Origin of the sequence: Micromonospora phytophila (assembly GCF_023656545.1) — a bacterium.
GTDB lineage: Bacteria > Actinomycetota > Actinomycetes > Mycobacteriales > Micromonosporaceae > Micromonospora > Micromonospora phytophila.
In genome coordinates this window covers 1-43,630 of record NZ_JAMOKF010000012.1, presented here as the reverse complement: position 1 = coordinate 43,630, position 43,630 = coordinate 1, and the positions used below count along the sequence as shown (strand labels likewise).

Sequence of the window (43,630 nt, the reverse complement as noted above, 5' to 3'; positions counted from 1 at the left end):
CGTCCGCGCCACCCGTCGACGTGCCGGGCGCTGTCGCGGCGGCCGGCGTCCGACCGCCGTCGCCCGGTGACGGCGCCACCGCGACCGCCGCCGCGCCCACCGCACAGGCGGCGACCACCCCGGCCACCACCACCCGTCGTCGGATACGCATCCGCAACCCCCCTGTGCCACGTGGTCCTGACCGGGCGCCCACTCGGCCGGAACACCCCGGCCGACGGCTGCCCCGACGGACCCGGAGGAGTCTAGGGGAAAGGCGCTCACCACGGGTTCCCGCCGGTCCGGTGGCGGCCGTCCGCGACGCGCCCGCCGGGGCGGGTCGCCGGGCGGATGGGCATCCCACGGCGCCAGGTGTCGACGTGGTTGCGGGCCCGACGACGGGAGGTGTCCGACGTGGTTGCGGGCCCGACGAGGCGAGGTGTCCGACGTGGTTGCGGAACCGACGACGCCAGGTGTCCGACGTGGTTGCCGACCACTTTCAGGCGAGGGAGTCGCGCCACTGTCGGTGCAGGGCGGCGTACCGGCCGTCGACGGCGGCGAGCTGCGCGGGTGGGCCGTCCTCGACGATCCGGCCGCCGTCGAGGACCAGCACCCGGTCGGCGATCTCCACCGTGGAGAGCCGGTGCGCGATCACCAGCGCGGTGCGCTCGCGCAGGATGGTGCCGAGCGCGTGCTGCACCAGCCGCTCGGTGGGCACGTCGAGCGAGGAGGTCGCCTCGTCCAGGATCAGCACGGTCGGGTCGGCCAGGAACGCCCGGGCGAACGCGACGAGCTGCCGCTGCCCCGCCGAGAGCCGCCCGCCGCGGCGGTGCACCTGGGTGGCGTACCCGTCGGGGAGGGCGGCGATGAAGTCGTGCGCGCCGATCGCCCGGGCGGCGGCCTCGACGGCGGCGTCGTCGGCGCCGGGGCGGCCGAACCGGATGTTCTCCGCCACCGTGCCGCCGAAGAGGTGGGTCTCCTGGGTCACCAGCACCAGCGCGCGGCGCAGCTCCGCGTCGGCGACGTCGCGCAGGTCGACCCCGTCGAGGGTGACCGTTCCGGCGACCGGGTCGTGGAACCGGGCGAGCAGCTTGGCGATGGTGGACTTACCGGCCCCGGTCGGCCCGATCAGCGCGACCGTCTGCCCGGCCGGCACGGCGAGGTCCAGGTCGGTCAGGATCGGCGCGTCCGGACGGTAGCCGAACCGCACCCCCCGGAACGCCACCGCGCCGTGGCCCGGGCCGGTGGGCAGCGGCACGGGACGCGCGGGTTCGGCCACCGCCGGGCGTTCGTCGAGGACCCCGGCGAGCTTCTCCAGCGCCGCCGTCGCCGACTGCAACGAGTTGTAGAACTGGCTCAGCTCCTGCATCGGCTCGAAGAACCGCCGCAGGTAGAGCAGGAACGCGGCGAGCACCCCGATCTCGGTGGCCCCGCCCAGCACCCGCCAGCCGCCGTAGCAGAGCACGACCGCCACGGTGACGTTGCCGATCACCTTGATCCCCGGCGAGTACGTGGCGATCAGCCGGAACGCGTGCAGGCTGGTCCGCCGGTAGTCGTCGCTGACGGCGGCGAAGATCCGCTGGTTGCGGGGCTCCCGCCGGAACGCCTGCACCGCGCGGATGCCCCGCATCGACTCCACGAAGTGGACGATGACCAGCGCGATCGCCTCCCGGTTGCGCCGCCACGCGTCGGCCGACGCCCGGGCGAACCAGCGGGACAACCAGAACAGGAAGGGGAACGCGAGCAGGGTCACCGCGGCCAGCGGCAGGTCCAGCCAGAGCAGGATGCCGGCCACCGACAGGATCGACAGCACGGCCAGCACCAAGCCGTCGATGCCGCCGCCGACCAGCTCGCCGATCGAGTCCAGGTCGCTGGTGAGTCGGGAGACCATCCGGCCGGAGGTGTACCGCTCGTGGAACGCCACCGGCAGGCGCAGGAAGTGCCCGTACACCCGCTGGCGCAGGTCGAGCAGGACGGCCTGGCCGATCCGGGCGGAGAGGGTGAGGAAGCCCCGGCGGGCGGCGTACTCCACGACGGCGGCGGCGGCGAACGCGGCGGCGACCGCCGCCAGCGGCCCGGTCCGGCCGGAGCGCAGTGGCGCGATGGCCCGGTCGATGCCGAGCATCACCAGGTACGGCCCGGCCATCGCCGCCGCGTTCTGGCCGAGCAGCAGCGCGACGGCCATCCCGAGCCGGCCCCGGTGCGGGCGCAGCAGGTCCCGCAGCAGCACCCGGCTGCGGGTCCGGAGCCGGGCCACCGCCTCCGGTGCGGTGTCCTCGGCCCGGCTGCGGTCGGCGTCCGGGTCGGTGGCGATCCCGCGCCACCGGGTCAGGTCCGCCCCGGTCGGATGCGCGGCGCGGTCGGTCACGACCGCACCAGGCCACGACCGCCGGGTGCGGGCTCGTCGCGCCCGACGGGCGGCACCGGGTCGTCCGGGGCGGGCGTCGGTTCCGCCGAGAGCACCGCCCGGTACGCCGGCACGGTGGCGAGCAGCTCGGAGTGCCGGCCGACGGCGGTGATCCGGCCCCCCTCCAGCAGTGCCACCCGGTCGGCGAGGGCGATCGTGGAGGGACGGTGCACCACCAGCAGCGCGGTGGTGTCCCGCAGCACGCGCTTCAGCGCGGCCTCCACGAGCGCCTCGGTGTGCACGTCGAGGGCGGACAGCGGGTCGTCCAGCACCAGTAGCGCCGGCCGGCCGAGCACCGCCCGGGCCAGCGCCAGCCGCTGCCGCTGCCCGCCGGAGAGCGACAGCCCCTGCTCGCCCACCCGGGTGGCCAACCCCCACGGCAGCTCGTACGCGAAGTCCGCCTGAGCCAGCGCGAGGGCCGCGCGGACCTCGTCCTCGCCGGCGTCGGGGCGGCCCAGGGTGAGGTTCTCCCGGACCGACATGGAGAACAGCGTCGGCTCCTCGAAGGCCACCCCGACCAGCCGGCGCAGCGAGGCCAGCCGCAGGTCCCGCAGGTCGTGCCCGTCGAGGGTGATCCGCCCGCCGCTGGCCTCGTGCAGCCGGGGCACCAGGGAGAGCAGGGTGCTCTTGCCGCAGCCCGTCGCCCCGACCAGAGCCAGGGTCTCGCCCGGCTCGACGGTCAGGTCGACCTCCCGCAGCACCGGTGTCGCGGCCCCCGGGTAGCGGAACGAGACCCGCTCGAACCGGAGCCGGCCGCGCACCTCGGCCCGGGACAGGCTGATGGCGGCCGGGGCGTCCACGATGGCCGGTGGGGTGTCCAGCACCTCCCGGACCCGGTCGGCGGCGGTCGCCGCCTCCTGCCCGTTCGCGATGATCCAGCCCAGCGACTGCACCGGCCAGATCAGCATGAGCTGGAGGCTGACGAAGGCGACCAGCTCGCCGATGGTCAGCACCCCGCCGGCGGCGGCCGCGGCCCCGGCCACCAGCACGACGCCCAGGGTCAGGTTGGGCACCAGGTCGAGCTGGGCGGAGGTGCGGGCCAGCAGCTGGCCCTTGCCGACCCCGGTGTCGTGCAGCGCCCGGGCGCCACCGGCGAAGCGGGCGGCCAGCTCCGGCCCCCGCCCGTACGCCTTCATCGTGCGCAGCCCCTGCGCGGTCTCCTCGACCAGCGTGGCCACGTCGCCCTGCTGGTCCTGCATCCGCCGGGACGCGGCGTGGTAGCGCCGGGCGAAGCGGCGGGTGATCAAAAACAGCGGGATCGCGCTCGCCGCCACCAGCAGCCCCAGCGCGGGGTGCAGCCGGATCAGCAGCACCACCACGACCAGGTAGGTGACCAGGTTGAGCACCAGGAAGAAGAGGCCGAAGGAGAGGAACCGGCGGATCACCGACAGGTCGCTGGTGATCCGGGAGAGCAGCTGGCCGGACTGCCACCGGTCGTGGAAGCTGGCCGGGAGCCGTTGCAGGTGGGCGTAGACGTCGTCGCGGATGGCCGCCTCGATCCGCATCGAGGAGGACGACTGCACCCAGCGCCGGATGAAGATCAGCAGCGCCTCGACCAGGCCGAGCAGCAGGGCCAGCCCGGCGAGCCGGAACAGCCCCGCCGGGTCCTGCCGGGCGACCGGGCCGTCCACCACCCGCTGCGCCACCAGTGGCACGGCGATGCTCGCCGCGGTGGCGGCCAGCCCGGCGACCAGCAGGCAGCCGAACTCGGTGGCGTGCGGGCGCAGGTAGTGGCGCAACCGCCAGAGGCTGTGCAGCGGATGTCGGCCGACCCTGGGGGCCGGGTTGCCGTCGCTCTCCGCAGGCACTACCCGACGGTAGCGTCAAATGGGAGCGGAACCGGTGTCAGCTTGTTGTCAACCGCCGCTCATGACCGAGAAGCCACTTCTTCACGTCCAGCCCCCAGCGGTAGCCGCCGAGCGTCCCGTCGGTGCGCAGCACCCGGTGGCAGGGGACGAAGAGGGCGGCGGCGTTGCGGGCGCAGGCCGCCGCGGCGGCGCGTACGGCGGCGGGGCGGCCGGCGAGCCCGGCGAACCCGGTGTACGTCACCGGCTCGCCCGGCTTCACCTCGCGCAGCACCTGCCAGGCGTGCGCCATGAACACGCCCCCGGTGTGCTGCTCCACCGGCACCGCGTCGATCGCGGTGAGGTCGCCGTCCAGGTAGGACGCGACGGCGACGCTGACCGGGCCGAGGTCGGCCCGGTGCCGCAATGGGGCCCGCAGCCCGGGGTGCACCAGGGGCAGCAGGGTCTCCGGTGCGGGGGTGAAGCCGGCCGCCCGGACCGCCCCGTCCGGCCCGGCCACGATGCTGAGCGGCCCGGCGGGGGTGTCGATGACGGTGCTGTCGTTCATGCTCATGCTGCTCTCCAGAGTCGGATCACCGCGTAGGAGCGCCAGGGGCGCCAGCGGTCGGCGTACGCGTCGAGGGTCTTCGGGTCGGCGGGCAGGTCGAGGGCGGCGGCGCCCCGGCGTACCGCGAGGTCGGTGGGGAGCAGGACGTCCGGGTCGCCGAGGGCGCGCATGGCGACGTAACCCGCGGTCCAGGCCCCGATCCCGGGGAGCGCCAGCAGCCGCCGGACGGTCTCCTCCCGGTCCCCGCCCGGCTCCAGGTCCAGCGAACCGTCGGCCACCGCCCGCGCCAACCCCCGGATGGTCTCCCGTCGCCCCACCGGCATCCCGAACCCCTCATCCACCACCCCCAGAACCTCCCCCGCACTGGGAAACCCCCGCAGCGCCGCCGGGTGCTCCGGTCGATCATGAGGTTGGCGGTGGTCCTGGAGATCCAGGTCGCCGTCAACCTCATGATCGACGGACTTGGGTTGGGGGGTGGGTGGGTGGGGGAGGTGGGAGAGGAGGCGGGTGAGGGTGGTGCGGGCGGAGCGGACGGAGACCTGCTGGCCGACGATGGCGCGCAGGGCCATCTCGAAGCCGTCGACCGCCCTCGGCAGGCGGATGCCCGGTTCGGCGGCGACGGCACCGGCGAGTGCCGGGTCGCCGGCCAGGGTGCCGTCGATCGCCTCCGGGTCGGCGTCGAGGTCGAGCAGGCGGCGGCAGCGGGCCACCGCCGGGGCCAGGTCGCGCATGTCGGCCAGGCGCAGGGTCGCGGCCACGTGTCCCGTCGTGGGGGTCAGCGCCACCTCGCCCGCGCCGTGCGGCAGCCGCAACCCCCGGCGGTACGTCCCGTCGCCGACCTGCTCCACGCCGGGCAGCGCGCGCAGCGCCAGGAAGTCCAGCAGCGCCGCCGCGTGCAGCGGCGGGCGGTACGCCAGCCGCAGGGTGATCGTGCCGGCCCCGCCCGGCGCGGAGTGCCGGCCCCGGGCGGTACGCAGTTCGGACGGGGGCACCCCGTACACCTCGCGGACGGTGTCGTTGAACTGCCGGACGCTGCCGAAGCCCGCGGCGAACGCGATCTCGGCCATGCCCAGGCCGGTGGTCTCGATCAGGGTGCGGGCGGTCTGCGCGCGCTGCGCCCGGGCCAGCGCGAGCGGGCCGGCGCCCATCTCGGCCCGCAGCATCCGGTGCAGGTGCCGCTCGGTGTAGCCGAGCCGGGCGGCCAGCCCGGGGATGCCGTCCCGGTCGACCACCCCGTCGGCGATCAGCCGCATCGCCCGACCGACCACGTCGGCGCGGACGTCCCACTGCGGCGAGCCGGGGGCGGCGTCGGGGCGGCAGCGGCGGCAGGCGCGCAGCCCGGCCCCCTGGGCCGCGGCGGCCGAGGGGAAGAACCGGACGTTCTGCCGCTTCGGCGTCATCGCCGGGCAGGACGGCCGGCAGTAGATCCCGGTCGAGGTCACGCCGGTGTAGAACCAGCCGTCGAAGCGCTGGTCTCGGCTGTCGACCGCCCGGTAGCACCGTTCGAAGTCCAACTCCACGACACCGATGATGCTCCTGCTCGCGGCGCTGGGCTCGCGGGAATCGGACGTGGGCGTGCGGACGGCCGGGCCCGTTCGCCCTCGTCCCCCCACGCACCCCCGTCTGCTGTCACCGACACGCGCGACGCTGCACGGCCGGGCCGGGACGGGATTTCCGGGTCGGAAAGTGTCGGTAGTGGCCGGTACCGTCCCGGCACCAACTCAAGAAGGGGCGCGGCGATGGCGAGCGTGGCGGGTCGGGAAGCGGCGTCGACACGGGACGGGCACCCCCCGCTGGACGGCGCCGTGGTGCAGGGCTTCTACGACCGGATGCGCGCGGTCGCCCCGGCCGCGGTCGGCGCGATTGAGCGGGACCGGGCCGGTGACCCGGGGCGGGCCTTCGGCGACACCGCCTGCGGCCGGCTCGTCCGCTCCCTCGACGCCGACGGCCTCCGCGCGCTCGGCATGTGGGTGCACCACTGGTGCATGCGGTTCTACGACGACGACACCCGGGTCGCGCTGCGCCTGGTCCGCGAGATCGCCGGCCGGGGCGGGCTGGGCTGGACGGCCGACGAGGTGCGCTGGATGCTCCGCGAGTCGTACGCGGCCGGCCCGGCCGCCGAGGCCCGGTTCACCCTGCCGCTGGCCGCCGCCGGCGAGCTGGCACCCGGCACCCTGCGGGTCGAGCCGGTCATCCCGCGCCAGCCCGGCCCCCGCGACTGACCCACCGGCCCGCGGGGCTCACCGGTCGACCGGAGGGACCGACCGACCGGTCCCCGCGACCGGCCGGATTGTGCACGCGACCGATCCGCCGGGCGGCGCGGCGGCAGTTGCCCTGCCACGGTCGCGCCGACCGCCAGGGCGAAGCCGGCGAGCTGCCAACCCGTCATCGCCTGGCCGAGCGCCGCCCAGCCGAGCGCGGCGGCGGTGAGCGGGCTGAGCGCGCCGAGCAGGGAGACCTGGGTGACCGGCAGCCGGGCGGCGCCCCGGAACCACAACGCGTACGCCAGGGCCGTGCCGGCCAGGGTCAGCCAGGCGTAGCCGGCCAGCGCGGGCAGGTCGGGCGTGGGCGGTGGGCCCTCGACGAGCAGGGCCAGCGGCACCACCATCAACCCGCCCGCGGTGAGCTGCCAGCCGGTGGCGGTCAGCGTCCCGACGCCGGGCGGGCGTCCCCAGCGGCGGGTCAGCACCAGCCCGGTGCCCATCGCGGCGGTGGCGGTCAGCCCCGCCGCAACGCCCACCGGGTCGAGCCCGGCGCCCGGGCGCAGCACCACCAGGCTGACCCCGACCAGCGCGGCGAGGGCGGCCGCCAGCGACCGGCGTCGGGGCCGCTCGCCGAGCACCAGCACGGTCAACCCCGCCACCAGCAGCGGCTGGGTGGCGCCGAGCACCGCGGCCGCACCGCCGGGCAGGTGGTACGCGGCGTGGAAGAGCAGCGGGAAGAACGCCCCGATGTTCAGCGCTCCGAGCACGAGCGAGCGCCACCACCAGGCACCGTGCGGGCGGTGCCGGGTCAGCGTGAGCAGCAGCAGGCCGGCGGGGAGGGCCCGGATCACGCCGGACCAGAGCGGTCGGTCGGGCGGCAGCAGCTCGCTGGTGACCAGGTACGTCGTGCCCCAGGCGGTCGGTGCGGCGGCGGTGAGCAGGATGTCGACCCGGCGGCGGTCCATCGCCCCTCCTCGAATAGCTTGGGCGCAAGTAGCTTAGAGGTAAGCTACTTGACGTCGAGCGAAGTGGAAATGCGAGGTGCGGCACAATTCGGAGGTGACCGAGCGGGACGACGTGGACGGCATCGTCGAGCAGTGGCAGCGGGAGCGGCCGGACATGCGGCCCGAGCCGATGGCCGTGTTCGGCCGGATCTACCGGCTGGCCCGGGTGGTCGGGGACCAGCAGGAACGCACCTACGCGCGCTGGTCGATCAGCCGGGGGGAGTTCGACGTGCTCGCCGCCCTGCGTCGCGCCGGCGAGCCGTACACCCTGGCGCCGAAGGCGCTCGCCGCGTCGCTGATGCTCACCTCCGGCGGGATGACCGGGCGGCTGGACCGGTTGGAGCGGGCCGGTCTGCTGCGCCGCTCGCCCGACCCGGCGGACCGGCGCGCACTCCAGGTCACGCTGACCCCGGCCGGCCGGGAACTGGTCGAGGAGGCCGCCGAGGCCGGGCTGGCCGTGCAGCGCAGGATGCTCGACGCGCTGCCCCCCGAGGACCAGGACCGCCTCGCCGACCTGCTGCGTACGCTGCTCGCCGCGGTGACCGACCGGGCGCGGTGAGGCGACCGCGGACCGCGCCGACGACGGTGGCCTGAACCGCGACCGAGCCTCGCGGACAGCCCCTGCCGACCACCTCGTCGGGCGACCGTGACCGTGGCCGGCGGTGGTCGCGGGTGGCGCCTCGGGCAGGATGGGCGGGCCGGACCCCGACGGAAGGACGACTGTGCCCGCCAGCGAACCGACCATCCTCGCCACCAGCATGGGCATCTACGCCCCGCGCCGCGACGGCGGGCCGCGCCGGGTCAACCCCGTCTTCGACCTCGCCGCCGAGCTGGCCGGCGCCGGGCCCGAGCCGCGGATCTGCTTCCTCAACCAGGCCGAGGGCGACCAGCCGACCACGCTGGCCCGGGTCTACGAGGCGTTCGCCGGCAGCCGGTTCCGGATGACCCACCTGGCGCTCTTCCCGATGCCGAACGTCGACGACATCCGGGACCACCTGCTCGCCCAGGACGTCGTCTGGGTGGGCGGCGGCAGCGTGGCCAACCTGATCGCGGTCTGGGGGGTGCACGGCCTCGGCGACATCCTGCGCGAGTGCTGGGAGGCGGGCGTGGTGCTCGGCGGGGTCTCCGCCGGCTCGATCTGCTGGCACACCGGCGGCGCCACGGACAGCTTCGGCACCACCCTGCGCGGCTTCACCGACGGGCTGGGCTGGCTGCCGCACGGCAACGGGGTGCACTACGACAGCGAGGCGCAGCGCCGGCCGCTGATGCATCGGCTCGTCGGCGACGGGACGTTGCCGACCGCGCACTGCACCGACGACGGCACCGGGCTGCTCTACCGGGGAACCCGGCTGGTCGAGGCGGTCGCGGACCGCGAGGGCGTCTCGGCGTACGAGGTCAGCCGGGGTCCGGACGGCAGCGTGCGGGAGACCCCGATCGCGCCGCGCCTGCTCGGCTGAGTCAGCGCGCCGGTGGTCGGTGCCGGCGCACGGCGTCGAAGACCTGGGCCAGCTCGGCGGCGTCCTCGCCGGCGTGGTGCGTGTGCGGCACGCCGGTCAGACCCAGCTCGTGCTTGATCGTGCCCTTGTGGGTCTGCGCCCACTCGCAGCCGGTCAGCCCCATCCAGTAACTGCGCAGGTCGACGCCGGACCCGGTGGCACCGAACGGGCTGTGGCCGGTGAACCGGGTGAAGTACCAGTGCACGAACATGCCGTCCCAGACGGCCGGGGCGGCCAGGAACACCGGCCGGCCGACCTTCCGCAGCCCATCGACCCACTTCGCGGCGGCACCCATCGCCTCCTCGGCGGTGGGTGCCTCCCGCAGCAGCCGGTTCCGGTCGAGCCCGGAGACCGCGAGCGCGGCCGGCACGAACTCGTCGGAGATCGGCTTCAGCTCGGTGTAGAAGGCCAGCTCCGGGTGGCCGGCGACCGCCATGCCGAGCGAGATCATGCTGTACGGCCCGGGGATCGGCCCGTCCGCCTCCACGTCGACCGCGACGTACAGCTCGGGCAGCCGGCTCATCTCGCCTCCTCGGGTCGCTGGCGTCGGTCGGGGCAGGTTAGCAACGCCCCGTCCGTCCCCGGCGACCGTTTTTACGACTCCGGCGACCACACACCGGCCTGCCTGACCGGAAGCGTGGGGCACCGGCGTAAGCTGGCTCGTCGTGAGTCTCACCATCGGGATCGTCGGCCTGCCCAACGTCGGCAAGAGCACCCTGTTCAACGCGCTGACCAAGAACGACGTGCTCGCGGCGAACTACCCGTTCGCCACGATCGAGCCCAACGTCGGCGTCGTCGGGCTGCCGGACGAGCGGCTGGGCGAGCTCGCCGAGATCTTCAGCTCCCAGAAGGTGTTGCCCGCGCCGGTGTCGTTCGTCGACATCGCCGGCCTGGTGCGCGGCGCCTCCAAGGGGCAGGGTCGGGGCAACGCCTTCCTGGCGAACATCCGCGACGCCTCGGCGATCTGCCAGGTGGTGCGCGCCTTCTCCGACCCGAACGTGGTGCACGTCGACGGCAAGGTCTCCCCGGCCGACGACATCGAGACGATCAACACCGAGCTGATCCTGGCCGACCTCCAGACCCTGGAGAAGGCGCTGCCGCGGCTGGAGAAGGAGGCCAAGCTCCGCAAGGACCGGGCCGCCGCCGTGACCGCCGCCAAGAAGGCCGTCGACCTGCTCGACACCGGCGTCACCCTCTACTCGGGGGCAGCCGGCGCGGGGATCGAGCTGGAGCACCTGCGCGAGCTGCACCTGCTCACCACCAAGCCGTTCCTCTACGTCTTCAACGTCGACGAGGCCGAGCTGGGCAACGCGGAGTTCCTCGACGAGCTGCGCGCCCTGGTCGCCCCGGCCGAAGCCGTCTTCATGGACGCCAAGATCGAATCCGAGCTGGTGGACCTCCCCGAGGAGGAGGCCCGCGAGCTGTTGGAGTCGATCGGGCAGAACGAGCCCGGCCTGAACCAGCTCGTCCGGGTCGGCTTCCGCACGCTCGGGCTCCAGACGTACCTCACCGCCGGGCCCAAGGAGGCGCGGGCCTGGACCGTCCCGGTCGGCGCGACCGCGCCGGAGGCCGCCGGGGTCATCCACTCGGACTTCCAGCGCGGCTTCATCAAGGCCGAGGTGGTCTCCTACGGCGACCTGGTCGCGGCCGGATCGATGGCGGCGGCGAAGGCCGCCGGCAAGGTCCGGATCGAGGGCAAGGAGTACGTCATGCAGGACGGCGACGTCGTGGAGTTCCGCTTCAACGTCTGATTACGGCCCGTTCCCGCAGGTCAGCCCGTTGGGTCGTCGCTTTGGGGCACACCGGGGGCGCAGCCCCACGCGTCATCGACCGCGCGGCGGGTGCGTTCCTTCGAGTCCGGCATCAGGTGGCCGTAGGTACCAAGGTCCGAGGGCGTGTCCGATCGATGGATGCGACGTCTCGTCGTTGAACGGCTGTTCAGGCGAGGCACTGGCCGCCCGGCAAGGTGCCGACCACTTGCTGCTGCCCGCCGCCCCGGCCGCCTGCGTCAAGGTAGCCCACCACGCAAACGGCGCCAGCCGGTACGGCGTACACGATGCCGTGCCGTGGCGCCGGATCCGCTGGCCCGGCGGGTCGTACGACGATGTCGGTGAAGCCGGCGGTGGTGAGCACCTGCCGGATCTGGTCGGCCATCTGCTCCGGGCTGTCCGTGGCCGGAAACATCCGCCGGCGGGCCTGCTCCGCCACGCACTCCTCGGTGACCGGCCGGGCACAGTCAAACCTCATCCGGTCCAGCGCCGCGCGGACGGCCTCGGCTGCGGTCTGTGCCTCAGCTCGCTGCCTCGAGCTGAGGTTGCTGCGGCCCAGCTCGTCGTCCACTACTCGTTGGCAGTAGGTGGGGTCGTACTGACCGGCGGGGCCGAACCATCTGCAGCGAATGGCGGGGCCGGACGTATCGGCCGGAGCCGGTGTGCCTGAAACATCCTGCCATTTTGAGCCGGCGGTGGCGGTGGACCCGGTGCCCGGCGTCGGGGACGGCGGCCCGCAGGCAGTGAGTGTCAGGGCGGCGAGCACAAGCCCGACCAGCGCCGTCCGGGAGGAACCGATGATTGGAGCATGCGCGTGCACTGCCGCAGCATAGGGACGCGCCGGCCGATCCGGTGCCCCGGTCGAGACCGGCCAGCACGGTGTCGGCGGCGCTTCGGGATGGCGGTAGAGAGTGGACAAGGGTCACCACGGCGCGGCGCCAGACTGCCCGAGTAGAGGTGAGCTTGAGGCCCGACGGGGGTCGAGCCTGGGGCCGACGACTTGAGTAGCCAAGCGGGTAGCCAAGGCGATGCACCCGGCCGGACGATCGCGTACCTCAGCGGAACCGTTGAGCAGCGCCGGACGAGGCTGACCTTCCTTCGCCAGCTCCTGGCAGTGTGGGGCACACAGGGGGCTTCCCGCAGGTCAGGCAGTCGGGCCCTTGCGCCAGACCGACACGTGGCTCTCGCTGTCGGTCGTGAAGGGCGCCCCGGCCCAGTCCGCCACGCGCTGCTCCAGCGTCAGGCCGGCCAGCCGCGCCATGAGGTCGCACTCGGCGGGCCAGATGTAGCGGAAGTTGCTGTAGCCGTAGCGCGTGCTCCCGTCGTCCAGCCGCCGGTAGTGGTGAGAGGTCCCCTGCTGCGTGACCATGTCGTAGGTGTCGAAGCCGACGTGCCGGTCGGTCACCTCGAACGGCACCGCCGACTGCCCCGGGGGGAACCGCCGGATGCCCGGCACCCACAGTTCGACGACGAAGCGGCCCCCCGGCGACAGGTGCCGGGCAGCGTTGCGGAAGCACTGCACCTGCTCGTCCTGGGTGCACAGGTTGCCGATGCTGTTCCACACGACGTACACGAGCGAGAACTGGCCGGGGACCGTCGTCGTGGCCATGTCACCGATGACGACCGGCAGGTCCTCCGCGGGCACCTTGCGACGCAGCCGGTCGACCATCGGCTGCGACAGCTCGATCCCGGTCACGGGAATGCCTCGGCCGGTGAGCGGGATCGCCACCCGACCCGTGCCGATCGCGAGCTCCAGCGCGGGGCCGGAACCCGCCAGCCGTGCGAGGAAGTCCACGGCGGGATCGAGCACTTCGGGTGCGAACATGTTGGCCGAGAGGTCGTCGTACCGCTCCGCGGTGTCCTCGTCCCACAGGTCGCTGCTCGTCACGGGCACGAGCCTGCTCGCCTCCCGGCGGCTCGCGCCACCCATTTACGAACGGGGGCGTGCGTCGACCGGGCAGGCTGGGTCACGCCATCGGACAGCGGCCCCTGGTTCCGCTGCAAGGTCTGACGCTGGTGTTCCCCGCAGGTCAGGACGGTGTGTCCGCGTTCCGGGGGGCACCCGGGGCGCGGCCGGACGCGTCATCGGCGCCAGGGCGGGTGCGCAGGTGCTCGATGTAGACCAGCGCCACGCTCAAGGCCACCGGCACGGCGAGGCCCCACCACGCGCCATAGACGAAGCCGAGGACGACCGCCACCGGCAGGCCCAGCAGCAGCGCCAGACAGACCGCCCCGACGAGTGGCGGGACGTCCTCGTCAGCGTCCGTCGACGGGCCTGGCGACCCGGGGAGCTCGGGATGGGGAGCGGGTAGGTCGCAGAAGGCCCGCAGCAGTTCGGCCTGGGTGCGCGCCGCCTGGCACGCCGCCCACCGCTGCTCGTACTCGGCAGGCTCCAGCCGCTCGGCGTCGAGATGCTCCTCGAGAGCCTCGCGCGCGGCCTCGCGCTCCGGTGCGCCGATTCTCAGGTCGGGAGCGGATCCGTCCACGTCGTGGACGAGGTCCTCGGGGTTGGTCACCGGCCGATGGTAGGGCAGCCACGCCGGACAGCCACGTCGCTGGGCTAGAGCGTGATCCAGTACCGCCGTGCGGGTCCGAGTTCGGTGTCCCGGACGTCCTCGAGTTCGCCGCCGTGGTGTTCGATCGTCTTCGCCGAGGCGATGTTGTCCACCTCGCAGGTGACCAGCACCCTCTCCAGGCCGAGCGCCCGTGCCTCACCGAGCATCCGGCCCAGGGCCCAGGTGGCCAGACCCCGCCGCCGGGCGGACGGCCGGATGCCGTAGCCGATGTGGCCGCCGACCCGCAGCAGGAAGTCGTTGAGCGCGTGCCGCAGCGCGATCCCGCCGAGCACCTCGTCACCCTCGACGATCCATCGGTAGGTGCAGTGCACCTGGCCGGCGGCCAGCGGACGTGTCCGGTCCGACTCGTCGGACAACCGGGCCACCCAGGCCGCGAACCCGGCAGGCGAGTCCACCTCGTCGAAGGGCCGCAGCCCGAAACCGTCCTCATGAGCGCCGGGACCCCAATCGTCACGCGCCTCGAGCCAGGCGGCGTGCAGCCGGACGGTGGGCGCGATCAGTTCGGGCATGCGGTGACGCTACCGCCCCACGTCGATGCCTGACCGACCCGCGCTGGCACCGGTCGAGGCATGGATGCCAGGGCGGTCGCGGCGGTGGTGTCGGTCGTCGGAGCCACCTGACGGCGGCGGGCCGGGTCGTGCCCGGGCTGGTCGGGGGCTGTCGGATCGTGGGCCCGGGTGCGACAGTGTCGCCATGACGGACCGCCGTGCCGACGAAGCCACCGGCACGAGTACGGCCGGATGGCTGCGGGTCGTGGTGACGGTGCTGAGTGCGGCCGTCGCCGGACCGGTGCTGCTGTTGTACGGCTGGCTGCTCCTGTGGTTCAGCCCCGAGATCACCAATCCGGGCCGGTGTGCCCGGGAGTCCGGCGAGTGGGGGCCCGACAACGGGACGTTCGTCTGGGTCGTCGCCTGTGCCGCGGGGGTGGCCGGGGCGCTCTGCTTCGGCCTCGCCCTCAGGCGGATGCACCGGGGCGGACGGTGGTGGCCGTGGCTGCTCGCCGCGGCGGTGTTCCTGGCTGCCGGCCTGCCGGTGGTGGGGGCACTGTCGTCCGCGGCCTGGTGTCCGCCGGCGCCGTGACCGCACGGTGAGCAGGCGGCACGGGGTGCCCGTGACCGGGCACCCCGCACCCCGCACCCCGCACAGGAGGGTCAGAGCGCGTCGGCGAAGTCGCGGAGGCTGCCCGGCCAACCGCCGTCGCTGCCGACGGCGTCACGCACGCCCTCCCAGCCGGGCCCGTGGGCGTCGAGCTGGTCGTGCACCAGGTCGACCCGAGTGCCGGTGTCGGTCGGGGTGAAGGTGACGGTGACCCGGCTGCCCACCGCGTCCGCCGCCGGGGGCTTCCAGTCGGGGCCGATCAGCCAGGAGAAGGCGAAGGCGCGGGGCGGCTCCCAGGTGAGGACGCGGCCCCAGGCGCAGACCTCTCCGGCGTCGTTCTCCTCCCACATCCGGCCGCCGACGTGCGGGTCGAGGCCGACCTGCCGCAGCTCGCCGGGCTGGACGTGGTGGGCGCGGGGCCACCACCGGTCGATGCCGTTGGTGAAGACCTCGAAGGCGTGCTCGGGGGTGGCGGTGACGTGGATGCTGCTGCGTACGGCGGTGTCCTGGTCGGTGGTGTGTGATGTCATGTCTTCTCCTCCGGTGGGTTCTCGGCGGCCTGCGCGAACGCCGCCAGGGCCTGGTTCCAGAACTGGTCGAAGTAGCCGCGGATCGCTGCCAGGCCCTGCGGGTCGACGGCGTAGATGCGGCGCGTGCCCATGGCCGTCGACGCCACGAGCCCGGCGTCCCTGAGCACCTTGAGGTGCTGTGAGACGGCGGGTCGGCTGACCGGGAGGTCGCCCGCGATCTCGGCGACCGAGCGCGGACCGGCGCCGAGGAGTTCGAAGATGGTCCGCCGGGTCGGGTCGCCGAGGGCTTCGAGCATCCGCCCTTGGTAAGTGGCCACGAACGGTAAGTCTAGGCTTTCCGATGGCGGAGTCAAGGCGTACGGCGGCGGGCAAGGGCGAAATCGTGCGGAGTCCAGCCGTCCCGCTCAGTCCGGCGGAATGTTGTGGTTGAACCGGAACATGTTGTCCGGGTCGTACCGCTTCTTCAAGGCTCGTAGCCGGTCGAGGTTGCCACCGAACGCGGCCCGGACCAGGGCGGGGTTGTCCTCGTACAGGCCGGGGAAGTTGACGTACTCGGCCCGGGTGGAGAACGGTGCGAGCACGTCGAAGACCCGCCGCCCCCAGGCGATGCCGTCGCCGTCGACGCCGGGATCGGTCCACTTGCCCTCGATGCCGATCAGGTACGCCGCCGAGCGGTCCCCGTACGCGGCGTCGTCCGGCGTGAACCGGGCGTACCGTCCGCCGAGCTGCCACACGTCGAGGTTGGACTGCGTGGACGGGCTGGCCTCGTTGAGCGTCACTATCGCGTCGACGGCCTCGTCGGTGAGCGCGTCCAGGTAGCGGGACTTCCAGTAGCCGCGCATCTCGCCGGCCGCGTAGTCGGCGTCGAAGAGGCGCTGCGCCGCCAGGTACGGCTGGACGGCGCTGAGGTCGGCCAGCGGAGCGCCGAAGTCCCGCAGCCCGCGGAGCGCCTCCGCGCCGGCCGCCGGGTCCCCGCAGTGCATCGCCATGAAGGCCAGCCCTGGTCTGCCCTGCTCCGCCTCGGGCACCTCGTCCTGTTCCGGGTTGTGCCACAGGGTCGCGATGGCAGCGACCTCGTCGGGGGCGCCGCGCGCCCAGTCGCGGTAGAACCGCAGCGCCGCCCGCGCGTCCTCGCCCCGGTGCAGCACGTACGCGAAGTAGACGTCGGGCCCGACCGGGTGCGCCTGGAAGTCGAACGAGGTCACCACTCCGAAGTTCCCGCCGCCGCCGCGCAGCCCCCACAGCAGGTCGGCATCGCCGTCGGTGCCGGCCCGGACCAGCGTCCCGGCCGACGTCACCACGTCCGCGCCGACGAGGTTGTCGCAGCAGAGCCCGTAGCGGCGGCGCAGCCAGCCGAACCCGCCGCCGAGGGTCAGCCCGGCGATGCCGATCCGGCTGATCACCCCCATCGGGACGGCCAGCCCGAACGCCTGCGTCTCGTGGTCGAGCTCGCCGACGGTGACGCCGCCCTCGGCCCGGACCGTCCGCCGGCCCGGGTCGACGCGTACGCCCTTCATCGCCGACAGGTCGATCATCAGGGCGTCGTCGGCGACGGCGCTGCCGCCGGTGTTGTGCCCGCCGCCGCGGACGGTCACCACGAGGTCGTGCTCGCGGGCGAAGGTCACGGCCAGGATCACGTCGGCGGTGCCGGCGCAGCGCAGGACGAGTCCGGGCCGCCGGTCGACCAGGCCGTTCCACACCGCGCGGGCGTCGTCGTAGCCCGGATCCTCGGGGCCGACGAGGGTGCCGCGGAGCCGGTCCCGCAGCGCCGCCACGTCGGTCCCGGCCACGATCCCGACCTGGCCGGAGAGCGTACGAAGCTGCGTCTCGGCCATGGTGCGCCGCCTCCCGGTGCTCGTCGTCCCGTCCTACCCCTAACGCCGGGTGGGCCGGGGGAGTGGCGGCACTCCGCTCCCGGAGGAAGCGATGATCCACTCGATGTCCGTGACATCGGCCCCTCCATCCGACGTGGACCCCCCGATGTCCTGAACATCGAGTCGATCAGTCTGCCGGGCTCGCCCAGGCCGGCGGCGGGGCTGGCCCTGCTCGCCGCGGCCCGCGCCGGCGGGGCGCTGGACGCCTACCCGCTCGCCGTCGCGGCGGAGGCCGAACTCGTCGCCCGCCAGGGCGACCGTGACCGGGCGGCCGAGCTGTTCCGGCGGGCCGCCGCGGCCCACGCCGGGGCGGAGCGCCGCGCCCTGCTCGACCGCGCCGACCAGCTCAGCTGATGTAGTGCAGGATCACGTTGTGCACGTGGTGGCTCTTCTGGGCGCCACGGAACTCCACCTCGTAGGTGTGCGTGCCGACGTGGACGGCGATCGCGCCGGTGGAGAAGAACGAGCCGCCCCACGACTTGTTGCTGACCACGCTCACGCTGGTGATCTTCGAGTACGGGATGCTCGTGATGGCGTACCGCTTGCCGACGAACGAGCGGTCCTGGATGATCACGCGCCGGTCGGTGAGGCCGATGAACCCGGTGCCGGTGCCGACGGCGTCGTAGACGGCGATGATCTGTTCGCCGTCGAGCAGGCCACTCTGGATCTGCTGGAACTGCTCCTTGCGGTCGTACGTCGCGTTCGCCATGCCTTCACGGTAGGGCGGACGCGCCAACCGCAAGATCATCGGCGTTGGCGAGGACGAGGAGCTCGCCGTCGCCCCGCCCGACCGGCTCCCCGCGCCAACCGCCGTCGATCCGGGCGACGGTGAAACCGGCCGACCGCAGCGAGGCACGCAGCTCGTCCTCGGTGCGGAAGCGCAGGGTGGCCGAGCTGAGCAGCTCCTCGCCGTCGTCGAAGAGGTAGTGGTGGGTGAAGCTGACGGTGTGGCCGCCCTCGACGGCGGTCACCTCGGTCCACGCCCGGACCACGCCGCCGTCCGGCAGCGGGATCCACCGCCGCGAGAAGACCGGGTTCCAGCGCTCCCACCGCCGGTCCGCCGGGTCACGGGAGTCGAAGACCAGCCGACCGCCGGGCACCAGCGCCCGGCGCAGGTCGGCCAGGGCCCGCGCCCAGTCGGCGTCGGCCACGAGGAACTGCGCCACGTGGCTGGTCATCACCGCCACGTCGAACGACCGGTCCGGAAGCACGGCCGAGGTGCCCTCGATCCACCGCACCCGCCCGGCGCCCGGCTTGGCCCGGGCGGCGGCCAGGGACGGGCCGGCCGGGTCGACGCCGGTGACGGTGTGACCGGCCGCCGCGAGGGCCAGCGTCAGCCGCCCGGTCCCGCATCCCAGGTCGAGGACGCGGGCGGCCGGAGTCTCGTTCACCACCGCGAGGAAGAAGTCGTCGTCGGGGCCCCAGGGGCACTCGGCGTCGTAGACCCGCACCAGCCGTGGATGGTGGAACTCCCCGTGTCGCATCGACGCATGTTGTCGGCGTGCCCCGGTGGGGCCGTAGAAAGTCAACGACCGAGCACGAGGTAGGCGAGCCCGAGTATCCCGCGATAGGCGGTGACGTAGTCCCGCAACCGGGTGTCGAGTTCCTCGCGGAGCGCCGCCGCGCGCGCGTCACCCGGATGCTCCAGCAGCCACTCCTGCCGGCCCGCCAGCCACGTGGACTCGAAGTCATCCCATTCCCGCTGGTCGGCGGTGCTGAGGTGCAGCACCCGCCAGCCCCGGTCGCGGGCGTGCTCCGTGAGCTCCCCGAGGGTCGGCACCTCGTCCCCGAAGATCGCCAGCGCTTCGGGAGTGGGTGGACGCTCCCAGAACGCGTCACCGAACAGCAGCCGCCCGCCGGGCCGAACGAACCCGCCGAGCGCGTCGAGGGCGCCGGCGGCGCCGCCGAAGGCGTGCGCGGCGCCGACGCAGAGGACTCGGTCGGCCGGCTCACCCCACGCCGCCGACTCCCCCTGCACCAGGGTGACGTGCTGGTCCAACCCCCGGTCGGCGGCCAGCGCCCGGCCCCGCTCCAGCGCCGCTGAGTCCGTGTCGACACCGACGCCCGTCGTCGCGTGCGTACCGTCCACACCGCCGGCGGCAACCGCTCGGAGCAACAGCTCACCCCACCCACAGCCGAGATCGAGCACGCGCGCACCGGCCTGGATGTCGAGCCGCCGCAGGAGCAGTTCGGCGTGCTCCTCCGACAACGGCGTGTTCCACCGCATGCGGGCGTAACGGCGGGACAATGGGTCGTCGGTAGGGGGCATCCGTGGATGCTGACAACCACCGATCATCGACGCAAGGCCTTTTGGTACGCCGTCCCGCCGCCCCGCCGCTTGCCGTCCCGCCGTCGCGCCGCCTTGCCGTCGCGCCGCCTTGCCGTCCGCTTCCGGTGGCCTGGCTTCCGCGTCCGGCGTACGTCTCAGGTGTTGGCGTCGGTCGCGGCGCGGACGAACTCGCGGACCCGCACCGTGGTGTTGCTCTCCCGCCAGACCAGGCCCCGGCGGATCGGCGGCGCGTCGCGGATCGGCACGTAGGCCACGTCGGGGCGGGGGTAGTAGCGCCGGGTGTGCTCGCCCACCGGCAACACACCCCGGCCCATCGCGACCAGCGTCAGCATCTCGGAGAAGGTGTTGCCCGCCGGCCCCTTCGGCACCGGCCGCCCGGACGGGGTGTGCTCCGGGGTGCGGTCGCGCTTGAACTCCGCCGAGGTCACCGCCGGGTACTGGACCACCGGGTGGTCGGCGAGGACCTCCAGGGAGACCGACTCCTCCCGGGCGAGCGGGTGCCCGGCGGCCACCGCGAGCACCCGGTCCTCCTCCAGCAGCGCCGGCCCGCAGGCCATCCCGTCGAAGGGGTACGCGGCCATGAGGATGTCGATCGAGCCGTCGACGAGGCTCGGCCGGGAGTTGAAGAGCTGCACCTCGTGCACGTCGACCTGGCACTCCGGGTGCCGCTGCCCGAACAGGGCGACCGCCTTCAGCAGCACCGGCGCGGTCCACTCGCCGAGGAAGGCGACCCGCAGGTGACCGGAGACCCCGCGTCCCGCCTCGACGGCCCGGCGTACCGCCTCGTCCATGCCGGCGACCAGCGGCGCCAGGTCGTCGGCGAGCTGCCGGCCGATGGGGGTGAGCTGGACGACCCGGCTGGTACGCGCGAACAGCGGTGCGCCGATCCGGCGTTCCAGCTTCTTGACCACGTGACTGATCCGCCCGGTGGTGACCCGCAGGCGCTCCGCCGTACGGCCGAAGTGCAGTTCCTCGGCGAGGGTCAGGAAGGTCTCCAGCTCGTGGCGTTCCAGCACGTACCCGTCCCGTCGTTGAATCCGGCTCAACGATCGTAGTGTGATCCCGGCTTGGTCGGCGTCGCCCACCGGCGGATCGTGAGAGCAGCACAAGCGCTCACGAAAGGGCACCCCGATGACCGTCACCGACCACCCCGCCACCACCGACACCCGGCTGCGCGTGAGGGGCTTCGACCACCTCGTGCTCAACGTCGCCGACGTCGAGCGCGCGCTGGATTTCTACTGCGGCCTGCTCGGCCTGACCCCGGTACGCGTCGACGAGTGGCGCGCCGGCCGGGTGCCGTTCCCGTCGGTGCGGGTCACCGCCGAGACCATCATCGACCTGGTCCACCGCGACCGGGGCGGCGCCAACGTGGACCACTTCTGCCTGGTCGTCGAGCCGCTCGACTGGCAGCAGGTGATCGACTCGGGGATCTTCACCGTCCTGGAGGGGCCGGTGGGCCGCTTCGGTGCGCGGGGCAGCGCCACCTCGGTCTACGTACGCGACCCGGACGGGAACTCCGTGGAGCTGCGCTGGTACCCGCAGGACGCCGACGGCTGAGCGGCCGGGCCACGCATGCGCACCCGGTGCACCCTGGGGGCCGGCCGAGGTGGGCCGCCCGGCGCCGCCACCCCACCGGTCAGCGGCGGGTGGTCGGCGGGGCACGGCCGAGCCGCAGCACGGAGCCCCGCCGCCGCATCTGCGGATGCGGTCGACGGGGCTCGAGTGCTGCGGGGGGTTTACCGGCTGGTGCGCGGGTCGTTGTCGCGGCTGCGGCTGCCGGACTTGGCCAGGCCCCGGCTGATCAGGTAACCGATGGTCAGCAGGGTGATGAACCACCAGGCCTTGTCGGCGGCGAAGTAGTCGCCGCCGTTGTTGGCGGCGCCGTCACCGACGGCGTTGGAGGCGATCAGCACGCCGATGACCGAGAGCAGGTAGACGGCCAGCTCGGTGGTCTTCCACGACGGCTTGGTCTCGTCGCCGTGCCGGTGGAGGGTCCGGACGTCGTGGTCGGTGTGGTGGTCGCCGTGGTCGGTCAGCCGATTGGTGGTGGGCGAAGTCATGTCAGCTCCTGAAAGGTGCGTTATCAGAGGTTCGGTCCATTGCGGGCCTGTTGTCTGCTCCCGCGCCGAATCTGTACCCCCACCCGTTCTCAGGAAACCACCGAACTCTCAGGTTCTTCCCAGGCGCGGTCGACCGGCGGTGACCCGGCGTTCACCGGGCGGCAGACCCGAGCGCACCGCGCTCACCGGGTCGCCGCGCACACCGCCCCAGCAGTGCGCCCGGTTCCAAAGGCCACCGACCGCGCTGACGCCCGCCCTGGCGCGCGGCTCGCAGCCCGGCGCGCAGCCCGACGGCCGGACCGCTGTCCGGCGGCGCAGCTGTTGCGGCACCCGTGACGGCGCAGATGTTCAGGAACCCGTTACGGCGCGGTACGCGTCCTCGATGCGGGCGGCCAGCAGGACCTCGCCCTCGGTCAGCGGGGCGTTGCCGTGCCCGACGCGGATCTGGGTGTGGTCGGCGCGGCGGCTGATCTCGGGGCGTACGCGCAGCGCGTCGGCGACCACCTTCACCCGCTCGGTGAGGGCCGCGTGCTGGGTGTCGTCGATCACGAGGGTGCGCCGGATCTGCTCACCCTCCCGGATCCAACCCGTCAGCAGGGTGAGAGCGTCACTGAGGTAGTCATGCTTCGCCCGGCCGTTGAACAGCACGCGCATCACCGCACCTCCCAGGCGCCGTTGCCGGCTTGTGGCCAAATCGTCGCCGTCCCGTGTCTTGTCGGTGCCCTCTAGTCTGTCGTCGCACCGGGGGTGTGTCCACGCCCACACTTCCGGGTTCTCCTGCCCTGACGGACGGCCACGGTACCCAAACCGCCGATAGATCTGGCACGCTGGACGCCCGTGCGGACCGAACGGGCTAACGGCGGCGGGCAGGCCGAACGACGGGACCTGAAGGTCGTCGTCGGAGCGGCGATCATCGAGGACGGGCGGGTGCTCGCCTGCGCCCGCTCCGCGCCTCCCGAGGTGGCGGGCATGTGGGAGTTTCCCGGCGGCAAGGTCGAGCCCGGTGAGAGCGAGACCGCCGCGCTGGCCCGCGAGTGCGCCGAGGAACTCGGCATCCGTGTCGCGGTGGGCGACCGCGTCGGCCGCAACGTGCGGATGGCCCACGGCCGCTCCGTGCTCAAGGTGTACGCGGCCCGCCTGCTGCACGGCGACCAGCCGCAGGCCCTCGAGCACTCGGCGCTGCGGTGGCTCTCCGCCGCCGAACTCGACAGCGTCACCTGGCTCCCCGCCGACGCCCCCATCGTCGCCGCCCTCCGTCCCCTTCTTGCCCCCCGCTGATCCCAGCGAACGGGCGGACCGAAACGGAACGGGGGCCGACGGCATTCGCCGTGGCCCCCGTTCTCGTTCGCGCTCTCAGTGCTTGTCCTGCTCCGGGTGGGCGAAGTTGAGGTGTTCCGGGGGCATCGGGAAGGTCACGTCGTCGCCGAACGGCGAGGGCGCCGCCGCGCGGTCGAAGGTGAGCTCCGTCAGCGGCAGCCTGCCGCGGGTGTCGACCGCCGGCGCCGTCGGGTGCGGCACCTCGCGGTTCCAGTTGACGCCGCCCTGCGCCTGCGCCTCGGCCTGTGGGTCGTGCGAGCCACCCGCGTGCGAGTGCACGCCGCCGTGCCCTCCACTGGCGTGCACAGCACCGCTGGAGTGACCGCTGGTCACGCTGGTCTGAGGCACCTGACCCCTCCGGAAGATCTTGCTACCAAGCCACACGAGGGGATCGTACCTGCGGTCGACGACCCGCTCCTTCATGGGGATGATCCCGTTGTCCGTGATCTTGATGTGCTCAGGGCAGACCTCGGTGCAGCACTTGGTGATGTTGCAGAGGCCGAGACCCTGCTCGGCCTGCGCGTACTCCCTGCGGTCGGTCTTCACGTCCAGCGGGTGCATGTCCAGCTCGGCGGCCCGGATGAAGAACCGGGGACCGGCGAAGGCCTGCTTGTTCTCCTCGTGGTCGCGGATCACGTGGCAGACGGTCTGGCACAGGAAGCACTCGATGCACTTGCGGAACTCCTGCGAGCGCTCGACGTCGACCTGCTGCATCCGGTAGTCGCCCGGAGCCAGATCGGGCGGGGGCGCGAACGCCGGGGTCTCCCGGGCCTTCTCGTAGTTGAAGGAGACGTCGGTGACCAGGTCCCGGATGACCGGGAAGGTGCGCAGCGGGGTGACCGTGACCGTCTCGTCCTCCTCGAAGGTCGACATCCGGGTCATGCAGCTCAGCCGCGGCTTGCCGTTGATCTCCATCGAGCAGGAGCCGCACTTGCCGGCCTTGCAGTTCCACCGGCACGCCAGGTCGGGGGCGTCGGTGGCCTGGAGGCGGTGGATGACGTCGAGGACCACCTCGCCCTCGTTCACCTCGACCGCGTAGTCCTGCAGGTCGCCGCCGCTCTCGTCACCCCGCCAGATCCGGAACTGGCGCTTCGCGGCCGGCTTGCCGGCCGGAGAGGTCTCGTTGGCCATTCGTCAGCGCTCCTTCTCGGCGTCGGCGTCGTCGGCGACGAGGGCTTCGAACTCGGCCAGTTCCTCGTCGGTCAGGTACTTCGCCAGCTCGGCACGGTCGAAGAGCCCGACCAGCTCCGCTCGGATCTTCGGCAGCGGCTTGCGCGCCAGGCGTACGGTGTCGCCCTCCAGCGAGCAGACCAGGTTGACCCGGCGCCACTTCGGGTCCATCGCCGGGAAGTCCTCCCGGGTGTGACCGCCGCGCGACTCCTGCCGCTCCAGTGCCGCCTTCGCGGTGCATTCGGAGACCACCAGCATGTTGCGCAGGTCCAGCGCCAGGTGCCAGCCCGGGTTGTAACGCCGGCCGCCGGCCGCGCTCACCTTCGCCACCCGCTCGCGCAGCTCCGCCAGCCTGCTCAAGGCCTCCTCAAGCTCGCCCTGCCGCCGGATGATCCCGACCAGATCTCCCATCACCGCCTGGAGGTCCTGCTGGAGGGTGTACGGGTTCTCGCCGGTGTCCCGCTGCAACGGGGCGAGGGCGGTCTCCACCGCGGCCTCCACCGCGTCCACGGCCACCTTCGGCCGCGCCGGCAGGCCGTCGGCGTAGCTGGCCGCGTGGCCGCCCGCCCGCTTGCCGAAGACCAGCAGGTCCGACAGCGAGTTGCCGCCGAGCCGGTTGGAGCCGTGCATGCCGCCGGAGACCTCGCCGGCGGCGAAGAGCCCGCGCACGTGGCCGAAGGCGGCACCCGAGTCCGGGTCCACCTCGACGCCGCCCATCACGTAGTGGCAGGTCGGCCCGACCTCCATCGCCTCGGCGGTGATGTCGACGTCGGCCAGCTCCTTGAACTGGTGGTACATCGACGGCAGGCGCCGGCGGATCTCGTCGGCCGAGCGCCGGCTGGCGATGTCCAGGAAGACGCCGCCGGCGGGGGATCCCCGCCCGGCCTTGACCTCGCTGTTGATCGCCCGGGCCACCTCGTCGCGGGGCAGCAGCTCCGGCGGGCGCCGGTTGTTGTCCGGGTCGGTGTACCAGCGGTCCGCCTCCTCCTCGGTCTCCGCGTACTGCTTGCGGAAGACGTCGGGGACGTAGTCGAACATGAACCGCTTGCCCTCGGAGTTCTTCAGCACGCCGCCGTCGCCGCGCACCGACTCGGTGACCAGGATGCCCTTCACCGAGGGCGGCCAGACCATGCCGGTCGGGTGGAACTGGAGGAACTCCATGTTGATCAGCGTCGCGCCGGCCCGCAGCGCCAGCGCGTGCCCGTCCCCGGTGTACTCCCAGGAGTTCGAGGTGACCTTGTAGGAGCGGCCGACGCCGCCGGTGGCCAGCACCACGGCCGGCGCCTCGAAGAGGATGAACTCGCCGGACTCGCGGTAGTAGCCGAACGCGCCGGCGATCCGGTCTCCGTCGAGCAGCAGCTCGGTGATCGTGGTCTCGGAGAAGACCTTGATCCGGGCCTCGTAGTCGCCGTGGTCGCGCTTGTCCTCCTGCTGGAGCGAGACGATCTTCTGCTGGAGGGTGCGGATCAGCTCCAGGCCGGTCCGGTCGCCGACGTGCGCCAGCCGCGGGTACTCGTGGCCACCGAAGTTGCGCTGCGAGATCTTCCCGTCTCCGGTGCGGTCGAAGAGCGCGCCGTACGTCTCCAGCTCCCAGATCCGCTGCGGCGACTCCTTCGCGTGCAGCTCGGCCATCCGGAAGTTGTTGAGGAACTTGCCGCCGCGCATCGTGTCGCGGAAGTGCACCTGCCAGTTGTCCCGGCTGTTCACGTTCCCCATCGCGGCGGCGGCGCCGCCCTCGGCCATCACCGTGTGCGCCTTGCCGAAGAGCGACTTGGAGATGATCGCGGTCTTCTTGCCGGCGAGCCGGGCCTCGATCGCCGCGCGCAGCCCGGCGCCGCCGGCCCCGATCACGACGACGTCGTAGTGGTGTCGTTCGATTCGCGTGGTGGTAGTGGTCATGTCAGGGGCCCTCTAGTTGATGAACCGCAGGTCGTTGAACCAGCCGGCCGCGACCGCCATGACGTAGAAGTCCGTCAGGGCCAGGGTGCCGAGGGTGATCCAGGCGAGCTGCATGTGCCGGACGTTCAGGGCGGAGACGAAGGTCCAGGCCTTGTAGCGCATCGGAGCCTTCGAGAAGTGCTTGAGCCGCCCGCCGATGATGTGCCGGCAGGAGTGGCAGGAAATGGTGTACGCCCAGAGCATCACCACGTTGAGCAGCAGGATGATGTTGCCCAGCCCGAACCCGAAGCCCTTCGGGGAGTGGAAGGCCAGGATCGCGTCCCAGGTGTTGATCAGCGAGATGATCGCGGCGGCGTAGAAGAAGTAGCGGTGCAGGTTCTGGCCGAGCAGCGGGAAGCGGGTCTCCCCGCTGTACGCCTTGTGCCCGTCCGGCACCGCGCAGGCCGGCGGCGAGAGCCAGAACGACCGGTAGTACGCCTTGCGGTAGTAGTAGCAGGTGAGGCGGAACAGCAGCAGGAACGGCAGGGTCAGCGCGGCGTCCGGGACGATCCACCAGCCGGGGAGGAACCGGCCGAAGTGCGCGGCGCCCTCGACGCACCGGTCGGTGACGCACGGGGAGTAGAACGGGGTCAGGTAGTGGAAGTCCTCGACCCAGTACCACTTGTGCATGAAGACCCGGACCGTCGCGTACGCGACCCACGCGCCGAGCCCGACGACGGTGAGCAGTGGGGCGAGCCACCAGCGGTCGGTACGCAACGTCTTCGCCGCGATGGCGGCGCGATCCCGCGCCCTCCGCGGCTTCGTTGCCGGTGATGTCATTCGAGTCGTCTCCCTGACGGGGCCCTGGAAGGGCGGCGGTTCGAGTTCCGGTCGGCACGCGGACCGGCGAACCCGCACCCGCTTGCCACGTCATGCGCACACCAACGACCACGCCGGCGATACGGCGCAGCTAAGTGACACACGTTACGCCGATCTTCGCGAGCCGTCCGCGCAAGGCAGTGTCCCGTGTGTCCCGCCCGGTGGAAAGCCCCGCAGGATGATCGATGTCCGGATGTTACGCCTGACGGATCAGCCGGAAGCCCCGCCGGTGAAGTTCCAGGAGGCGAGCCGCAACGGCGGCGCCTCCCACCAGACGCCGTCGGTCCGGTCCGGCTGGCGGACCGCCCGGGCACCCAGGCCGAGCACCGCCCCGGGGCCGAGGGCGCGCGGGTAGGACTCGGTGAAGCGCAGGTCGCGCACGGCCCGGGTGACCACGCCGTCCTCGATCAGCCAGACCCCGTTGCGGGTCAGGCCGGTGACGACCAGGCTCTTCGGGTCGAGCACCCGGGTGTACCAGAGGTCGCTGACCAGCAGCCCCCGGCGCACCTGCCCGACCAGCGCGGCGGTGTCCCCGTCGACCACGGCACCGCCCGCGCCGCCCGCGCCGCCCGCACCGCCGGCACCCGTAGCGGCCGCGCCGCCGGCACCCGCCGGGCCGGTGCTGCCGCCGCTGTCCGTGGTGGCGGCCAGGCGGAGGTTGCGGGGGATCGGGCCGAAGGTGGACCCGCCGAGCATGCCGTGGCCGGTCGACCCGGTGCCCGCCTCGGCGCCGCTGCGCCGGTCGTGCGTCACCGCCCGGGTGGTGCCCGCCTCGACCAGGGTCAGCGGTCGCCGCGGGGTGCCCTCCACGTCGTACGGGAGGCCGGAGCCGTGCAGCGGATCGTCGACCAGGGTGACCGTCGGGTCGAACTGGGCGGCCCCGAGCTCGGCGAAGGACTGCCGTTCGGCGTAGCGCTTGCCGTTGAAGCCGTACCAGGAGAGGCTCTGCAACAGGTCGGCGACGGCGGCCGGTTCGAGCACCACCTCGTAGCGGCCCGGGGGCAGCTCTACCGGGTCGACGGCGGCCCGGGCCCTCGCCGCGGCCCGGGCGCCGAGGGCGGCGCCGTCGAGGTCGGCGAGACGGTCGACGCAGAGCCGGGCCATGCCGTCCGCGCCACCGACCCGGGCGATGCCGTCCATCGCCGCCTCGGCCGTGCGCCCCCGCGCGGAGTGCCCGGCGGAGTTGGCGAACGCCCCGGACCGGTACGACGTGCGGCAGTAGCCGGCCGCCTCCAACCCGCCGACCGCGTCCACGAAGGCGCGCACCCGGTCGGCCCGGTCCTCCGGCTGGGCGCCCGTGATCGCCTCGTCGACCGGGCCGCTCGGGCCGACCGGTGCGGGTGGGGTCAACCCCGGCCAGGCCGGGTCGGGCGGGCAGAGCCGCGCCGCCGCGAGGGTGCGGTCGACCAGGCCGCGCAGGCCGTCGGGGTCGACCCGGCTGCCGCTGCCGGTGGCGGTCCGCCCGTCGACGTGCACGCGCAGCCGCACGGAGAAGCTCTGCTCGGCGACGTTCTGGTGGATGAAGGAGTTCGCGAACCGGGTCAGCTCCAGCCCGTAGCGGGTCACCGACACCTCGGCCTGCGCCTGCGGCCCGGCCAGCCAGCGGACCAGTTCCACCACCTCGCCGGCGACCGCCAGCTCCGTGCCGCTCACGCGCGCACCCCCACCCGGACGCCACGGAAGCGGGCCGGCGCGGCCGGATGGCCGGTGTGCCCGACCTGACCCGGCTGGCCCTTGCCGCAGTTGGGCGTGCCCCAGGAGACGGTCTCGGCGGAGAGCATGTCCATCGAGCGCCAGAAGAGGGGGCCGATCCCGGTGTACGTGGGGTTGCGCAGCATCCGTCCCCGCTTGCCGTTCCTGATCTCCCAGCCCACCTCGCAGCCGAACTGGAAGTTGAGCCGTTTGTCGTCGATGGACCAGGAGCGGTTGATGTCCATCAGCACCCCGTCGTCGGTGGCGGCGATGATCTCGTCGAGGGTGTGCGGCCCCGGCTCCAGGCCGACGTTGGTCATCCGCACCATCGGCAGCCGGGCCCACCCGTCGGCGCGTACGCTCCCGCCGTGGTCGAGGCCGGCGACGGCGGCCGAGTCCCGGCCGGCGAGCACGCCCACCCAGCGCCCCTCGCGCACCGCGTCCCGCTTGACGGCGGGGGAGCCCTCGTCGTCGTAGCCGAAGCTGCCCAGCGCACCGGGGATGGTGGGGTCGATGGTGACGTTCATCAGCTCGGAGCCGTAGCGCAGCGAGCCGAGCTGGGTGAGATCCAACCAGGAGGTGCCGGCGAAGGCGGCCTCCCAGCCGAGGATCCGGTCCAGCTCGATGGCGTGGCCGACCGACTCGTGGATCTGCAACGCGAGCTGCTCGCCGCCGAGGATCAGATCGGTCTCGCCGGCCGGGCAGAGCGGCGCGGTGAGCAGGGCCCGGGACTCGTCGGCGATCCGCGCCGCCTGGGCGGTCAGGTCGAGCGACTCGACCAGCTCCCAGCCGGTGGTGCCGTACTGGCCGCGGTAGCTGGGGTAGGAACGGCGTTGTGTCTCTCCGTCACCGATGGAGGTGGCGGAGATGCCGCCGCCGCATTCGCGGATGTGCTGGTCGATCCGGTGGCCCTCGCTGGAGACGAACCACTTGGCGGTGTCCCAGATCTGGTAGAGCCCCTCGGCCACGTCGGCGCCGTGCTCGGCCATCGTCCTGGTGGCCTCCACCAGCAGGTCGCCCTTGCTGGAGAGCGCCACGCCGAGCGGGTCCACCGTGCAGGGCGACGCCCAGCTCGCGGTCGCCGCGCCGGTCGGCACCAGCTCGACCGGGGGACCGGGCACCCGCGCGCTCGCCGCGGCGATCCGGGCGGCGCGCCGGCCGGCCTCCCGCGCGGCGGCGTCCGTCAGGTCGGGTACGGCGTGGAAGCCCCAGCTCGACCCGACCAGTGCCCGGACGCCCAACCCGATGCTCTCGTCCTGGGTCAGCTCCTCGAGGTCGCCGTTGCGGGCCGACATGGACTCGTAGCGTCGGTGCATCACGCGGGCGTCGGCGTACCGGGCTCCCGCGTCGAGCGCGGCCTGCACCGCGGCGGTCGCCGCGTCGAACTCGGTCATGCGCCCGACCCTAGGCGAGCACACCGACATCCGTCAGCCGAGCAGGTCCTCCGGCCGGATGGTGGCCCGCACCGGCTCGGTCAGCTCCAACGCCTCGCCGGCCTTGGTCACCGACCGCTCGACGTAGTGCGTGCCCTGCCGCTGGTAGAGGTGGATGGCCAGGCTCTCCTGATCGATCAGCAGGTACCACTCGATGCCCGCTGCCGCGTAGTAGTGCATCTTGAGCACCTTGTCGGTGGCGGCGGTATGGGGCGCGGTGACCTCACCGACGAGTTGAACCGCGGCCGCCGGCACGCAGAGCGCGTGGAAGTCGAGGTCGGTGAGGACGACCAGGTCTGGATTGAGAATCCTCCCGGCTTCGAGGCGGAGGTTGATCACCGGCAGTGGGGTCAGTGACGCCGTCGCGCATCCCGGCCTCAGCGCAGCGAGCAGGTTCCCCACGATCACCTGGTGGCGGACGGCAGGCGGAGGCCCGATGAGAAGGCCGCCGTCGACGAGTTCGATCCGGCAGGTCGTCTCGCCCAGGGCGAGGTAGTCCTGCTCTGTCCAGGGCAGCGGGTTGCCGAGGACGTCGGGAGGAAGCACAGGCCGAGTAAAGCGCACGACCTGGCCGTCGAGCGCGATTGACCAGCGGTGTGTCCGGTAGTTGCGGTGCTGGATGGCGCGGCGAGGGGTGTCGGGGGGCGTTGTCGAGTCGTTACGCTGTGGCCCGCTGACAGGCCCGGCTTTGTAGCTTATTTTCACCCTCTGAGTTCTGCTGTAGGTTCTCTTCGTCGCGTGGCGGGAGGCGCCAGAGGGAGGCGGTCGTGGACAGGTCGGATCCGGCGCCGTCCGGGGAACCGGACCGCCCCAGCGTGCCGGAGCAGCGCTCCGGCGAGGACCCGTACCTGCGGGTGAACGACCTGCGGGTCCGCTTCGACACCTCCGACGGGGTGGTCCGTGCGGTCGACGGGGTGTCGTTCAGCGTGCAGCGGGGTCGCACCCTCGGCATCGTCGGGGAGTCGGGCTCGGGCAAGAGCGTCACCTCCCTTGCCGTCCTCGGCCTACACGAGGAGAAGCGGACCACCATCACCGGGGAGATCTCCGTCGGCGGCCGCCAGCTGGTCGGCCTGCCGGAGGAGGAGGTACGCCGGCTGCGCGGCCGGGACATGGCAATGATCTTCCAGGATCCGCTGTCGGCGCTGCACCCCTACTTCACCGTGGGCAGGCAGATCGCCGAGGCGTACCGGGTGCACCACCCGAAGGCCGGGAAGCGGGCGGCCCGGCAGCGCGCGGTGGACATGCTCGGCCGGGTCGGCATCCCGCAGCCCGCCCGCCGCTTCGACCAGTACCCGCACGAGTTCTCCGGTGGCATGCGGCAGCGGGCGATGATCGCCATGGCGCTGGTCAACGATCCGGACCTGCTGATCGCCGACGAGCCCACCACCGCGCTGGACGTCACCGTGCAGGCGCAGATCCTCGACCTGCTCGCCGACCTCCAGGCCGAGTTCCACTCCGCGATCATCATGATCACCCACGACCTGGGTGTGGTCAGCCAGATCGCCGACGAGGTGCTGGTGATGTACGGCGGCCGGGCGGTCGAGCACGGCAGCGTCGAGCAGGTGCTGCGCCGGCCGCAGCACCCGTACACCTGGGGGTTGCTCTCCAGCGTGCCGTCCTTGCACGGCGACGCGGACGCGGACCTGGTGCCGATCGCGGGCAATCCGCCGAGCCTGATCAACCTGCCCTCCGGCTGCGCCTTCCACCCGCGCTGCCGGTACGCCGACCGCAACGGCGACCGGTCCCGCACCGAGGTGCCGCAGTTGCGCCCGGCCGGCGGGCCCGGCCACCTGGTCGCCTGCCACCTCTCCGCCGACGACCGGACCCGGCTGTACGCGGAGGACATCGCACACGTGGGGGTGGCCCGGTGAGCGCGAGGAACGCAGCGCAGCCGAGTCCCGCAGTCGCGAACGAAGGTGGGCTGGGATGAGCGCGAGGAACGCGGCGCAGCGGAGTCCCGCAGTCGCGAACGAAGGCCAGGCTGGGATGAGCGCGAGCAGTGCGGCCCCGGCCGTCGCCGGGGAACCGCTGCTGCGGGTGCGCGGGCTGAGCAAGCACTTCCCCGTGCGTGACGGCCTTCGCGGCGGGGGCCTGGTGCGGGCCGTGGACGGGCTGGACTTCGACGTGCGCCCGGGCGAGACGCTCGGCCTGGTGGGGGAGTCGGGCTGCGGCAAGACCACCACCGGTCGGATGCTGGTCCGGCTGCTGGAGCCCACCGCGGGGACGATCGAGTTCGCCGGGCGGGACATCACGCACGCCGGCCGGCGGGAGCTGCGCCCGCTGCGGCAGGACCTCCAGATCATCTTCCAGGACCCGTACGCCTCGCTGAACCCCCGGCACACGGTCGGCCGGATCGTCGCGATGCCGTTGCAGGTCAACGGGATCAACCCGCCCGGTGGCGTCAAGGCCCGGGTGCGGGAACTGCTGGAGCTGGTCGGGCTCAACCCCGAGCACTACAACCGCTACCCGCACGAGTTCTCCGGCGGCCAGCGGCAGCGCATCGGCATCGCGCGCGCCCTGGCGCTGCGACCGAAGCTGATCGTCGCCGACGAGCCGGTCTCCGCCCTGGACGTGTCGATCCAGGCGCAGGTGGTCAACCTGCTGCGCGACCTGCAACGCGACCTGGGCCTGGCGTTCGTCTTCATCGCGCACGACCTGGCCGTGGTCCGGCACTTCTGCCAGCGGGTCGCGGTGATGTACCTGGGCCGGATCGTCGAGATCGGCGACCGGGTCGACATCTACGAGCGCCCGCAGCACCCGTACACCCGGGCGTTGCTCTCGGCGATCCCGGACGTCACGAAGCTCGGCCCGGCCGGCCGGATCCGGCTGACCGGCGACGTGCCCACCCCGCTGAACCCGCCCTCGGGCTGCCGGTTCCGCACCCGCTGCTGGAAGGCGCAGGACATCTGCGCGACCGAGGAGCCGGCGCTGGTGCCCCGCGACGGCGGACGCCAGGCCACCGCGTGCCACTTCCCGGAGTCGGGGCCGGTCGGCGCCGGCCCGGACGCTCACGCGGTCGCCACGGGTCCGGGCGCTCGGGGGGTCGGGACGGGCCCGGGCGCCACGGCGGCGGGCGTCGAGGAGGTGTCGAAATGAGCATGTCCCCGGTGGAGGGCGTGGCGCTGGCCGAGATCGGGGCCGGCGGTGGCGCCGACGTGCCGAAGGAGAAGGGCTTCGTCGGCCGCTCACCCGGCCAGCTCGCCTGGATCCGGCTGCGCCGGGACCGGACCGCGATGGTCAGCGGGGTGCTGCTGATCTTCTTCGTGCTGGTGGCGCTCTCCGCGCCGCTGGTCGAGCTGCTCTACGGCATCGGTCCGCGCGACCAGTTCCAGGGCAAGCTGGACGGCTTCGGCATGCCGCTCGGCTACGCCGGAGGCGTGTCGGGGGACCATTTCTTCGGGCTGGAGCCCGGACTGGGCCGCGACATCTTCGTCCGGCTGGTCTACGGCCTGCGTACCTCGCTGCTGATCGCCTTCGCCGCGGCGGTGATCACGGCGGTCCTCGGCATCGTGCTCGGGGCGCTCGCCGGCTTCCTCGGCGGCTGGCTCGACGCGGTGATCAACTGGGTCACCGACCTCACCCTGGCCATGCCCTTCCTGATCATCGCGCTGGCGCTGACCCCCACCCTGACGTTGCGCTTCTACGGCGAGCGGGAAGCCGTCTCCCCGGCCTTCGGGGTGGCGGTGCTGATCGCCGTCTTCGCGATGTTCGGCTGGACCAGCACCGCCCGGCTGGTCCGCGGGCAGGTGATCGCGCTGCGCGAGCGGGAGTTCGTGGAGGCGGCCAGGGCCAGCGGCGCCGGGCTCGGGCACATGATCTTCCGGCAACTGCTGCCGAACATCTGGGCGCCGATCCTGGTGTCGTTCTCGCTGGCGGTGCCGCAGTTCATCACCAGCGAGGCGGCGCTGTCGTTCATCGGCGTCGGCCTCACCGAGGAGACCCCGAGCTTCGGTCGGATGATCTACGAGAGCCTGGACTACCTCCAGACCGACCCGGCGTTCGTCTTCTTCCCCGGCATCACGATCTTCGCGCTCGTGTTCGCGTTCAACCTCTTCGGCGACGCGCTGCGCGACGCGCTCGACCCGAAGTCGTCCCGGTAGGGGTGCCGGGATGAGCGCGAGGAGTGCGGCGGAGCGGAGCCCCGCAGTCGCGAATGGAGCTGGACACTGATGGCGCGCTTCCTGATCAAGCGGATCTTCTCCGCGGTGCTCACCCTCTTCGCGGTGAGCGTGCTGACCTTCCTGATGTTCTTCGCGCTGCCCCGTGACCCGGTCAGCGGCATGTGCCCGAAGAACTGCAACCCGGAGCGGCTGGAGCGGGTGCGCCAGGAGCTGGGCCTGCGCGACCCGCTGGTCACCCAGTACGCCGGCTACATGAAGGGCATCTTCACCGGCCGGGACCTGGGCAGCGCCCAGGGCGGCCGGTGCGACGCGCCCTGCCTCGGCTGGTCGTACGTCAACAACGAGGCGGTGCTGGACACCATCACCCGGGTGCTGCCGGTGACGCTGAGCATCGTGATCCCGGCGGCGATCCTCTGGCTGCTGCTCGGCGTGGGCCTGGGCATGGTCTCCGCGTTGCGCCGTGGCACCTGGCTGGACCGGGCCGCGATCGGCTTCTCGCTGACCGGCGCCTCGCTCCAGCTCTACTTCGTCGGCGCGGTACTGCTGATGATCTTCGTCTACAACCTGCGCTGGCTGCCGGTGCCGAGCTACACCTCGGTCTTCGACAACCCGGTGAAGTGGGCCAGCGGGCTGGTGCTCTCCTGGATCGCGCTGGCCTTCCTCTTCTCGGCGATCTACGCCCGACTGTCGAGGGCGCAGATGCTGGAGACGCTGTCGGAGGACTTCGTGCGGACCGCGCGGGCCAAGGGCCTGGCCAAACCCGCGGTGTACGGGCGGCATGCGCTGCGCGCGGCGATCACCCCGGTGGTCACCATCGCCGGCTTGGACGTCGGGGCGGCGCTGGGCGGCACGGTGATCACCGAGACCACCTTCGGCATCCAGGGGCTGGGGCGCACCGCGGTCGAGGCGGTCCGCGCGGGCGACCTGCCCACCATCATGGCCACCGTGCTGATCTCGGCGGTCTTCGTGGTGCTGGCCAACGTCCTGGTGGACCTGCTCTACGCCGCCATCGACCCCCGCGTCCGGCTGGGCTGACGCCCGTGCTCCGGCCGCCTGGCCGGGTCGGGCGTCCGCCGGTCGGACGGCGGTGAAATTTATCGACAACTGTTACACAACTTGTAGGTTTTCTTCTTTACGATCCTCGACGTGGGCGGTTCCCGCCCGGCGGACGGGGTGGAGGAGGTAGGAGATGCGACCACGCGTGGCGGCCGCCGCAGGCGGCGCGATCGCACTGGTTGTGGCACTGGGTGCATGCTCGGAGAACACGGGCGAGGGCACCACGGTGGACACGAACCGGCAGCAGACCGGGGTCATCGCGACCGACCCGAAGGACTCCATGGGGCCGGCGGCGGAGGTGGCCGGCGCCCAGAAGGGCGGCACCTTCACCATCATCCGGGAGACCCCCATCTCCCACCTGGACCCGCAGCGGACGTACTCGTTCGCGGGCCTGATGGCCAACCCGCTCTTCGCCCGCTACCTGACCACCTGGAAGGACGACGGCAAGGGCGGCCTGGTCCTCGTCGGTGACCTGGCCGAGACGCCGGGCACCAACGTCAACTCCGATTGCAAGGTCTGGGAATTCAAGATCAAGGACGGGGTGAAGTTCGAGGACGGCAGCGCGATCACCGCCAAGGAGATCGCGTACGGCATCGCCCGTTCCTTCGACCCGGACCTCTCCGGCGGTCCCACCTACATCCAGGAGTGGCTGGCCGACAGCCCGCAGTTCGACACCAAGTGGGACTTCAAGAAGAACAAGACCTCGCTGCCGCCGGGGCTGACCACCCCCGACGACAAGACGCTGCGCTTCGAGTTCGCCAAGCCCCGCTGTGACCTGCCGTTCGCGGTCTCGCTGCCGACCACCGCGCCGCTGAAGGCCGACAAGGACACCGGGGTCAACCTGGACCAGCGGCCGTTCTCCTCCGGGCCCTACAAGGTCGCCAAGAACCAGGCGGGCGTCCAGCTCACCCTGGACCGCAACCCCAACTGGGACCCGAAGACCGACCCGGTGCGCCACCAGTACCCGGACCAGTTCGTCTGGAGCTTCGGCCCGACCGCCGACGCCGCGAACAACCGGGTGATCGCCGACAACGGCGCCGACCAGAGCGCGCTGGCCTGGAACTACGTGCCGGCCTCGCTGGTCGCCAAGGTCGCCAACGACCCGGCGCTGAAGTCCCGCAGCATCCTGTCGCCGACCCCGAGCGCCAACCAGCTGGTCATCAACACCCAGCGGGTCACCGACCTCAAGATCCGCCAGGCGCTGAACTACGCCATCGACCGGGACGGTCTGGTCAAGGCGCTCGGCGGCCAGACCGTCGCCGCCCCGATGACCACGCTGATGCCGCCATCGACCATCGGCTACAAGGCGTACGACGCGTACCCGGCCGGGGCCAACGGCAACGTCGACAAGGCCAAGGAGCTGCTCGGCGGCCAGACGCCGGAGCTGGTCTTCGGCGCGGCCGACAGCACGACCGAGCAGCAGATGGCCACCCAGCTCAAGGGCAACCTGGAGCGGGCCGGCTTCAAGATCACGATCCGGAACATCCCGGACGACGCCAAGCTCGACGAGGTCAAGAAGAAGAACAACCCCTGGGACCTCTACATCGGTAACTGGGCGGCGGACTGGCCCAGCGGCGCCTCGATCCTGCCGGTGCTCTACGACGGCCGGACCATCAAGGCCGACGGCAACAGCAACCAGTCGTACTTCAACGACGCCGCCATCAACACCGAGATGGACCGGATCCTGGCCCTGCCGCCGACCGAGCAGGGCCCGGAGTGGGGCAAGCTCGACGAACGGATCATGAAGGAGCACGCCCCGGTGGTGCCGCTCTTCGTCGACGTGGCCTACGCGGTGCACGGTTCCAAGGCCGGTGGGATCTTCATCTCCAGCGTCTTCGGCTACCCGTCCTTCGTGAACGCCCACGTCAAGCAGTAACCCCGCACCACCGCACGGACGGGCCCCCGGTCGACAACGCCGTCGACCGGGGGCCTTCGCGCGTCAGAGGTGCTGGCGCAGGAAGTCGAGTTCCAGCCTCAGCAGGCGTTCGGCGGTGCCGCCGGCGGCCATGTGGGTCGCCCCGGTCAGCGGCAGCACCGCGTGCGGGCGGCCGGTGGAGAGCAGCGCCGCCGACAGGCGCAGCGTGTGCGCGGCCACCACGTTGTCGTCGGCCAGGCCGTGCACCAGCAGCAGCGGCCGGGCCTGGTCCGGGCCGGTGAGCGGCTCGGCGGCCAGCTCCACCAGCGAGTGGTGCGCGTAGACGTCCATGCCGTCGTCCGGCAGGCCCAGGTAGCGCTCCGTGTAGGCGGTGTCGTAGAGCGTCCAGTCGGCCACCGGCGCACCCACGATCCCGCACCGGAACAGTTCCGGATGCCGCAGCACCGCCAGCCCGGCCAGCCAGCCGCCGAACGACCAGCCCCGCACGGCCACCCGTTCCAGGTCCAGATCCGGGTGCTTGCCGGCCAGCGCGGTCAGCGCGTCCACCTGGTCGGTCAGGATGACGTCGGCCATCCGCCGGTGGATCGCCTTCTCGAAGGAGGGGGCCACCCCCGGGGTGCCGCGGTTGTCGATCGTCACCACCGCGAAGCCGGCGTCGGCCCACCACTGCCGCTCCAGCCAGGCCGCCCGGGCGGCGACCACCTCCTGGTGCCCCGGGCCGCCGTAGACGTCCAGCAGCACCGGCAGCCGGCGGCCCGTGACGTAGTTGTCCGGGTAGAGCACCGCCGTGGGCAGCCGCCGGTCGGTCACCCGCTCCAGCAGCGGCAGCGGGGCGTACGGCGGGGTGGCGGCGAGCGAGCGCAGCACGGCCACCTCACGGTCGCCCCGCCACACCGCCCACCGGGTGCCCGGGTGGTCCAGCGAGGCGCTCCCCACCACCAGCACGTCGCCGCCGACGGCCGCGGTGTGCCAGCCCGGGTCGTTGGTGACCCGGCGGGCGTCGACGCCGCCACCGATGGTGGTGCGCACCCGGAACAGGTGCCGCTCGCTCGGCTCGCCGTCGCTCGCCTCCACCAGCAGGTCCGCCGGCCCGGTGCCGCCGGGCAGCCGGCCCACCACCCGCCGCACGTAGAGCGACGGCGGCGTGAGCAGGGTGCCGTCGGCGAAGAGGCAGCGCGCGTCGTACCCGTCGTGGGCCAGCTCGCCGCCGACCAGCACCCGGCCGTCCGGCAGGTGCGCCGGGGTGCCGGGGATCGGCTCCACCCAGCGCGGGTCGGCCAGTTCGGCGTGCACCTGGGTCTCGCCGGTGCGCGGGTCGACCGCGAGCACCAGGCCGTGCTGCTGGGAGCGGCGCAGCACGGTGATCAGCGGACCACCCTCGGCCCAGTGCACGGCGGTCAGGTACGGGTAGGTCTCACGGTCCCAGTGCACGTCGACCCAGCCGCCGTCGAGGTCGAGCAGGTGCAGGCTGACCTCGGCGTTCGGGCCACCCGCCCGCGGGTAGGCGACGGTGGTGGGCGGGTGCGCCGGATCGGCCGGGTCGTGCAGGTGCCAGCGGTCCAGCCGGGACTCGTCGACCCGGGCGGCCAGCACCGAGCGCCCGTCCGGCGCCCACCAGTAGCCCCGGAACCGGGCGAACTCCTCGGCCGCGATGTGCTCGGCGAGCCCCCACGTCACGCCGGAGTCCTCGCCGGCCAGCAGGTTGTCGGTGCCGTCGCCGTCGACCACCCGCAACTGGCCCCGGCGCACCCCCTCCGCCGCGTCGGTGACGTACGCCAGGCGTTCCCCGGTCGGATCCGGCCGCGGGTCGAGCACCGGACCGACGGCGTCCACCTCCACCACGTCGCCGTGCACCAGGTCGGCCCGGAACAGCCGACCGGCCAGCGCGAAGACCGCCACCCGCCCGGCGGCGTCGAGGGCGTACGAGCCGATGCCGGCGGCGCTCAGCCGCAACCGCTCACGCAGCGCGCGCTCACCGGGGCCCAGCGCGTCGGCGTCGGCCCCGGCGCCCAGCAGCGTCGCCGGCTCGGCGACCAGCCGCTCCTCCCCGGTGCCCACGTCCAGGAGCCAGAGCGCGTCGGCCGGGTCCTCCGGGCCGGCCGAGCGCAGGAAGACCACCCGGGAGCCGTCGTCAGCCACGGAGACGGCGCGCGGCGCCCCGTGGCTGAACCGGCGGGTGCGGGCGGCCAGCTCCGGAAAGTCCACAGGCCAGATCGTAAAGCGGCGCCGAGGGCGATGTGGCCGACCTGCGTGGACGCGTCGGGGCCGGCGGCGGAATACCGCCGGATAGAGTGACCGTCGTGACGACGCTGCCCGACCGCCGCCTCCTGCTGGTCCACGCGCACCCCGACGACGAGTCCATCGGCACCGGCTCGACGATGGCCCACTACGTGGCCGCCGGCGCGCACGTCACGCTGGTGACCTGCACCCTCGGCGAGGAGGGCGAGATCCACGTGCCGGCGCTGGCCCAGCTCGCCGCCGCCGAGGCGGACCAGCTCGGCGGCTGGCGGATCGCCGAGCTCAACGCCGCCTGCGCCGCGCTCGGCGTCACCGACCACCGCTTCCTCGGCGGAGCCGGCCGCTACCGCGACTCCGGGATGATGGGCCTGGCCACCAACGAGCACCCCCGGGCCTTCTGGCAGGCCGGCCTCGACGAGGCCGCCGGGCACCTGGTGGAGATCATGCGGGAGGTACGCCCGCAGGTCGTGATCACGTACGACGACAACGGCTTCTACGGGCACCCCGACCACATCCAGGCGCACCGGGTGACGATGCGCGCCGTCGAGCTGGCCCGCGCCGAGGGCTTCGCCCCGGCCAAGGTCTACTGGACGGCGATGCCGCTCAGCGTGATGGAGGCCGGCATGACGCACTTCGCCGAGTCGTCCGACAACCCCTTCGCCGGCATCGCGGACCTCTCCGAGCTGCCCTTCGGCACCCCGGACGCGCAGATCGCCGCCCGGATCGACGCCACCGAGCAGCACGCCGCCAAGGAGGCGGCCATGCGCGCGCACGCCAGCCAGATCCCCGACACTTCCTGGCTCTACACGATCGCCGGGAACTTCGGCAGCGAGTTCATGGGCGTGGAGTTCTACACCCTCGCGGTGGGCGAGAAGGGCCCGGGCAGCGGGCCGTACGGCTGGGAGGACGACCTCTTCGCCGGGCTCGCCGCCGCCGATCACCCGGACCGGTCCCCGGTCGGGGCGTCCGGCCTGCGATGACCCTGCCCGCCGCGCCGATGACCGTCGTCCCGGACGAGACCGCCCCGCCGCCGCCCGGGCGGTCCCGGCGGCTGCTCGACCTCGCCCTGCGGGTAGCCGGCGGGCTGGTCGCCGTCCTGGGTGGGGTGCTCACGGCGGTGCTGGAGCTGCTGCTCGCCACGGTCCGGGTGGGCGGGCAGCTGATCGGCGTCTCGGTGCTCGTCGCGATCGGCGCGAACATCGCGCTGAGCTGGTTCGCCCACGTGGCGGTCGGCCGTCGCTGGGCGGTCGCGCTGCCCGCGGCGCCCTGGTTCGTACTCATGGCGGTCGCGGCCGTCCGGACCACTGAGGGGGACCTGCTCCTCGCCGGCGACAACTGGGTCGGCCTGGCCATGATCGTCGCCGGCGCCATGACCTTCGCGGTGATGGGCTTCCGGCAGGTCCTGTCGCCCCCGCCGGTCCGGATGAGGGACTGACGGCACACAGCTTCCGGTGGTAGATATTCCTGCCAGGAAGCCCGCCACCGCGGCGGGCGGTACGGCGGGAGGAGTACGATGAGAGAGCGGTGGCGCGCGATCGGGTTGCTCGCGGTCGCGCTGTTCGTGGTCAACGTGGTCGCCCGGCTGGTCATCCGGTTCGGCTCCGACGGTGACGACAGCGCCGCCGCCGACCGGGTGTCGCTCGGGATGTTCGTGGTGATCGGGCTGATCCTGGCCGCGGTCGCCTTCGTGTGGGGCCGGCGTCGGCCGGCCGCCGCCTGGGGGGCGGACATGGCCGCCGGGGTCGGCATCGCGCTGCTGCTGACCGTGCTGGTGGGCCCGCTGCTCGTGGGCGACAACCCGTTCGGCGGTGGGGCCGGCACCTTCTTCGCCCAGATCTGGCTCTACCTCGCCGCCACCGGCGCCGGGGTGCTGCTCGGCTACCTGGTCCTCACCGCGCTCGGCCTCGACCACCGCTCGCAGACCCTCAAGCGGTACGCCGAGATGAAGACCGCCAAGCCCCGCCGAGTCGTCCGCCGCTGACCCGCCGCCCCCGCACGTCCGTTGCGGCCCGGCGCGGCCCGCCGGTCGGATCCGAGCCGGACGACGGGAGCGAGCCCGATCCGGGCTGGACGACCGGAGAAAGCCCCGCCGGTCGGGTCCGGGCCGGACGTCGCCGCTCTCGGCGCGCCCGGCCCGGTGCCGCCCTGATGGTCTACCGGGCGGAGGAGGGCGTCCGCTCCCGACGCTCCGTCGTCGGCAGGGGCGGGGTGGCCACCGCCGCGTCGGCCGACCCGGCCCCGGCGGTGAGGATGGTGCCCTCCGGGGTGACCACCTCGTCGACCGGATCCAGCTCCGCCGGCACCATCGAGGTGAGCACCCGGTCCGCCGTCTCCATGGTCAGCTCGGGCCCCGACCCGGCTGCCCCGTCGGCAGTGCGCACGGCCTGCGCGGCCTCCGGACCGGTCGCGCCCCGGGGCTGCGGAACGTGGGCCTTGCCGGGCCTGTCCGCCTCGTCGGTCCCGCCGGGGGGCGTGGGGGTGTGGCCCTCGGCAGTGGCGTCCGCGTCGGCCGGCGCCGGCGGTAGCGCGGGCGTGTCGGGTGCCGCGTCCGCCGGGGGAGCCGGCAGCGCCGTGCTGCCGGACACCGCCGCCTCCAGCTCCGCCGCTCGCCGCTCCACTTCCTCCACCTCCGCCGCCTGCGGCGTCACGTTCTCCAGTTCCGCCGCTCGCCGCTCCACCTCCGCCAGCTCCGCCGCCTGGGGCGAGTCCGACCGTACGGCGCGCGAGCCGGAGCTGCCCCGTGCCGCTGCCGTGGCGCGGCCGGCCGAGCCGGAGCCGGTCCGGGACGGGGTGGTCTTCCGGCCGTCGCGGAGGGCTGTGATCAGCGCGTCGACCAGTTCGTCCTTGCGCATGTCGGCGGTGCCGGTGATGCCGCGTCGGCGGAGTCGGTCGCGGAGCTGGTCGACCTTGAGCCGGGCGATCTCGCTCTCGTTGATCTCCGGGGTGTTCGGCGTCTGGTTGCCGGGGACGTCCTTCGTCGCCGTCGCGCCGCCGGCGCGCCCCGATGCGCTTCGCGTGGCCATCGCGTGGTCCTTCCTGAGCCGGGGTTGCGGGGGGTGTCACGACGCGCACCGCGCCGCGTCCACCACCTCCCGTACCCCGGAGGACCTGCGGGAATCCCGCGAGTGCCGTCAGGTCGGCGGGGCGACCCGGGTCAGGTAGGTGTGGTGGGTGGTGAAGCCGAGCCCCCGGTAGAGCGCCACCGCGCCGGTGTTGCGCTGCTCCACCTGAAGGAAGGCGTGGGTGGCCCCCTGCGCGGCGGCCCAGTCGACCAGTTCGTGGATGACGAAGCGGGCCAGCCCTCGCCGCCGGGCGGCGGGCACCACCTCGATCAGGCTGAGCCCGAGCCAGCGTCCCTGGCCCGTGACGGTGCCCCGCCCGATCGCCACCAGCGCGCCGTCGACGTACACGTGGGCGAAGCGGACCCGGTCCACGGCGGTGAGCACGTGCCGGGCGGCGTCCGGCAGGCCGCTGACCTCGGCGATGTCGCCGTCCGTGGCGTGGATGAGCGCGGCGATCGACGAGCGCGGCGCGGTGGAGATCTCCAGTTGCCCGCCCGGCTCCACGGTCACGGTACTGCCGTGCCGGAGCTGCTCGGCGGGGCTCGTGCGATCAAGCGTGTGGGGGCTGTGCGGCCCCAGTGCCGCCCGGAGCCGCTCGCCGTCGACCGGGCGGGCGGGGTCGGCGGCGTCGTGCACGGTCCATTCGAGTTCGACGCCGGCGCGGGTCGGCGGCCCGGTCTTGAAGCAGATCCGGGCGAGGTGGCTGGCCGCCGCGCCCGACTCGCGCAGGACGCTGGCCCGATCGACCTCCGGCGACGTCACCACAGGACGGACTCCCTTCCCCGCACCGGCTTCCGCTCGTGCCACCGTAGCGCCACCCACCGACATCGGCGGGGGCGTCGCGGGTCCCACCAACTCCTGTCTAGCAGAGAAACTCGGTGCGACCGGCGGGAACGGGCGGGGAGTTCAGTCGTCCGCCCCGGGAGTCGGCGGCGCCGCCGGGGAGGGCGACGACCTGCCCTTCGTCGGCTTCTCCGGCTCGGCCTCGGGCAGCAGCTCCCGGCAGTGGTCGCCGACCTTCTCCCGGCCGCCGGCGGCGGTCACCAGGGCGGCGTACGCGGGCGTGTCGAGCAGGTCCTCGCGCTGCGCGGGCGGCCGCGCCAGGTACGACCGGCAGAGCCCGCGCAACTGCTCGGTGCGCTGCTCCGGCGTCTGCGGGACGCCGGCGGTGCCGGCGCTTGGCGTGGGCGCGCCGGAGGACGGGGTGGCGGACGCGCTCGGGGCGGCTCCGGTGGGGGTGCCACCACCTCCGGTGGCGCCGGTCGACTCCCC

General features: G+C 73.0%; 41 protein-coding genes and 4 pseudogenes. 15 read left to right on the top strand and 30 right to left on the bottom strand.

The genetic code is table 11. The annotated features are described in order from the left end of the window. Nucleotides 1–475: 475 nt before the first annotated feature. From NCC78_RS03950 to NCC78_RS03935, 5 genes and pseudogenes are all read right to left on the bottom strand, one after another. Complete coding sequence (locus NCC78_RS03950; RefSeq protein ID WP_250791780.1) at nucleotides 476–2,344, bottom strand: ABC transporter ATP-binding protein; 1,869 nt, start codon at nucleotides 2,342–2,344, stop codon at nucleotides 476–478. Further along, nucleotides 2,341–4,191: an ABC transporter ATP-binding protein gene (locus tag NCC78_RS03945; RefSeq protein ID WP_250791779.1), complete on the bottom strand. Its 1,851-nt coding sequence runs from the start codon at nucleotides 4,189–4,191 to the stop codon at nucleotides 2,341–2,343. Before NCC78_RS03945 ends, NCC78_RS03950 begins: the two co-directional genes overlap by 4 nt. A 37-nt stretch (nucleotides 4,192–4,228) precedes the next feature. Continuing rightward, nucleotides 4,229–4,741, bottom strand: a complete 513-nt coding sequence (locus NCC78_RS03940) for a methylated-DNA--[protein]-cysteine S-methyltransferase (protein ID WP_250791778.1) — start codon at nucleotides 4,739–4,741, stop codon at nucleotides 4,229–4,231. Continuing rightward, nucleotides 4,738–5,115, bottom strand: a pseudogene (locus tag NCC78_RS32395) (DNA-3-methyladenine glycosylase family protein); the annotation flags it as partial. The pseudogene NCC78_RS32395 and the gene NCC78_RS03940, both read right to left, overlap by 4 nt. 105 nt (nucleotides 5,116–5,220) lie before the next feature. Then, nucleotides 5,221–6,255: pseudogene (locus tag NCC78_RS03935) on the bottom strand (bifunctional transcriptional activator/DNA repair enzyme AdaA); the annotation flags it as partial. 219 nt (nucleotides 6,256–6,474) lie between these two features. Between NCC78_RS03935 and NCC78_RS03930 the strand changes: the two are divergent. Beyond that, entirely contained in the window at nucleotides 6,475–6,957 is a 483-nt protein-coding gene (locus NCC78_RS03930) for a hypothetical protein (protein WP_250791776.1), read from the top strand. Between the two features lie 179 nt (nucleotides 6,958–7,136). Here NCC78_RS03930 and NCC78_RS03925 read toward each other — a convergent pair. Next, a pseudogene (locus NCC78_RS03925) lies at nucleotides 7,137–7,904 on the bottom strand (EamA family transporter); the annotation flags it as partial. 94 nt (nucleotides 7,905–7,998) lie between these two features. Here NCC78_RS03925 and NCC78_RS03920 point away from each other — a divergent pair. Further along, nucleotides 7,999–8,502: a MarR family winged helix-turn-helix transcriptional regulator gene (locus tag NCC78_RS03920; RefSeq protein ID WP_250791775.1), complete on the top strand. Its 504-nt coding sequence runs from the start codon at nucleotides 7,999–8,001 to the stop codon at nucleotides 8,500–8,502. Between the two features lie 163 nt (nucleotides 8,503–8,665). Continuing rightward, nucleotides 8,666–9,400 carry a Type 1 glutamine amidotransferase-like domain-containing protein gene (locus tag NCC78_RS03915; RefSeq protein WP_250791774.1) on the top strand — a complete coding sequence of 245 codons (735 nt, stop codon included), beginning with the start codon at nucleotides 8,666–8,668 and terminating at the stop codon, nucleotides 9,398–9,400. A 1-nt stretch (nucleotide 9,401) separates the two neighbouring features. On the opposite strand, the gene NCC78_RS03910 is transcribed toward NCC78_RS03915, so the two are convergent. Beyond that, nucleotides 9,402–9,962, bottom strand: a complete 561-nt coding sequence (locus NCC78_RS03910) for an exonuclease (RefSeq protein ID WP_250791773.1) — start codon at nucleotides 9,960–9,962, stop codon at nucleotides 9,402–9,404. A gap of 142 nt (nucleotides 9,963–10,104) precedes the next feature. Between NCC78_RS03910 and ychF the strand changes: the two genes are divergently transcribed. Continuing rightward, on the top strand, nucleotides 10,105–11,190 hold the full coding sequence (ychF, locus tag NCC78_RS03905; protein WP_250791772.1) for a redox-regulated ATPase YchF: 1,086 nt from the start codon (nucleotides 10,105–10,107) through the stop codon (nucleotides 11,188–11,190). A 187-nt stretch (nucleotides 11,191–11,377) separates the two neighbouring features. On the opposite strand, the gene NCC78_RS03900 is transcribed toward ychF, so the two are convergent. The 4 genes from NCC78_RS03900 to NCC78_RS03885 form a co-directional block, all read right to left on the bottom strand. Further along, on the bottom strand, nucleotides 11,378–11,686 hold the full coding sequence (locus NCC78_RS03900) for a hypothetical protein (protein WP_250791771.1): 309 nt from the start codon (nucleotides 11,684–11,686) through the stop codon (nucleotides 11,378–11,380). Nucleotides 11,687–12,352: 666 nt separating this feature from the next. Continuing rightward, entirely contained in the window at nucleotides 12,353–13,096 is a 744-nt protein-coding gene (locus NCC78_RS03895) for a class I SAM-dependent DNA methyltransferase (protein ID WP_250791770.1), read from the bottom strand. Between the two features lie 142 nt (nucleotides 13,097–13,238). Further along, a complete protein-coding gene (locus NCC78_RS03890; protein WP_250791769.1) occupies nucleotides 13,239–13,724 on the bottom strand; it encodes a DUF1707 SHOCT-like domain-containing protein in 486 nt (161 codons plus the stop codon). 44 nt (nucleotides 13,725–13,768) lie between these two features. Further along, nucleotides 13,769–14,293, bottom strand: a complete 525-nt coding sequence (locus NCC78_RS03885; protein WP_250791768.1) for a GNAT family N-acetyltransferase — start codon at nucleotides 14,291–14,293, stop codon at nucleotides 13,769–13,771. A gap of 184 nt (nucleotides 14,294–14,477) precedes the next feature. On the opposite strand from NCC78_RS03885, the gene NCC78_RS03880 reads away from it, so the two are divergent. Further along, a complete protein-coding gene (locus NCC78_RS03880) occupies nucleotides 14,478–14,864 on the top strand; it encodes a hypothetical protein (protein WP_250791767.1) in 387 nt (128 codons plus the stop codon). A 71-nt stretch (nucleotides 14,865–14,935) separates the two neighbouring features. Here the strand turns inward: NCC78_RS03880 and NCC78_RS03875 are convergent, their stop codons facing one another. The 7 genes from NCC78_RS03875 to NCC78_RS03845 all read right to left on the bottom strand — a co-directional run bounded on the left by NCC78_RS03875 (nucleotide 14,936) and on the right by NCC78_RS03845 (nucleotide 20,592). Next, nucleotides 14,936–15,412 carry an SRPBCC family protein gene (locus NCC78_RS03875; protein WP_250791766.1) on the bottom strand — a complete coding sequence of 159 codons (477 nt, stop codon included), beginning with the start codon at nucleotides 15,410–15,412 and terminating at the stop codon, nucleotides 14,936–14,938. Continuing rightward, on the bottom strand, nucleotides 15,409–15,729 hold the full coding sequence (locus NCC78_RS03870) for an ArsR/SmtB family transcription factor (RefSeq protein ID WP_250791765.1): 321 nt from the start codon (nucleotides 15,727–15,729) through the stop codon (nucleotides 15,409–15,411). The genes NCC78_RS03875 and NCC78_RS03870 overlap by 4 nt, the downstream gene beginning before the upstream one ends. A gap of 87 nt (nucleotides 15,730–15,816) precedes the next feature. Next, entirely contained in the window at nucleotides 15,817–17,247 is a 1,431-nt protein-coding gene (locus NCC78_RS03865; RefSeq protein WP_250791764.1) for an FAD-binding oxidoreductase, read from the bottom strand. Between the two features lie 385 nt (nucleotides 17,248–17,632). Beyond that, nucleotides 17,633–17,995 carry a PH domain-containing protein gene (locus NCC78_RS03860; RefSeq protein WP_250791763.1) on the bottom strand — a complete coding sequence of 121 codons (363 nt, stop codon included), beginning with the start codon at nucleotides 17,993–17,995 and terminating at the stop codon, nucleotides 17,633–17,635. Nucleotides 17,996–17,999: 4 nt separating this feature from the next. After that, nucleotides 18,000–18,770 carry a class I SAM-dependent methyltransferase gene (locus NCC78_RS03855; RefSeq protein ID WP_250791762.1) on the bottom strand — a complete coding sequence of 257 codons (771 nt, stop codon included), beginning with the start codon at nucleotides 18,768–18,770 and terminating at the stop codon, nucleotides 18,000–18,002. A gap of 41 nt (nucleotides 18,771–18,811) precedes the next feature. Continuing rightward, on the bottom strand, nucleotides 18,812–19,555 hold the full coding sequence (locus NCC78_RS03850) for an SAM-dependent methyltransferase (protein ID WP_250791761.1): 744 nt from the start codon (nucleotides 19,553–19,555) through the stop codon (nucleotides 18,812–18,814). Nucleotides 19,556–19,710: 155 nt separating this feature from the next. Beyond that, nucleotides 19,711–20,592 (bottom strand): LysR family transcriptional regulator, encoded by an 882-nt coding sequence (locus tag NCC78_RS03845; RefSeq protein WP_250791781.1) that lies wholly within the window; start codon nucleotides 20,590–20,592, stop codon nucleotides 19,711–19,713. 115 nt (nucleotides 20,593–20,707) lie between these two features. Here NCC78_RS03845 and NCC78_RS03840 point away from each other — a divergent pair, with 115 nt between their 5' ends. After that, nucleotides 20,708–21,133 (top strand): VOC family protein, encoded by a 426-nt coding sequence (locus NCC78_RS03840; RefSeq protein WP_250791760.1) that lies wholly within the window; start codon nucleotides 20,708–20,710, stop codon nucleotides 21,131–21,133. Between the two features lie 179 nt (nucleotides 21,134–21,312). On the opposite strand, the gene NCC78_RS03835 is transcribed toward NCC78_RS03840, so the two are convergent. Next, complete coding sequence (locus tag NCC78_RS03835) at nucleotides 21,313–21,636, bottom strand: hypothetical protein (protein ID WP_250791759.1); 324 nt, start codon at nucleotides 21,634–21,636, stop codon at nucleotides 21,313–21,315. Between the two features lie 348 nt (nucleotides 21,637–21,984). Further along, on the bottom strand, nucleotides 21,985–22,290 hold the full coding sequence (locus NCC78_RS03830) for a 4a-hydroxytetrahydrobiopterin dehydratase (RefSeq protein WP_250791758.1): 306 nt from the start codon (nucleotides 22,288–22,290) through the stop codon (nucleotides 21,985–21,987). 183 nt (nucleotides 22,291–22,473) lie between these two features. On the opposite strand from NCC78_RS03830, the gene NCC78_RS03825 reads away from it, so the two are divergent. After that, complete coding sequence (locus tag NCC78_RS03825; RefSeq protein WP_250791757.1) at nucleotides 22,474–22,914, top strand: (deoxy)nucleoside triphosphate pyrophosphohydrolase; 441 nt, start codon at nucleotides 22,474–22,476, stop codon at nucleotides 22,912–22,914. 75 nt (nucleotides 22,915–22,989) lie between these two features. Here the strand turns inward: NCC78_RS03825 and NCC78_RS03820 are convergent, their stop codons facing one another. From NCC78_RS03820 to NCC78_RS03795, 6 genes are all read right to left on the bottom strand, one after another. Further along, the gene (locus NCC78_RS03820; protein WP_250791756.1) at nucleotides 22,990–24,084 is read right to left on the bottom strand and encodes a succinate dehydrogenase/fumarate reductase iron-sulfur subunit; all 1,095 of its coding nucleotides are present in this window, start codon (nucleotides 24,082–24,084) and stop codon (nucleotides 22,990–22,992) included. Between the two features lie 3 nt (nucleotides 24,085–24,087). Beyond that, entirely contained in the window at nucleotides 24,088–26,022 is a 1,935-nt protein-coding gene (locus NCC78_RS03815; protein WP_250791755.1) for a fumarate reductase/succinate dehydrogenase flavoprotein subunit, read from the bottom strand. Nucleotides 26,023–26,034: 12 nt separating this feature from the next. Beyond that, on the bottom strand, nucleotides 26,035–26,841 hold the full coding sequence (gene sdhC / locus NCC78_RS03810; protein ID WP_250791754.1) for a succinate dehydrogenase subunit SdhC: 807 nt from the start codon (nucleotides 26,839–26,841) through the stop codon (nucleotides 26,035–26,037). Nucleotides 26,842–27,090: 249 nt separating this feature from the next. Next, entirely contained in the window at nucleotides 27,091–28,533 is a 1,443-nt protein-coding gene (locus tag NCC78_RS03805; RefSeq protein ID WP_250791753.1) for a TldD/PmbA family protein, read from the bottom strand. Continuing rightward, nucleotides 28,530–29,966, bottom strand: coding sequence for a TldD/PmbA family protein (locus tag NCC78_RS03800; RefSeq protein WP_250791752.1), 1,437 nt, complete (start codon nucleotides 29,964–29,966; stop codon nucleotides 28,530–28,532). The genes NCC78_RS03805 and NCC78_RS03800 overlap by 4 nt, the downstream gene beginning before the upstream one ends. Before the next feature lie 33 nt (nucleotides 29,967–29,999). Further along, nucleotides 30,000–30,551: a Uma2 family endonuclease gene (locus NCC78_RS03795; RefSeq protein WP_250791751.1), complete on the bottom strand. Its 552-nt coding sequence runs from the start codon at nucleotides 30,549–30,551 to the stop codon at nucleotides 30,000–30,002. Nucleotides 30,552–30,820: 269 nt separating this feature from the next. Between NCC78_RS03795 and NCC78_RS03790 the strand changes: the two genes are divergently transcribed. From NCC78_RS03790 to NCC78_RS03770, 5 genes are all read left to right on the top strand, one after another. Then, complete coding sequence (locus tag NCC78_RS03790) at nucleotides 30,821–31,876, top strand: ABC transporter ATP-binding protein (protein WP_372495043.1); 1,056 nt, start codon at nucleotides 30,821–30,823, stop codon at nucleotides 31,874–31,876. 115 nt (nucleotides 31,877–31,991) lie between these two features. Continuing rightward, the gene (locus NCC78_RS03785; RefSeq protein WP_250791749.1) at nucleotides 31,992–33,101 is read left to right on the top strand and encodes an ABC transporter ATP-binding protein; all 1,110 of its coding nucleotides are present in this window, start codon (nucleotides 31,992–31,994) and stop codon (nucleotides 33,099–33,101) included. Further along, nucleotides 33,098–34,105, top strand: a complete 1,008-nt coding sequence (locus tag NCC78_RS03780; protein WP_250791748.1) for an ABC transporter permease — start codon at nucleotides 33,098–33,100, stop codon at nucleotides 34,103–34,105. Before NCC78_RS03785 ends, NCC78_RS03780 begins: the two co-directional genes overlap by 4 nt. Before the next feature lie 69 nt (nucleotides 34,106–34,174). Next, entirely contained in the window at nucleotides 34,175–35,161 is a 987-nt protein-coding gene (locus NCC78_RS03775) for an ABC transporter permease (protein WP_250791747.1), read from the top strand. 154 nt (nucleotides 35,162–35,315) lie between these two features. Then, nucleotides 35,316–37,058 (top strand): ABC transporter substrate-binding protein, encoded by a 1,743-nt coding sequence (locus tag NCC78_RS03770; RefSeq protein WP_250791746.1) that lies wholly within the window; start codon nucleotides 35,316–35,318, stop codon nucleotides 37,056–37,058. 63 nt (nucleotides 37,059–37,121) lie between these two features. Here NCC78_RS03770 and NCC78_RS03765 read toward each other — a convergent pair whose 3' ends face one another. Beyond that, the gene (locus tag NCC78_RS03765) at nucleotides 37,122–39,263 is read right to left on the bottom strand and encodes a prolyl oligopeptidase family serine peptidase (RefSeq protein ID WP_250791745.1); all 2,142 of its coding nucleotides are present in this window, start codon (nucleotides 39,261–39,263) and stop codon (nucleotides 37,122–37,124) included. Between the two features lie 86 nt (nucleotides 39,264–39,349). Here NCC78_RS03765 and mshB point away from each other — a divergent pair, with 86 nt between their 5' ends. The 3 genes from mshB (at nucleotide 39,350) to NCC78_RS03750 (ending at nucleotide 41,277) form a co-directional block, all read left to right on the top strand. Further along, on the top strand, nucleotides 39,350–40,276 hold the full coding sequence (gene mshB, locus NCC78_RS03760; protein ID WP_250791744.1) for an N-acetyl-1-D-myo-inositol-2-amino-2-deoxy-alpha-D-glucopyranoside deacetylase: 927 nt from the start codon (nucleotides 39,350–39,352) through the stop codon (nucleotides 40,274–40,276). Then, nucleotides 40,273–40,731, top strand: coding sequence for a hypothetical protein (locus NCC78_RS03755; protein ID WP_250791743.1), 459 nt, complete (start codon nucleotides 40,273–40,275; stop codon nucleotides 40,729–40,731). Before mshB ends, NCC78_RS03755 begins: the two co-directional genes overlap by 4 nt. 78 nt (nucleotides 40,732–40,809) lie before the next feature. Further along, on the top strand, nucleotides 40,810–41,277 hold the full coding sequence (locus tag NCC78_RS03750) for a hypothetical protein (RefSeq protein WP_250791742.1): 468 nt from the start codon (nucleotides 40,810–40,812) through the stop codon (nucleotides 41,275–41,277). Between the two features lie 172 nt (nucleotides 41,278–41,449). Here NCC78_RS03750 and NCC78_RS03745 read toward each other — a convergent pair whose 3' ends face one another. The 3 genes and pseudogenes from NCC78_RS03745 to NCC78_RS03730 all read right to left on the bottom strand — a co-directional run. Next, a complete protein-coding gene (locus NCC78_RS03745; protein WP_250791741.1) occupies nucleotides 41,450–42,319 on the bottom strand; it encodes a hypothetical protein in 870 nt (289 codons plus the stop codon). Nucleotides 42,320–42,427: 108 nt separating this feature from the next. Further along, entirely contained in the window at nucleotides 42,428–43,186 is a 759-nt protein-coding gene (locus NCC78_RS32675; protein ID WP_504919362.1) for a GNAT family N-acetyltransferase, read from the bottom strand. 78 nt (nucleotides 43,187–43,264) lie between these two features. Then, a pseudogene (locus NCC78_RS03730) lies at nucleotides 43,265–43,630 on the bottom strand (hypothetical protein); the annotation flags it as partial.

What these genes read in the sequence shown, in the direction of transcription:
- NCC78_RS03910 (WP_250791773.1), bottom strand. Translation starts at nt 9,962, where the DNA reads ATGAGCCGGCTGCCCGAGCTGTACGTCGCGGTCGACGTGGAGGCGGAC.
- NCC78_RS03940 (WP_250791778.1), bottom strand. Translation starts at nt 4,741, where the DNA reads ATGAGCATGAACGACAGCACCGTCATCGACACCCCCGCCGGGCCGCTC.
- NCC78_RS03745 (WP_250791741.1), bottom strand. Translation starts at nt 42,319, where the DNA reads ATGGCCACGCGAAGCGCATCGGGGCGCGCCGGCGGCGCGACGGCGACG.
- NCC78_RS03855 (WP_250791762.1), bottom strand. Translation starts at nt 18,770, where the DNA reads ATGCGACACGGGGAGTTCCACCATCCACGGCTGGTGCGGGTCTACGAC.
- NCC78_RS03860 (WP_250791763.1), bottom strand. Translation starts at nt 17,995, where the DNA reads ATGGCGAACGCGACGTACGACCGCAAGGAGCAGTTCCAGCAGATCCAG.
- NCC78_RS03840 (WP_250791760.1), top strand. Translation starts at nt 20,708, where the DNA reads ATGACCGTCACCGACCACCCCGCCACCACCGACACCCGGCTGCGCGTG.
- NCC78_RS32675 (WP_504919362.1), bottom strand. Translation starts at nt 43,186, where the DNA reads ATGTCGGTGGGTGGCGCTACGGTGGCACGAGCGGAAGCCGGTGCGGGG.
- NCC78_RS03835 (WP_250791759.1), bottom strand. Translation starts at nt 21,636, where the DNA reads ATGACTTCGCCCACCACCAATCGGCTGACCGACCACGGCGACCACCAC.
- NCC78_RS03755 (WP_250791743.1), top strand. Translation starts at nt 40,273, where the DNA reads ATGACCCTGCCCGCCGCGCCGATGACCGTCGTCCCGGACGAGACCGCC.
- NCC78_RS03775 (WP_250791747.1), top strand. Translation starts at nt 34,175, where the DNA reads ATGGCGCGCTTCCTGATCAAGCGGATCTTCTCCGCGGTGCTCACCCTC.
- NCC78_RS03820 (WP_250791756.1), bottom strand. Translation starts at nt 24,084, where the DNA reads ATGGCCAACGAGACCTCTCCGGCCGGCAAGCCGGCCGCGAAGCGCCAG.
- NCC78_RS03885 (WP_250791768.1), bottom strand. Translation starts at nt 14,293, where the DNA reads ATGCCCGAACTGATCGCGCCCACCGTCCGGCTGCACGCCGCCTGGCTC.
- NCC78_RS03770 (WP_250791746.1), top strand. Translation starts at nt 35,316, where the DNA reads ATGCGACCACGCGTGGCGGCCGCCGCAGGCGGCGCGATCGCACTGGTT.
- NCC78_RS03880 (WP_250791767.1), top strand. Translation starts at nt 14,478, where the DNA reads ATGACGGACCGCCGTGCCGACGAAGCCACCGGCACGAGTACGGCCGGA.
- NCC78_RS03930 (WP_250791776.1), top strand. Translation starts at nt 6,475, where the DNA reads ATGGCGAGCGTGGCGGGTCGGGAAGCGGCGTCGACACGGGACGGGCAC.
- NCC78_RS03900 (WP_250791771.1), bottom strand. Translation starts at nt 11,686, where the DNA reads ATGAGGTTTGACTGTGCCCGGCCGGTCACCGAGGAGTGCGTGGCGGAG.
- NCC78_RS03815 (WP_250791755.1), bottom strand. Translation starts at nt 26,022, where the DNA reads ATGACCACTACCACCACGCGAATCGAACGACACCACTACGACGTCGTC.
- NCC78_RS03830 (WP_250791758.1), bottom strand. Translation starts at nt 22,290, where the DNA reads ATGCGCGTGCTGTTCAACGGCCGGGCGAAGCATGACTACCTCAGTGAC.
- NCC78_RS03800 (WP_250791752.1), bottom strand. Translation starts at nt 29,966, where the DNA reads ATGACCGAGTTCGACGCGGCGACCGCCGCGGTGCAGGCCGCGCTCGAC.
- NCC78_RS03785 (WP_250791749.1), top strand. Translation starts at nt 31,992, where the DNA reads ATGAGCGCGAGCAGTGCGGCCCCGGCCGTCGCCGGGGAACCGCTGCTG.
- NCC78_RS03780 (WP_250791748.1), top strand. Translation starts at nt 33,098, where the DNA reads ATGAGCATGTCCCCGGTGGAGGGCGTGGCGCTGGCCGAGATCGGGGCC.
- NCC78_RS03875 (WP_250791766.1), bottom strand. Translation starts at nt 15,412, where the DNA reads ATGACATCACACACCACCGACCAGGACACCGCCGTACGCAGCAGCATC.
- NCC78_RS03865 (WP_250791764.1), bottom strand. Translation starts at nt 17,247, where the DNA reads ATGGCCGAGACGCAGCTTCGTACGCTCTCCGGCCAGGTCGGGATCGTG.
- NCC78_RS03750 (WP_250791742.1), top strand. Translation starts at nt 40,810, where the DNA reads ATGAGAGAGCGGTGGCGCGCGATCGGGTTGCTCGCGGTCGCGCTGTTC.
- sdhC (WP_250791754.1), bottom strand. Translation starts at nt 26,841, where the DNA reads ATGACATCACCGGCAACGAAGCCGCGGAGGGCGCGGGATCGCGCCGCC.
- NCC78_RS03850 (WP_250791761.1), bottom strand. Translation starts at nt 19,555, where the DNA reads ATGCCCCCTACCGACGACCCATTGTCCCGCCGTTACGCCCGCATGCGG.